At 44.6% G+C, this 57,671-nt stretch carries 46 protein-coding genes, 1 tRNA gene and 1 other RNA gene (1 of these 48 running past the window's edge); 38 read left to right on the top strand and 10 right to left on the bottom strand.

What is annotated here, in order from left to right; genetic code table 11:
* Positions 1-1,187, top strand: the 3' portion of a protein-coding gene (locus QO189_RS03195; RefSeq protein ID WP_371531500.1) for an esterase/lipase family protein. Its footprint begins 307 nt before the window's first position; only the last 1,187 of its 1,494 coding nucleotides appear in the window; its start codon lies beyond the left edge, outside the window; the stop codon is at positions 1,185-1,187.
* A gap of 87 nt (positions 1,188-1,274) precedes the next feature.
* Positions 1,275-1,898 (top strand): hypothetical protein, encoded by a 624-nt coding sequence (locus QO189_RS03190; RefSeq protein WP_371531499.1) that lies wholly within the window; start codon positions 1,275-1,277, stop codon positions 1,896-1,898.
* A 108-nt stretch (positions 1,899-2,006) separates the two neighbouring features.
* Here the strand turns inward: QO189_RS03190 and QO189_RS03185 are convergent, their stop codons facing one another.
* Positions 2,007-2,987: an Hsp33 family molecular chaperone HslO gene (locus tag QO189_RS03185; protein ID WP_371531498.1), complete on the bottom strand. Its 981-nt coding sequence runs from the start codon at positions 2,985-2,987 to the stop codon at positions 2,007-2,009.
* Between the two features lie 407 nt (positions 2,988-3,394).
* Between QO189_RS03185 and QO189_RS03180 the strand changes: the two genes are divergently transcribed.
* The 12 genes from QO189_RS03180 to QO189_RS03125 all read left to right on the top strand — a co-directional run bounded on the left by QO189_RS03180 (position 3,395) and on the right by QO189_RS03125 (position 18,134).
* Positions 3,395-4,381: a glutamate/aspartate ABC transporter substrate-binding protein gene (locus QO189_RS03180; RefSeq protein WP_371531497.1), complete on the top strand. Its 987-nt coding sequence runs from the start codon at positions 3,395-3,397 to the stop codon at positions 4,379-4,381.
* Between the two features lie 89 nt (positions 4,382-4,470).
* Positions 4,471-5,217, top strand: coding sequence for an amino acid ABC transporter permease (locus tag QO189_RS03175; protein ID WP_201598872.1), 747 nt, complete (start codon positions 4,471-4,473; stop codon positions 5,215-5,217).
* Positions 5,214-5,882, top strand: coding sequence for an ABC transporter permease subunit (locus tag QO189_RS03170; protein WP_201598870.1), 669 nt, complete (start codon positions 5,214-5,216; stop codon positions 5,880-5,882). Before QO189_RS03175 ends, QO189_RS03170 begins: the two co-directional genes overlap by 4 nt.
* Before the next feature lie 174 nt (positions 5,883-6,056).
* A complete protein-coding gene (locus QO189_RS03165; RefSeq protein ID WP_371531782.1) occupies positions 6,057-6,788 on the top strand; it encodes an amino acid ABC transporter ATP-binding protein in 732 nt (243 codons plus the stop codon).
* A gap of 201 nt (positions 6,789-6,989) precedes the next feature.
* Positions 6,990-8,243, top strand: a complete 1,254-nt coding sequence (locus tag QO189_RS03160) for an FAD-dependent oxidoreductase (protein ID WP_371531496.1) — start codon at positions 6,990-6,992, stop codon at positions 8,241-8,243.
* 371 nt (positions 8,244-8,614) lie between these two features.
* Complete coding sequence (locus tag QO189_RS03155; RefSeq protein WP_371531495.1) at positions 8,615-10,390, top strand: AMP-binding protein; 1,776 nt, start codon at positions 8,615-8,617, stop codon at positions 10,388-10,390.
* A 134-nt stretch (positions 10,391-10,524) separates the two neighbouring features.
* On the top strand, positions 10,525-12,135 hold the full coding sequence (locus QO189_RS03150) for a carboxyl transferase domain-containing protein (RefSeq protein WP_371531494.1): 1,611 nt from the start codon (positions 10,525-10,527) through the stop codon (positions 12,133-12,135).
* A 165-nt stretch (positions 12,136-12,300) separates the two neighbouring features.
* Positions 12,301-13,110 carry an enoyl-CoA hydratase/isomerase family protein gene (locus QO189_RS03145; protein ID WP_371531493.1) on the top strand — a complete coding sequence of 270 codons (810 nt, stop codon included), beginning with the start codon at positions 12,301-12,303 and terminating at the stop codon, positions 13,108-13,110.
* Between the two features lie 77 nt (positions 13,111-13,187).
* Positions 13,188-15,287: an acetyl-CoA carboxylase biotin carboxylase subunit gene (locus QO189_RS03140; protein ID WP_371531492.1), complete on the top strand. Its 2,100-nt coding sequence runs from the start codon at positions 13,188-13,190 to the stop codon at positions 15,285-15,287.
* A gap of 59 nt (positions 15,288-15,346) precedes the next feature.
* Positions 15,347-16,267 carry a hydroxymethylglutaryl-CoA lyase gene (locus tag QO189_RS03135; protein ID WP_371531491.1) on the top strand — a complete coding sequence of 307 codons (921 nt, stop codon included), beginning with the start codon at positions 15,347-15,349 and terminating at the stop codon, positions 16,265-16,267.
* A gap of 41 nt (positions 16,268-16,308) precedes the next feature.
* A complete protein-coding gene (locus QO189_RS03130) occupies positions 16,309-17,496 on the top strand; it encodes an isovaleryl-CoA dehydrogenase (RefSeq protein ID WP_371531490.1) in 1,188 nt (395 codons plus the stop codon).
* 125 nt (positions 17,497-17,621) lie between these two features.
* A complete protein-coding gene (locus tag QO189_RS03125) occupies positions 17,622-18,134 on the top strand; it encodes an energy transducer TonB (RefSeq protein WP_371531489.1) in 513 nt (170 codons plus the stop codon).
* 110 nt (positions 18,135-18,244) lie between these two features.
* On the opposite strand, the gene QO189_RS03120 is transcribed toward QO189_RS03125, so the two are convergent.
* Positions 18,245-18,973: a pantothenate kinase gene (locus QO189_RS03120; protein ID WP_371531488.1), complete on the bottom strand. Its 729-nt coding sequence runs from the start codon at positions 18,971-18,973 to the stop codon at positions 18,245-18,247.
* A 58-nt stretch (positions 18,974-19,031) separates the two neighbouring features.
* Complete coding sequence (locus tag QO189_RS03115) at positions 19,032-20,006, bottom strand: biotin--[acetyl-CoA-carboxylase] ligase (protein WP_371531487.1); 975 nt, start codon at positions 20,004-20,006, stop codon at positions 19,032-19,034.
* A 166-nt stretch (positions 20,007-20,172) separates the two neighbouring features.
* Between QO189_RS03115 and QO189_RS03110 the strand changes: the two genes are divergently transcribed.
* From QO189_RS03110 to QO189_RS03080, 7 genes are all read left to right on the top strand, one after another.
* Positions 20,173-20,976 (top strand): sulfite exporter TauE/SafE family protein, encoded by an 804-nt coding sequence (locus QO189_RS03110; protein ID WP_371531781.1) that lies wholly within the window; start codon positions 20,173-20,175, stop codon positions 20,974-20,976.
* A gap of 50 nt (positions 20,977-21,026) precedes the next feature.
* Positions 21,027-21,968, top strand: coding sequence for a hypothetical protein (locus tag QO189_RS03105; protein ID WP_371531486.1), 942 nt, complete (start codon positions 21,027-21,029; stop codon positions 21,966-21,968).
* Between the two features lie 66 nt (positions 21,969-22,034).
* Positions 22,035-26,012 carry an AAA family ATPase gene (locus QO189_RS03100; protein WP_371531485.1) on the top strand — a complete coding sequence of 1,326 codons (3,978 nt, stop codon included), beginning with the start codon at positions 22,035-22,037 and terminating at the stop codon, positions 26,010-26,012.
* Positions 26,013-26,227: 215 nt separating this feature from the next.
* The gene (locus QO189_RS03095) at positions 26,228-27,244 is read left to right on the top strand and encodes a cell division protein ZipA C-terminal FtsZ-binding domain-containing protein (RefSeq protein ID WP_371531484.1); all 1,017 of its coding nucleotides are present in this window, start codon (positions 26,228-26,230) and stop codon (positions 27,242-27,244) included.
* A gap of 385 nt (positions 27,245-27,629) precedes the next feature.
* The gene (gene ligA / locus QO189_RS03090; protein ID WP_371531780.1) at positions 27,630-29,675 is read left to right on the top strand and encodes an NAD-dependent DNA ligase LigA; all 2,046 of its coding nucleotides are present in this window, start codon (positions 27,630-27,632) and stop codon (positions 29,673-29,675) included.
* A gap of 3 nt (positions 29,676-29,678) precedes the next feature.
* Positions 29,679-31,541 (top strand): tetratricopeptide repeat protein, encoded by a 1,863-nt coding sequence (locus tag QO189_RS03085; protein ID WP_371531483.1) that lies wholly within the window; start codon positions 29,679-29,681, stop codon positions 31,539-31,541.
* Between the two features lie 167 nt (positions 31,542-31,708).
* A complete protein-coding gene (locus QO189_RS03080; protein ID WP_371531482.1) occupies positions 31,709-32,569 on the top strand; it encodes a MauE/DoxX family redox-associated membrane protein in 861 nt (286 codons plus the stop codon).
* A 36-nt stretch (positions 32,570-32,605) separates the two neighbouring features.
* On the opposite strand, the gene QO189_RS03075 is transcribed toward QO189_RS03080, so the two are convergent.
* The 3 genes from QO189_RS03075 to QO189_RS03065 all read right to left on the bottom strand — a co-directional run bounded on the left by QO189_RS03075 (position 32,606) and on the right by QO189_RS03065 (position 36,580).
* Positions 32,606-33,172, bottom strand: a complete 567-nt coding sequence (locus tag QO189_RS03075) for a hypothetical protein (protein WP_371531481.1) — start codon at positions 33,170-33,172, stop codon at positions 32,606-32,608.
* Between the two features lie 173 nt (positions 33,173-33,345).
* On the bottom strand, positions 33,346-33,756 hold the full coding sequence (locus QO189_RS03070) for a hypothetical protein (protein WP_371531480.1): 411 nt from the start codon (positions 33,754-33,756) through the stop codon (positions 33,346-33,348).
* Between the two features lie 349 nt (positions 33,757-34,105).
* On the bottom strand, positions 34,106-36,580 hold the full coding sequence (locus QO189_RS03065; protein WP_371531479.1) for a YgiQ family radical SAM protein: 2,475 nt from the start codon (positions 36,578-36,580) through the stop codon (positions 34,106-34,108).
* Positions 36,581-37,031: 451 nt separating this feature from the next.
* On the opposite strand from QO189_RS03065, the gene QO189_RS03060 reads away from it, so the two are divergent.
* Both QO189_RS03060 and QO189_RS03055 read left to right on the top strand, forming a co-directional pair.
* The gene (locus QO189_RS03060; protein WP_371531478.1) at positions 37,032-38,411 is read left to right on the top strand and encodes an ammonium transporter; all 1,380 of its coding nucleotides are present in this window, start codon (positions 37,032-37,034) and stop codon (positions 38,409-38,411) included.
* 10 nt (positions 38,412-38,421) lie between these two features.
* A complete protein-coding gene (locus QO189_RS03055) occupies positions 38,422-39,054 on the top strand; it encodes a hypothetical protein (protein WP_371531477.1) in 633 nt (210 codons plus the stop codon).
* A gap of 92 nt (positions 39,055-39,146) precedes the next feature.
* Here the strand turns inward: QO189_RS03055 and QO189_RS03050 are convergent, their stop codons facing one another.
* Complete coding sequence (locus QO189_RS03050) at positions 39,147-39,899, bottom strand: hypothetical protein (protein ID WP_371531476.1); 753 nt, start codon at positions 39,897-39,899, stop codon at positions 39,147-39,149.
* Between the two features lie 141 nt (positions 39,900-40,040).
* Positions 40,041-40,508, bottom strand: coding sequence for an Lrp/AsnC family transcriptional regulator (locus tag QO189_RS03045; RefSeq protein ID WP_371531475.1), 468 nt, complete (start codon positions 40,506-40,508; stop codon positions 40,041-40,043).
* A 243-nt stretch (positions 40,509-40,751) separates the two neighbouring features.
* Here QO189_RS03045 and rarD point away from each other — a divergent pair, with 243 nt between their 5' ends.
* Positions 40,752-41,771, top strand: a complete 1,020-nt coding sequence (rarD, locus tag QO189_RS03040) for an EamA family transporter RarD (protein ID WP_371531474.1) — start codon at positions 40,752-40,754, stop codon at positions 41,769-41,771.
* 137 nt (positions 41,772-41,908) lie between these two features.
* Here the strand turns inward: rarD and smpB are convergent, their stop codons facing one another.
* Complete coding sequence (gene smpB, locus QO189_RS03035; RefSeq protein WP_057758370.1) at positions 41,909-42,385, bottom strand: SsrA-binding protein SmpB; 477 nt, start codon at positions 42,383-42,385, stop codon at positions 41,909-41,911.
* A gap of 252 nt (positions 42,386-42,637) precedes the next feature.
* Between smpB and coaD the strand changes: the two genes are divergently transcribed.
* The 12 genes from coaD (at position 42,638) to QO189_RS02975 (ending at position 53,005) form a co-directional block, all read left to right on the top strand.
* Positions 42,638-43,153 carry a pantetheine-phosphate adenylyltransferase gene (gene coaD / locus QO189_RS03030; RefSeq protein WP_371531473.1) on the top strand — a complete coding sequence of 172 codons (516 nt, stop codon included), beginning with the start codon at positions 42,638-42,640 and terminating at the stop codon, positions 43,151-43,153.
* Between the two features lie 82 nt (positions 43,154-43,235).
* Positions 43,236-43,484, top strand: coding sequence for a YfhL family 4Fe-4S dicluster ferredoxin (locus tag QO189_RS03025; protein WP_371531472.1), 249 nt, complete (start codon positions 43,236-43,238; stop codon positions 43,482-43,484).
* A gap of 55 nt (positions 43,485-43,539) precedes the next feature.
* Positions 43,540-44,865 carry an adenosylmethionine--8-amino-7-oxononanoate transaminase gene (gene bioA / locus QO189_RS03020; protein WP_371531471.1) on the top strand — a complete coding sequence of 442 codons (1,326 nt, stop codon included), beginning with the start codon at positions 43,540-43,542 and terminating at the stop codon, positions 44,863-44,865.
* Positions 44,862-45,578 carry a dethiobiotin synthase gene (bioD, locus tag QO189_RS03015; protein WP_371531470.1) on the top strand — a complete coding sequence of 239 codons (717 nt, stop codon included), beginning with the start codon at positions 44,862-44,864 and terminating at the stop codon, positions 45,576-45,578. Before bioA ends, bioD begins: the two co-directional genes overlap by 4 nt.
* A gap of 94 nt (positions 45,579-45,672) precedes the next feature.
* Positions 45,673-46,038: RNase P RNA component class A (gene rnpB, locus QO189_RS03010), an RNA gene on the top strand.
* 121 nt (positions 46,039-46,159) lie between these two features.
* Positions 46,160-46,236: transfer RNA gene (locus tag QO189_RS03005), tRNA-Met, on the top strand.
* Between the two features lie 405 nt (positions 46,237-46,641).
* Positions 46,642-48,441: a translation elongation factor 4 gene (gene lepA, locus QO189_RS03000; RefSeq protein ID WP_371531469.1), complete on the top strand. Its 1,800-nt coding sequence runs from the start codon at positions 46,642-46,644 to the stop codon at positions 48,439-48,441.
* A 105-nt stretch (positions 48,442-48,546) separates the two neighbouring features.
* Complete coding sequence (gene lepB / locus QO189_RS02995) at positions 48,547-49,449, top strand: signal peptidase I (protein WP_371531468.1); 903 nt, start codon at positions 48,547-48,549, stop codon at positions 49,447-49,449.
* Positions 49,450-49,592: 143 nt separating this feature from the next.
* On the top strand, positions 49,593-49,985 hold the full coding sequence (locus QO189_RS02990) for a DUF4845 domain-containing protein (RefSeq protein WP_227674169.1): 393 nt from the start codon (positions 49,593-49,595) through the stop codon (positions 49,983-49,985).
* A 103-nt stretch (positions 49,986-50,088) separates the two neighbouring features.
* Positions 50,089-50,886, top strand: coding sequence for a ribonuclease III (gene rnc / locus QO189_RS02985; protein WP_371531467.1), 798 nt, complete (start codon positions 50,089-50,091; stop codon positions 50,884-50,886).
* A gap of 314 nt (positions 50,887-51,200) precedes the next feature.
* Positions 51,201-52,166: a GTPase Era gene (era, locus tag QO189_RS02980; RefSeq protein WP_227675693.1), complete on the top strand. Its 966-nt coding sequence runs from the start codon at positions 51,201-51,203 to the stop codon at positions 52,164-52,166.
* Between the two features lie 62 nt (positions 52,167-52,228).
* On the top strand, positions 52,229-53,005 hold the full coding sequence (locus QO189_RS02975; RefSeq protein WP_371531466.1) for a DNA repair protein RecO: 777 nt from the start codon (positions 52,229-52,231) through the stop codon (positions 53,003-53,005).
* A gap of 40 nt (positions 53,006-53,045) precedes the next feature.
* Here the strand turns inward: QO189_RS02975 and QO189_RS02970 are convergent, their stop codons facing one another.
* Entirely contained in the window at positions 53,046-53,600 is a 555-nt protein-coding gene (locus QO189_RS02970) for a Tfp pilus assembly protein FimT/FimU (RefSeq protein WP_371531465.1), read from the bottom strand.
* A 587-nt stretch (positions 53,601-54,187) separates the two neighbouring features.
* Between QO189_RS02970 and QO189_RS02965 the strand changes: the two genes are divergently transcribed.
* Both QO189_RS02965 and typA read left to right on the top strand, forming a co-directional pair.
* Positions 54,188-55,372 carry an OmpA family protein gene (locus QO189_RS02965; RefSeq protein ID WP_371531464.1) on the top strand — a complete coding sequence of 395 codons (1,185 nt, stop codon included), beginning with the start codon at positions 54,188-54,190 and terminating at the stop codon, positions 55,370-55,372.
* A 348-nt stretch (positions 55,373-55,720) separates the two neighbouring features.
* The gene (typA, locus tag QO189_RS02960; protein ID WP_201600492.1) at positions 55,721-57,571 is read left to right on the top strand and encodes a translational GTPase TypA; all 1,851 of its coding nucleotides are present in this window, start codon (positions 55,721-55,723) and stop codon (positions 57,569-57,571) included.
* Positions 57,572-57,671: the final 100 nt, after the last annotated feature.

The following is a 57,671-nucleotide window of genomic DNA, read 5'->3' as shown; positions in this document are numbered from 1 at the left end:
TAGAGTCCATCCACCGTGAAGTCATCTTGCGTCCCTTAGGCCGGTTCAATGATAAGCATCTCAATAAATGGCAGCGCGGTTTTACTGGGCGCATCTATGGCACGATACGTCATATCATGCTGATGGTCGGTAACAATCTGGCCTCTGTACTACGAATATACAAAAACTTCATCGTTCAAAAAACAGCTCAGCCACTACCTGACTCACTAAAAAAGCTGGTCAATGTCATCAATGGTGTCATGGGTGATCATCTGGTCAACAATCAAAATGCGCTCGCAATTCCGATGATGTTATACACAAAAGACGGCCAACCTCAAAGTGAGCGGCTATCAGGGCGGATTGCTATTTTGTGCCATGGCTTATGCATGAGTCACTTAAGCTGGCAGTCACAAGAAGGCAATGATCTGGGCGAGGCGATTCATATCAGCCAGCCTGACACCACCGTTCTGTACTTAGATTACAATACAGGTCGACGTATCTCTCGCAGCGGTCGTAAATTCTCTCAGCTGCTACAGGACTTGGTCGATAATAACCCAAATATTACTCAGATAGATTTGGTTGGTCATAGCATGGGCGGCTTAGTCGCGCGTAGTGCGCTGTTTTATGGTGAGCAAGAGCGCCTAGATTGGATAAAGCGCGTGGGCAATCTCATCACCCTAGGTTCACCGCATCATGGAGCAGTGCTTGAGCGTATCGGTAATTATGTACAAGACATCATCGCCAAGTTGCCATTTGCAGGCTCGCTTGCCAAACTTGGTGATATGCGCAGTGCGGGTATTATTGATCTGCGTCATGGCAGTATTCGTGATGCTGACTGGAAAGCCTTAGAAGGACGCAGCGTATTACCACAAGACTTCCGTCATCCTGCGCGCTTGCCCAGTGGTATCAAAACCTATTTTGTCGCCAGTGCTTTACTCGAGACGCATTACGAATCTAAGATGACGGATTTGCTAGGAGATAGCTTGGTATCGGTCGCATCAGCGCTAGGTGAAGATGATGCCGAGCATGCATTGTTTGTGCCAGATGGTCATAAAGCGGTGTTTTATGGCGTCAATCATCTTAACTTAATCCATAGCAGGCGAGTGCGTGAGCAAGTCGTTGAATGGCTGCTTGATAATGGTTTAAGCGACTATGCTGGACGTCCGCGCATACATTCTTACCCTAGAAGTCTGGCTGTGGCAGTGTAGAGAACCGTGGGTATCATTTCGAATTATCTGCGTCATGTGTACTGCGCAATAACGTTTTTATCATTTCAGAAAGTGCTACTGAGAAATTTGTCTTTGCTATTAGGCAGCGCACTCATAGTTACTAGCTGTGCAAAGCCAAATGTACACGACCCTAATGCTCAAATTAAAGTAGATGTAGAGGGTGACAAATACGTTATTCCCTTAAACCATATTGTCAGACCAGATACGGGTAGTTATGCCAGTTTTGAGACAGATATGGGTCATGGTTATTTCTTTTGGCCAAGTGGTCGAGGCCTCAATAATAATGATAAAAACCCAAATGTCTTTGATTATGACAATAATATTATAGAGTTTTACTGGGCAGCTAAAAACTCAAAAATTGAAGGTGCTGATATACCGACTAGAATAGATAGTATCAAGCAGGAAGAGAATAGAGATTTTGATAAAGATGCTTATGAACTAGAGGCATATATCGGGTCAGGCGATAATCCCTTTATATACTATATAGGAAGTACTTATACAGACTCGCCGATTACGATTCGCTGTATGCCTACAATTAATGAAGACCAAGATAGAATGTGCCAAATGGAGTACATGTATCCTGAGTACAATAACTATGTAAGAGTTCAGTTTTCAAAAAAACATTTAGCTGACTGGCAGGCAATCAATACAATGGCGATTGATTATATGAAAAAATGGCATCAAGACTAAAGGTAGATCCACATAAAAGCAGTCATATACTTTTTAAAATTTCAAAAAAACCCTCAAACATTACACTTGAGGGTTTTTTTATGAGGGCTGATGCTTAGTGATAGAAAATTAATCAGCAAATACTGCTGCTACATCATCTTTGTTGAATTTATAGACTTCACCGCAGAATCCGCAGTCCATCTCAAACGTACCGCCTTGCTCTTCGACGATATCTAACGCTTCTGCTTCGCCGATTTGCTCAATTGCCATCTCACACTTCTCGCGTGAGCAGGTGCAACCAAAGGCTAGAGGCGCAGGCTCAGGGGCGACGATGTTTTCTTCATGATACAAGCGATACAGAATCTCGTTAGCATCTAGCGTCGTCAGCTCTTCTGCCTTAACCGTACGCGTCAACACGCTCAGACGTGTCCATAAATCATCGTCGATACCCGCATCTTGGTTCTGCTCAACCTCAAAGTTTTCTTCAGCAGTACGCGGTAGCATTTGTACCAAGATACCACCCGCTTGCAGACCGTCAGATGCCAAGTTAATGAGCGTAGGAATCTGCGCCGATTGCTTTTGATAATGTGCTAAGCAGTCTGCCAAATTGTCATGGCTACGTTCAACGATACCTTGGTACGGCTCACCGCCGTCAGGCTGAATATTGATAAACAATACGCCTTGACCGATCGCACCCAGCTCAGCAAAGGCTTCTTTGGCATGGATCATATTATCCCACGCTTGTACTTGCTCATCCGTCTCGCCTTTCCAGCTAGCAAGCGCACGGATAATGCCGTCTTGGTCACATTCTGCCATCGCCCAATTCAGCAAGCTATCGCTGTCTGATGATTGCAACTGGATAGATAGGCGACCGTTAATTTTGACGGTACTAATAAGTAAACTCGCTGCCGTCAGCATCTCGCCCAATAAGCGTTTGATGGCTTCAGGATAGGGCTTCTGCGCAATCGTACTGGCGTAACTGCGTGATAGGCGTACCACATCACCGCGCACGGGCGAGTCTTCAATAAAAAAACGTTGGCGTATGTCGTTGTCGCTATGAGTGCCAGCAGTTTGGCTGTCCGTATTCGGGACTTGAGTATCTTGTGTCATAAGTCATTTGTAGTATTAAGAAGTTGTTAGCTTTATGGGGACTATGGCCGATTTATCAATCATAGCAACCACAATATTATGATCACAATGTTTTCTTGATTACATGTATCAATGAGGGACAGATATAGGTATGAATGAGTCAGCTATCTGTTTATTTCTATAGTGATGTAGTAATCAGGAACCAACGGTTTTTGGGTAAAAAATAAATATATTCCAAAATATCATTTCCTTTAAAAAAAACTTACCATCTAACACAAATTTGTTGTACAGTAACATTGAGTTGCATTGTGACAAACAACAGCAACAACCGTACGGATGCGGGGCAATGAGGTCGGTCAATCAGACTCGTGTCTTCAAAGCACTCATTCAATCTTGTGATAAAAGCTTGTGATAAAAGGATGTATTCCATGACCCACTTATTTTCTAAACCGTTGACTTTGGCGGCCTTTATGGCATTGGGCTTAGCTGGCTGTAACAACAGTAGCCAGACCACAGCCGAAGCGCCAGCTGCAGATGACGCCACCACGACAGAAGCTGCTGCCACGGATACCAACGGCACGCTACAAAAAATCAAAGACTCAGGCACCATCGTCGTCGGTCACCGTGACTCCTCTATTCCATTTTCTTATATTGCTGATGATCCTAATCAGCCTATCGGCTATGCACACGATTTAGAAATGAAAGTCGTCGAAGCAGTGAAGCAAAAGCTAAACATGCCAGACCTCAACGTCCGTTACAACTTGATTACCTCACAAACGCGTATCCCATTGGTACAAAACGGTACGGTAGATTTTGAGTGTGGCTCAACCACCAACAACGAAGAGCGTCAAAAACAGGTTGCCTTCTCTAACGGTTTCTTTGAGATTGGTACGCGTCTGTTGACCAAAAAAGACTCTGGCATTCAAAATTTCGAAGATCTAAAAGGTAAAACTCTTGTCACCACGGCAGGTACGACCTCAGAGCGTTATATCCGTCAGTACAATGATGACAACAAAATGGATATGAACATCATCTCAGCAAAAGATCACGGCGAAGCCTTCTTGATGTTAGAAAATGGTCGTGCTGATGCCTTTATGATGGATGATGTGTTGCTCGCGGGCGAAAAAGCCAAAGCAAAAAATCCTGATGAATGGGTTATCGTTGGTGAGCCACAATCGTTTGAGATTTATGGCTGTATGATGCGTAAAGACGATCCTGAATTCAAAGCCGTCGTCAATGAAGCATTAAATAATGTCTTTAGCTCAGGCGAAATCAATAGTATTTATGACAAATGGTTCTTGAACCCAGTCCCACCGAAAAACGTCAATCTAAACTTTGAGATGTCTGACAACTTAAAAGATTTGATTGCCAATCCGCATGACGGTGCTCAGCCAAAAGTGGCGACGGCGCAATAAGTTCTTTGTCCCTCAATATGGCTTGCCTATAGGTCAGATATTATCTGTCTGACCTATAGGCTTATGAATCGCTGCTCGGAGAGACAACCATGAATTATAGCTGGAACTGGGGTGTGCTCTTTGAGCAAACTGGTATCGGTAACGAGCTTTATATCCATTGGATGATTACAGGTCTTGGCTGGCTGCTATTAATCGGCAGTATCGCATGGGCCATCGCCATGGTCGTCGGTACCATCTTTGGTATCATGCGCACCTTACCTAATAAGACTGCTCGTACGATTGGTACGGCTTATGTGACATTCTTTCGCAATATTCCACTGCTAGTACAATTGTTCTTTTGGTTTTACATCGCACCCGGCTGGCTGACGCCCACGATACAAGAATGGTGGTATAAGGACTTGTCTCCGAATACCTCAGCCATGCTATCGGCAAGTATCGGTCTTGGCTTATTTACCGCTGCTCGTATTGTTGAGCAAGTACGGACGGGTATCGAGTCGCTGCCTGATGGGCAGACCAATGCCGCCTACGCACTGGGCTTTAGCATTCCGCAAGTCTACAAAGAAGTGCTGCTACCGCAAGCCTTTCGTATTATCTTGCCGCCGCTCAGCTCGGAGCTGACCAACTGTTTCAAAAACGCCTCTGTCGCATCGCTCGTCGGGGTAATGGAGCTGATTAGCCAAACCAAAACCATCAGTGAATATACGCAGAATAGTATTGAGATCTATACCTATGCGACGATTGTCTATTTGGTTTTCAATTTATCTTTGATCGCTATTATGGGACTCATTGAGCGTAAATTGCGTGTACCTGGGCTTATTGCGGGAGGTCAGAAATGAATATGACCGAATTGGCAACAGCCTATCCTGGTTTGATGGGCGGCATGATAACCACCTTAAAAGTGCTGTTTTTGGCAATTATTGGTGGTATCAGCTTAGGCACGATACTAGCGTTGATGCGCTTATCTGGTATCAAGGCGCTTGAAGTACCTTCAAAGTTATACGTCAATTATTTCCGCTCAGTACCGCTGCTATTGGTACTACTGTGGTTTTATTTTGCCGTGCCGATGATTTATTTTTGGGTCGCAGGTAAGTATCTTCAGATCAATGCCGCTTTTGCGTCTTGTGTGGTCGCCTTTATGATGTTTGAGGCCGCTTACTTTTCAGAAGTGGTGCGTGCGGGTATTCAATCGATTGGTAGCGGGCAGGTCAATGCTGCCAAAGCACTGGGCATGACTTATGGGCAGACCATGCGTCTGGTCATCTTGCCGCAAGCCTTTCGCAAAATGCTACCACTGATTTTGCAGCAGTGTATCATCTTGTTCCAAGACACGACATTGGTATTCGCTATTGGTTTGACCGACTTTTTCCGCGCAGCCTATGTCCGCGGTGAGCTGATGGGATTACTCACACCTTATATCTTAGGTGCTGGCGCTGTCTACTTTGTGATTAGCTTAAGTGCATCGATTGGTGTGCAACAACTACAAAAACGCTTGCGGTTTTAATAGATATCTCGCTTAGGATTTTGAGCGTTAAAATTGTGGTTTGGTATTTTGATTTAATTTTTAAACGACGGTTATCGATAATAATGTGGTTAGGAGCCAGTAATGAGCAATGCTGATACATACATAAATTCCTTTGGTGGGCTGGTTACTAACAATGGTCATGCGACTGATGAGATGGTCATTCAAATGTCCAATGTCAGCAAATGGTATGGAGACTTTCAAGTACTAACTGACTGTACTGCGCACGTGCATAAAGGGGATGTGGTCGTGGTTTGTGGCCCTTCAGGTAGTGGTAAATCGACGTTGATCAAGACAGTCAATGGACTTGAGCCTTTTCAAAAAGGTGAGATCATGGTCAATGGCATCTCTGTCGGTGATTCAAAAACAAATCTGCCTAAGCTACGTAGCCGTGTCGGCATGGTGTTTCAGCATTTTGAATTGTTTCCGCATTTGACCATCATTGATAATTTGACAGTGGCACAGATCAAAGTATTGGGGCGCAAAGAGAGTGAAGCCAAGCAAAAGGCGATGGCGTATCTGGACCGCGTCGGTCTGACCGTACAAGCGGCGAAATATCCAGCGGAGCTATCAGGCGGTCAGCAGCAGCGCGTAGCGATTGCTCGTGCACTGGCTATGGATCCTGTGGCAATGCTGTTTGATGAGCCAACCTCTGCGCTCGATCCTGAGATGATTCAAGAGGTGCTCGATGTCATGGTCGAGCTGACTCGTGATGGCATGACCATGATGTGTGTGACTCACGAAATGGGCTTTGCCAGTCAAGTTGCCAACCGTATTATCTTTATGGATGAAGGGCATATCGTCGAAAACTGTAGCAAAGATGAGTTCTTTGAAGGCGCAAAAAGTGATCGTGCGCAGATGTTCTTATCGAAAATTTTGAATCATTAATCACTTTCTCCGTATTTATACTAGTGTTTGAAACACAGATGAAACCATCAATAAAAAGCGTCTATTAATAGACGCTTTTTTATGAGAGTGGATTTATAATTTCAGTTTGGATACGTATGTGAGTGCATGCCTGTTTACTGATACAATGGCTCCCATCCTTGTTGATAATTAAAATAATTCACAAACCATATTGGAGTTCCTATGAGCGTAGACAACCTATCTGTAGCATCGGCAACCTCGTCAAAAAGTGGCGTCGTCATCATTGGCGCAGGCTTGGCAGGCTGGCATGTGATTGATGCCATTCGTGCAAAAGATGCAGAGATTCCGATCACCTTGATTACCTCCGATAGTGGCGACCGTTATCACAAGCCGATGCTGACCATGGCGATCAGCCAAAACAAACGCGCATCAGACTTGGTGCGGGCATCTGGTAGCGATGCGGCAAAAACCGCAGGCGTGACGCTACTCGCCGACACACAGGTTACAGACATTGATACGGCTACCCAGCAGTTACAGCTTATCTCTGCTAATAGACCAGATCCCGCCCACACGGATTATGCGACGATCAACTATGGTAAGTTGGTACTGGCGATGGGTGCGCATCCTATTTTCCCTAAAAGTTTGCCGCAAGATCTGGTCTGGCATGTCAATCATATCGAGCGCTTTAGTCAGCTACAAGAAAAGCTAGCAACAGGTAGCCAACATGTTGCGATCGTCGGTGCTGGTATGGTGGGTACAGAAATCGCAGAAGACCTACTTAGAGCTGGTCATAAAGTAACGCTTATTGATTTAAATGATGCACCGCTTTCACAGATGCTACCAGCCAAAGCGACCGCACGTATCGCCAAAGCGATCGAGTCGCAGGGTATTCAATTCTTAGGTGGTTATCAAGTATCAGCTGTCACTCGTGTTAATAACGATGACAGCGAAGATGGCGAGAAGCTACAAGTAGCCTATGCCCCGTTATCATCGGATGCAGATAATACTGATACTCAGCCGCTCGAACCACTGATTGTAGATCATGTGATTGCAAGTACAGGTCTGACAGTCGATGAGCAATTACCTGCTGCGGCTGGTGTGGAGTTCGATCGCCGTACGGGTATCGTGGTGGATGCAGCGACGTTGCGTACCAATGCAGCGAATATCTATGCCATCGGCGACTGTATGTCTATCAACGGGGTTGCTTGTCGTTATGTTGCGCCATTACGCGCACAGGCTGCGACCATCGCTGATGATATCTTAGGGCACGAGCACAGCGGTTATGATCATAAGCCACCGATGATTCGTCTAAAGAACAAAGCCATTTCGGTGATGGTAACGGGTGTGCCAAACGCGGCTGGTAATTGGCAAGTGAAGACGGAAAGCGATGATGAGCTAATCATGGATTTGATCGATGATAATGAAGCCGTTAGCGCAACAGTAACGATTAAAGCGCCTGCAGTTCCTAAAGCATAACGATTGCAATACCGTTTTTTGAAAAACTAATAAAAGCACGTCATTTATAAGTAACGCCCTTTATTAGATTCTTTTCCAGACAATTCTGTGAAAAGACAGTATTGATGATTGAGCCAGCCCATTCCTTATGATGTGGCTGGCTTTTTTGTGTCAAATATTTGCCATGATTCTATGCTACCTTTTACTAAGTAGAAAGGCAGACTATCTAATTAAATGATACATACTGTATTGATATTGTTGACAGGCTTTCATTGATGGCGTTATAGTAGCTGAATGTTATGTAAGACCTGCCCAAGGAAGAAGGTTTGCACGCAGGCTATTAATAAATGCTATTTATAAATAATATAAAAAGTAAAACGAAAGGACTCGTTATGACTCAAACTCCTGATTTCGATTCGACTCGCGTTGACTTCGATGCTATTTTAAACAATATTCCTAGTATCAATATGGGCGCACGCTCAGCCAATGCACCACTTACTCAAAGCTATGACAAAGGTCCTGATGTACCGCTGATTGAAGCGACAATCGGTGACTTTTTTGATGCTATTGTCTCCAAATATCCTGAGCGCGAAGCACTGGTCGTCCGTCATCAAAATATCCGCTGGACGTATCGTGAGCTACAGCAGCAAGTGAACCAGCTAGCCAGTAGTATGATTGAGATGGGACTAGAGATTGGCGATCGTATCGGTATATGGTCGCACAACAATGCCGAGTGGTTGCTCATGCAATTGGCCACGGCAAAAGTCGGCGTTATCCTCGTTAATATCAATCCTGCCTACCGCACCTTTGAGTTGCAATATGCCCTAAATAAACTGGGCTGCTCAGCGCTCGTACTGATGCGTCATTTCAAAACCAGTGACTATGCCAGTTTAATCCGTGAGCTATGTCCTGAGATTTACCATAAAGACTACACTCAGCTCGATTTGGTCGAGATTCCAACGATTGAACGCATCATTTGGATTGATGAGCCAGAGTCGGACGAGACCTTTGGTTTTATGCAAAAATTCTCTGCATGGATGAGCGAGGGCGATGCCAACGATCCGCGTGTTGCCGAGCGTCAAGCTCAGCTTAAGAACACCGATGCTATCAATGTACAGTTCACCAGTGGCACGACAGGTACGCCAAAAGGCGCTACCTTAAGCCATCGCAATATCTTAAATAATGGCTACTTCATCGGTGAGGCCATGAATCTCACTGAAGAGGATAGGCTGTGTATTCCAGTACCCTTGTATCATTGCTTTGGTATGGTGCTTGGTAATCTAGCGATTCTCACGCATGGCGGTTGTATCGTATATCCAAACGACGGCTTTGAGCCATTGACCGTATTGCAAGCAGTCGAAGAAGAAAAGTGTACAGGTCTACATGGTGTGCCCACGATGTTTATCGCAGAGCTTGACCATCCTGAATTTGAAGATTTTGATTTATCGACCCTGCGCACGGGCATTATGGCTGGGTCTAGCTGTCCGATTGAGGTTATGCGCCGTGTCATCGATAAGATGCATATGAGCGAAGTCACCATTGCCTATGGCATGACAGAGACCAGTCCTGTATCTTGCCAGACCAATGAGCATACGCCACTTAATAAACAGGTCTCGACGGTAGGACTGGTACAGCCTGCGCTTGAAGTGAAAGTCGTTGATACGGAAACAGGTGAGATTGTCCCGCTGGGTGAGACGGGTGAGTTGCTTACACGAGGCTATTCCGTGATGAAAGGCTATTGGGGCAGCCGCTTTAAAACGCGTGAGGCTATCCAAGATGGCTGGATGCATACGGGTGACTTGGCCACAATGGATGAAGACGGCTACGTAAAAATCGTCGGCCGTAGTAAAGATATGGTGATTCGTGGCGGCGAAAATATCTATCCAGTAGAAATTGAAAATTATCTCTATCGCCATCCAAAGATTCGTGATGTACAAATCGTGGGTATACCCGACGAGCGTTATGGTGAAGTACTCGCGGCATGGATTATTCCGAAAGAACCTGGTTGCTTAACTGAACAAGAAGTACGCGAGTTCTGTAGTGAGCATATCGCTCACTATAAAGTGCCGACTTACTATCGCTTTGTGACTGAATATCCAATGACCATCACTGGCAAAATTCAAAAATATAAAATCATTGAGCAAATGAAAGAAGAGTTGGGTTTGTAGTAAGCTTACTTATCTGCTCTAAAAAACAAAAGACTAACCATGTGAGCAACGCTTAAAAATAGCAATTAGTATCATTTATATAAAAGCTACTCACATCTACGTATCTATCTATGTATAGGAAAAAAAGGGATATCATGAGCGCTATCATAACCAGTAAACTGAGTCCAAACTCAAGCGATTTTCAGCAAAACAGTGCCGCGATGCAAGAGATAGTCGATGACCTGTATGTACACTTGCGTAAAGTTGCCCAAGGTGGCTCAGAGCGCGCACGAGCCAAGCATCTAGCGCGTGGTAAGCTGTTACCACGTGAGCGCGTCGAGCGTTTATTGGATGTGGGCACCCCGTTCCTAGAAGTGGCACCGATGGCTGCACATGATATGTATGGCGAAGAGATTCCAGCGGCTGGCGTGATTGCTGGTATCGGTCGTATCAATGGTATTGAATGTATGATTGTCTGTAATGATGCCACGGTAAAAGGCGGCACGTACTATCCAATGACGGTCAAAAAGCATCTACGTGCCCAAGAGATTGCGCAAGAAAATCATCTACCGTGCGTTTATCTGGTTGATTCAGGTGGTGCAAACTTACCGAATCAAGATGATGTGTTCCCGGATAAAGAACATTTCGGGCGTATCTTTTTTAATCAAGCCAATCTCAGTGCGGCAGGCATACCACAGATTGCTGTGGTTATGGGTAGCTGTACGGCTGGCGGTGCGTATGTGCCTGCCATGAGCGATGAATCTATTATTGTCAAAGAGCAAGGCACCATCTTTTTGGGTGGGCCGCCACTAGTAAAAGCAGCAACAGGTGAAGAGGTTACCGCAGAGGATTTGGGCGGTGGTGATGTGCATACCCGACTGTCAGGCGTGGTCGATCATTTAGCGCAAAACGACACTCATGCGTTATCAATCGCTCGTAATATCGTCAGTCATCTCAATCGTCCTACAAAAAACATTCCTAATCAAATCACACCACGTCCGCCACGTTATGATGCTAAAGAATTGTACGGTGTGATTCCAACGGACAAGCGCAAGCCATTTGATATCAGAGAAATCATCGCGCGTATTGTTGATGACAGTGCCTTTGATGAGTTTAAAGCGCGCTTTGGTACGACGCTAGTGTGCGGGTTTGCCCATATCGAAGGGATGCCTGTTGGTATTATTGCTAACAACGGTATCTTGTTCAGTGAATCAGCGCAAAAAGGCACGCACTTCATTGAGCTGTGCTGTAAACGCAAAATCCCATTAGTATTTCTACAGAACATTACGGGCTTCATGGTTGGCCGCAAATATGAAAACGAAGGTATCGCTCGTCATGGCGCCAAAATGGTAATGGCTGTGGCTAATGCCAAAGTGCCAAAATTCACGGTCATTGTAGGTGGCTCGTTCGGCGCTGGTAACTATGGTATGTGTGGCCGCGCTTATAGCCCGCGTTTCTTATGGATGTGGCCAAATGCCCGTATCTCTGTCATGGGCGGTGAGCAAGCAGCGTCAGTATTGGCAACGGTCAAACGTGATAACTTTGATCGCAAAGGCGAAGCGTGGAGTGATGAGGACGAAGCGGCATTTAAAGCGCCGATTCGCGAAATGTATGAAGAGCAAGGTCATCCGTATTATGCTACCGCACGTATGTGGGATGACGGCGTAATTGATCCTGCTGATACCCGTAATGTATTGGCGTTAGGATTAAGCGCTGCGTATAACGCGCCGATTGAAGAGACAAAGTTTGGTGTCTTTAGAATGTAAGCGTTCTAAGGTGTTCTCATAATAATCGACTACTGCGTTAACCTCATTTGAAGTACGGTTTGTACATCTACGCTTAGTCTTTGTACTTAGTTCCCTTGTATTAACATTATTATGGATTGACCAAGAGTTTATTTAAGTATTTACATAAAAAATATAGAGAAAGTTATGCAAAAAGAAAGTGATAAAAATTATAAAAGCCTACTGGTTAAAGTGGAACAGCACGTGGCAACAGTGACGTTAAATCGTCCTGAGATACGTAATGCTTTTAACGATGAAATGATAGCCGAGCTAACCGATGCGTTCAATACGCTTGGTGCTGATGATGAAGTACGTGTCATTGTGCTAGCAGCTACTGGCAAGGCCTTTTGTGCCGGTGCTGACCTTAATTGGATGCGTGCCATGGCGGATTATAGCTATGAAGAAAATTTAGCGGATGCTGATAAATTGGCGCAAATGCTTAAGACTATTTATGAATGTCCTAAGCCAACAGTCGCGGCTATTCAAGGCGATGTTTATGCAGGTGGCATGGGTCTGGTCGCTGTTTGTGATGTGGCTATCGCCGTTAAGATTGCAAACTTTTGTCTGAGCGAAGTGCGTTTGGGCTTAGCCCCTGCTACTATCAGTCCTTATGTTATCCGAGCGCTAGGTGCTAGAGCGTCGCAGCGTTATTTCTTAAGTGCTGAAGTATTTGATGCCAAAAAGGCACGTCAGCTTGGTTTTATCCATGAGCGTGTTAGCGAAGAGTGGCTGGCCGATGAAGTGGCTGCGTTCTGTAACAAGGTCGTCAAAAATAGCCCTGACGCGGTCAAAACCTGCAAACAGCTATTACATGATGTCGCTGGTGTACCTATTACAGATGAGCTGATTGCCGACACGGTCAAAGGTATTGCTGATATCCGCTCATCAAAGCAAGGCCGCGAGGGTGTACAAGCGTTTTTGCAAAAGCGTAAACCTGATTGGCTAATGGCAGACTAACTAGTAGTAGAACAATGATAGGCAAATGGGCAAATAGACAAGATGTCAAATAATAACGACAAGACACAGGGATAGTTATGTTTTCTAAAATTCTAATCGCCAACCGTGGTGAAATTGCTTGCCGAGTGGCCGCGACTGCTAAGCGTCTTGGCGTCAGTACCGTTGCTGTTTATTCCGATGCGGATCTTGAGGCCAAGCATGTGGCCGTCTGTGATGAAGCGATTTATTTAGGTGGTTCGGCACCGAAAGACAGTTATCTCAAAGGCGATGCTATTATTGCGATAGCGCTTGAGACTGGCGCCCAAGCAATCCATCCAGGATATGGGTTTTTGAGTGAAAATGCAGACTTTGCACAGGCTTGCCAAGATGCTGGTCTAGTATTTATCGGTCCATCGGCGGAAGCTATCCGTGCTATGGGCGGTAAGTCTGAGTCCAAGCGCTTGATGGAGTCGGCTGGCGTGCCGCTGATACCGGGTTATCATGGTGATAACCAAGATACACAGTTTTTGCAGCAGCAGGCCGATAGTATTGGCTATCCTGTCTTGATTAAAGCCAGTGCAGGTGGCGGCGGTAAAGGCATGCGTATCGTTGAAAAAAGCAGCGATTTTATTGATTTGCTCGACTCATGTCGCCGTGAAGCGATTACCAGTTTTGGCAATGATCAAGTATTGGTTGAAAAATACGCGCTAAAACCACGTCATATCGAAATCCAAGTATTTGGTGATACGCATGGCAATTATGTGCACCTGTTTGAACGTGATTGCTCAGTACAGCGTCGCCATCAAAAAGTATTAGAAGAAGCGCCAGCGCCCGGTGTCGATACTGCCATGCGTGAAGCGATGGGTACAGCGGCAATCGAAGCAGCACGTGCGGTTGATTACGTTGGTGCAGGTACTGTTGAATTCATCGTTGAGCAGCGTGAAGACTCTATGAATTTTTATTTCATGGAAATGAACACGCGTTTGCAAGTTGAGCATCCGGTTAGTGAAGCCATTACTGGTGTCGATTTGGTCGAGTGGCAGCTGTTGGTTGCTGCGGGTCAGCCATTGCCAAAAACACAAGATGATCTGGCTATCAACGGTCATGCAATTGAGGCGCGTATCTGTGCCGAAAACCCTGACAACAATTTCTTGCCAGCGACTGGGACTTTATTCACTTATCAAAAGCCTGAGCATAGTACCTTTAACATTACCGATGTGCGTATTGACGATGGCGTACGTGAGGGTGATGTGATCAGTCCTTTTTACGACTCTATGATTGCCAAGCTTATCGTCCATGCTCCTACGCGCGAGCAAGCGTTAGCGAGACTTGATCGTGCATTGGCACAGACGCGTATCGTTGGTCTGCCAAATAACGTGGCATTTTTGCGTTATATTTTAAATACCGATTCATTTAGCAAAGCCAATCTCGATACGGCATTGATAGGGCGCGAGCAGGATAAGCTTTTTGACCAGCACCCTCTCGGATTATCAACCCTTGTGGTGACAGCTATTGCCCAGCAGCTTGCGAGTGAGGCGACCACGCAGGGCTCAGATCCATTTAGCAAGTCGACGGGTTTCCGTGCTTATAGCGACTATACTCGTTCATTTAGCTTGGTTTATGATGAGCAGGCTTATAGCGCTCGCATCAGTAATTGGCATAATGCGAGTTGTGCTGATAGCAAAAAAGGCGGTGATAGTCTCAATAGTTTTACGCTCGTCATTGGTAAAGAAATCGCGAATACGCAGGATGATAGCAATATCAATGTAGCTGCCCAGACCGAAACGATTTATGAAGGTCAAATTAGCTACGATAGCAGTGACGCGCACAATCATACCTTATGGTTAGAAGGTGCACGTATCAGTGCCCAAAGTTGGGTGAATAACGAGACGGTCTACGTATTCACAGATAGCGGACGTGATGAAATTACGCTTATTGATATCATGGCACATGTGGGCGAAGACACAGCAGCAGTTGGCAGTTTGAAGTCACCAATGCCAGGACAAGTGGTTGCATTCAAAGTAGCTGTTGGCGATACTGTGAAAAAAGGCGAGCCACTTGCCGTCATCGAAGCCATGAAAATTGAACATACCATTACCGCACCGACAGATGGTGTGGTAGCAGAACTATTATTTGCAGCAGGTGATTTGGTCGCTGATGGTGATGAGCTATTGCGCATCGATAGTGAGAGCGCATAGCTGACGAAGCCTAATAAGAAAGCCTCATCAAAGCGCAAATAACAAAAAGGACGACAAGTATGAGCCATTCGTATCCAAGCCATGTCACCATTGTTGATGTCAGTCCACGTGATGGACTACAAAACGAATCCATGACGGTACCGACTGAGGTTAAGCAAACGCTCATTAATGACTTGATTGCGGCGGGTGTCAAAAAGCTGGAAGCGACCAGTTTTGTTTCGCCAAAGTGGGTGCCACAAATGGGCGATAACAGCGAGTTGCTCGAAGTGCTAGCACCTACGCGGCAGACGGACGTTTGCTACTCGGTACTTGTGCCCAATATGCGTGGCTTTGAAAATGCTATCTTGCATCGTCCTGATGAAATCGTTATCTTTGGTTCAGCGAGCGAAACCTTTAGTCAAAAAAACATCAATTGTAGTATCGATGAGAGTATCGAACGTTTTGCACCAGTGGCTGCGGCAGCAAAAGCACAAGGTATAAAGGTACGTGGCGTGATTTCTTGTACGGTTGGTTGTCCCTATGAAGGCGAGATTGACCCAAGCCAAGTAGCCTATGTGACCAAGCGTCTGGTAGAGATTGGTTCAGAACAAATTGGCATTGCCGATACCATTGGTGTTGGTACGCCGCTCAAAGTGCAACGAGCGTTACAAGCTGCATTGGAGTATGCTGATATTTCTATGCTATCAGGTCATTTCCATGATACTTATGGCCAAGCGCTAAGCAATACTTTGGCTGCATTACAAATGGGTGTTAGTGAGTTTGATACCTCTGTCGCGGGCCTCGGTGGTTGTCCTTATGCCAAAGGCGCAACGGGCAATGTCGCCACCGAAGATGTGGTGTATATGTTGCATGGTATGGGTATCAGCACAGGTATCGATTTGGATAAATTGGTCGTGGCAGGCGAGCGTATCAGTGAATTTTTAAAGCGACCAAATGGCTCAAATGTAGCACGTGCTCTAATCAATAAACGTAAGTCTTAAAAATTATCGTAAAAATTAAATACTAAAAACAAGGAATGGTTATGAGTTTACCTGGATTAAATTTTCAGCTTGGCGAAGATATTGACGCGCTACGTGATGTCGTGCAGCAGTTTGCGGCAAACGAGATCGCTCCACGTGCTGCTGAGATTGATAGCAGCGATGAGTTCCCAATGGATTTATGGCAAAAAATGGGCGACCTCGGTCTACATGGTATTACCGTTCCTGAAGAGTACGGCGGCTCCAACATGGGCTACGTCGCACACATGGTCGCGATGGAAGAGATTAGCCGTGCTTCGGCATCGGTAGCGCTTAGCTATGGCGCACATTCAAACCTATGTATTAACCAAATCAAACGTAATGGTTCTGAGGCACAAAAGCAGAAATATCTGCCGAAACTCATCAGCGGCGAGTTCATCGGTGCACTGGCTATGAGTGAGACAGGCGCTGGCTCAGACGTCGTCAGTATGAAGCTCAAAGCCGAAGAAAAAGACGGCAGCTATGTGTTGAACGGTAGCAAGATGTGGATCACCAATGGCCCTGATGCAGATGTGATGGTAGTTTATGCCAAGACCAACCCTGAATTGGGTGCAAAAGGCATGACGGCCTTTATTGTTGAAAAAGGCATGGAAGGCTTTGGTACAGCGCAAAAGCTGGACAAGCTCGGCATGCGTGGTAGCCATACTGGTGAGATGACTTTTAATAATGTAAAAGTACCAAGTGAAAATATCTTGGGCGGTCTCAATGAAGGCGTCAAGGTGCTGATGAGTGGCCTAGATTATGAGCGCGCCGTGTTGGCTGCAGGTCCTATCGGTATCATGCAAGCAGTAATGGACAATGTCGTGCCTTATATCCATGACCGCAAACAGTTTGGTCAAGCGATTGGTGAGTTCCAGCTTATCCAAGGTAAAGTTGCGGACATGTATACGATACTACAAGCCGGTCGTAGCTTCTTATATACTGTCGGGAAAAACCTCGATATGTTGGACGCGCGTGGTGCGGGTCATAGTCGAGAAGTGCGTAAAGATTGCGCCAGTGTGATTCTATGGTGTGCCGAAAAAGCCACATGGATGGCAGGTGAGGGGATTCAAATATTTGGCGGTAATGGGTATACCAACGAGTATCCGCTTGGACGTTTTTGGCGCGATGCCAAGCTATATGAGATTGGCGCAGGTACTAGCGAGATTCGTCGTATGTTGGTCGGTCGTGAGCTGTTTAACGAGACGAAATAGATACGACTGGTTGTTGATAGCCTAACTTTTATTCGAACGTTTTTTGTTTTAAGATCTAAAAACGTGCTACGTTATGTTTCTCATAGCGTAGCATTTTTTGATGATTTGGATAAAATATTTATACCATGATCTATAAATTACATATCAAGCCAGCACTTCATACCGTTTTCTACTTTCTAACCAATATAAATTCTATCGGTGTTTATAGCATGTTGGTTACTTTATTTGCATTTTCTACGATAACGATTGGTATGACGCCAGCACAGGCTGAGTTGATTGATTTGTCTAATCCTGAACCAATTATTCAACTTTCTACTCGAGATGCTAGCTGGCTGAGATCGCCAAGATTTGAAAATATACCAGCTTATCTCAATCGATATCTGATTCGTTGTTCATATGACCAAGATGGGAACGTTGTCAAACCTTGTGATAAAACAGATCTAAAAATGGTTTTTTCGTTACGAGTTGATAAGCAAGGTAGTATCAAAAACATAACCGTGATTAAGAGTAGTGGTATAAAACAGGTAGACGCTGCTTTTACTAGAGAAATTAAAAGGGCTCGTTTCAAGCCTTTTTTGATAAAAGGGCGGGCAGTGAAAGGGAATGTTACATTACCGATTGCATTTGCAGCACCATAGTCATTATATTTAAATTGACAAGAAATAATTTACAGTATGCTTAAACCAAAAAAGCAGCACGCTTTAAACGTGCTGCTTTTTTTATGTGATATTGGCTTATCTATGATGGATTATGACTTATTACGATAATCAAAATACCGTGCCAGACCATTTAATAATAAATCATCACGTAAGCGTACAGGGCGATTGACATGCTGCGAGATAGTGGCTGCATCGCCGCCCGTCATGATGACTTCAAAGTTTGGGTGACGACGGCTAATCTCATTGACCGCACCAACGATAGAGAGCAAGATACCGCGGTGCACGGCATCTTGGGTGGTCATGCCTTGGCTGACACTATCAAACGTGCCGTTAGAGATGGTGATTTGCTTGGTTCCAGAAAACAGAGACTCGCGTTGCAAGTAGATACTGGGGAAGATATAACCACCCAAATGCTCAGCGTGATCAATCAAGTCAATCGTCACCGCCGTACCGCAGCCGATCACGCATTGGCGCTTTTTCTTATCGACGGCTCCTAGCATCTGTAGCCAGCGATCACAGCCGAGCTGCTGGTCATTATAAGCACTTTTCATCAGTGGATGCGCGGCATCAACATGGACAAACTCAAATGGAATGTTCAGACGACTGAGCGTCTCTGATACTTGGGCATTTAGCGCATCGCCCAGTACGGATGAGATACCAATAAAATCGGGCGCATAACGCTCAAAGCGGTCAGTCAGACCCATGAGTAATTCAGCGGGTGCTTGCAGATGCTGCTTGGCATCATGTGAGACTATCTGCCCAATATCATCGGTCAGCCAGTATTTTAGGCGGGTATTGCCAAGATCAAGCCAGAGCATAAAAATCCCTTTATATAACGCTCGTTAATGATGGTGCTCGTCAGTTTGGTGGTTAAGCCTAATAAATAACGTCAATGCGTCCAGTAAAAAGCGTAGAAATCTTACCGTTATCTTGCTGCAATTGCAAACACCCATGAGTATCCACGCCGCAAGCTAACCCTGTCATCACTTGCTTTTTATTATTGTAGTCTTGGGTAACGCGCAATCGCAGACCTGCTAGTGCGTCCATCGCAGCAAACTGCTGTAAGAATCCGTCTAAATAGTACGTATGACCCGTTGGTTTTTCTATCCCCAAATGCTCAAAGCGGGTCATCGCCGCCATCAGTGCTGTGCTCATCTGCTGATACAATGTTTGTAGGTCTGGCAGGCTCGTGGCAGCTGCCACTTCTGGATGTAGCAACTCATGGATGTCTTGTAAGCTGATCGCTTGATAACTCATCCCCTCAGACGTTTGAGCGGTGAGCTTTGGTGCGGCTTGTACATTTAACCCAATGCCTAGCATCACACCAACCAACTTGCCAGATTTGGTCACTGGTTCTATCAAGATGCCAGCAAGTTTTTGAAAGGGTAGTGTGCGCTGATTTGAGATAGTGCTGTTTAAAACTGAATTATCGGGTGCAGAACGCTCCAATTCAGAGTAAAGATTGGTTTGACTCTGATAAAACCCTAAGTCATTTGCCCATTTCACCCCAATTGGTGTCAATCCTTGCGCTAGTAGCTGTTCATTCAGTGTTTGGATGACAGGCATTTTTGCCAGCTCAAGGCCAATAATTAAAGACAATAAACCACTAACCGGCATATGCACGGGGTGATATAGCGACAGATAGACATTGCCGCGCGGTGATTGCCACGAGCGCCCATGTTGTCCACGTCCAGCGCTTTGGGTCTCTGCGGTCAAAACGTGCACGGCTGCGATATCTAACGACCCATCTTGCAGTGCTGCGATCAGCTCGCTATTGGTTGAGGCGCTACTGGCAACGTGACGGTGGTTGAGATCGGATAAATGGCTGGAAAAACTGGTGAGTGTTGGCATAGGTTTAGTCGATGTGGTTAAGAGAAACTTTGATATACTAGGCGGTTGTCAAAGACAGCATAAAGGTCACGTTAAGATTTGGCAAATACAGTTGAGTGCGCCAAGAAATCAGTAAGTATGAAATAAAATTAATACTAGGCCAGTATTATAAAAGGTTTGTTCTATGATGTTATATGTGTGGTTTGTGATTGCAGGGGCGTTTGCAGGTGTCAGCGCAGGGTTGTTTGGCGTGGGCGGCGGCATGATTATCGTTCCCGCACTGGTCTGGATTTTTACCGCTTATGACTTTTCGCCAGAAGTGGTGACACATTTAGCCATTGGTACGTCTCTTGCGACCATCGTGATCACTTCGATCAGCTCACTGACGGCTCATAATAAACGCGGCGGTGTCCGCTGGGAAGTATGGCGCAAGATGGCGCTCGGCTTGGTTGTGGGGAGTTTGGTCGGCGCTGGTATCGCAGATATGATTGATGGTCAGGCGCTACAAGCCATCATCGGTGTTGGCGCGCTATTAGTCGCGCTAAAAATGCTGTTCTTTTCTAACAAAGAGCAAGTGGGTAAGCCGTTGCCGCCTGCTGGGGTGCAGTTTGGCGCAGGTACGGGCATTGGTATGGCGTCGTCTATCTTCGGTATTGGCGGTGGCAGTTTGACCGTACCGTTTTTGAACTGGGCGGGATTGCCGATGAAGCAATCGGTCGGTACGTCAGCGGCGTGCGGTCTACCCATTGCTCTAGCTGGCGCGGCTGGGTTTGCCTGGTTTGGTCAAGATGTGGTTAATCTGCCCGAGGGCACCATTGGGTTTGTCCACGTCACAGGATTCTTATTTATTTCGGTGGCAAGCTTTGCCATGGCAAAAGTCGGTGCCAAGCTTGCCCATGTATTGCCTGCTCTGATGCTCAAGCGCGCGTTTGGCGTGCTACTGATATTTGCAGGAGGGCAGTTGTTATTAAGTGGATTGGGTGTGTTATAGCAATCTCAAATATTTGTCGTAAAAAATGTAAACCATGAGACATTCTTAGTATGAAAGCAGCAGAAAAATATCGCCGTGTTTTTGGCTCAATGAGTCATTTAAAAGATCAGCTATCATGGACGACTGGTCTTACGAATATGGTAGAGTTTTTGGCGTGGGAGCCAAAGCAAATTCTTGGAATCACCAAAAAGCAATATGTACGCCAAATCATCGAATGGGCAATCGATCCAGAGCTAGCAGGAAAAAATCTGGAAGAGGTCGAACACGCCGTCATTAAGAAGCTCAATGCAAAAATGCATGAGTCTGAGCAGTTAGATACTTATTCACCGAAAACGGTAGGCATCTGCGATCCTAGAGAGGCTATTCGCCGAGTCGCGTTTTTCTCTGAGGGTTATTTAAATAAAGAATTCGATATCTTTTTGAGTTTATGTAGTGATGTCTACTTAGACTCATTTTATCAGCAATTCATCACCTTTGAGCCAAGTGGATCATGGTCGACACATGGCAACAGCGGATTGTTTGAGGCCAGCACAGAGCTAAAAGCGATGTATATGGACAACTTGGCCTACAACCATCAGTCGAATGTGCTGGTTGCCAATGAATTAAAATTTAATGGTCGAAAAAACCCAGATCAGCTGCTCAAGTACTGCGTGATGTATGAGCATTTGCTCGAAAAAGGCTTTATTGATAAAGGGGCCAAGTTTTTGTTGTTATTCATCGGTGGTAATGCGCTAGAGCACAACAAGCAACGCTTAGCCGACCGAGAGCTGGCACTGTGTCACAAAAGACCTAAGAAGTATCAGCATCTATTAAGACCAGAGCTGTTGGAAATCGTCGATCATCTACAAGTGGCCAGCATCACATGGTCAGCATTGATTGAGTTCAATCAGCGCTACTTAGCAGAAAATAACGTCTGCCAAGTCGAACAAAAACTACTGCATGGGTTTCACCAGAGCCTGAAGGCAAAATCGTTTATGCACTTAGACGTTTAACCCTAAAAACTCACAACAATTTCAGGTAGAATAGCCGCCTGTTTTCGCCATATCAACTGACTATTCATGCGTTTAAAATCCCTAAAGCTGGCAGGTTTCAAATCTTTTGCCAACCCAACGACCTTTACCTTTCGTCATGGCATCACTGCCATCGTCGGACCAAACGGCTGCGGCAAATCCAATGTGATTGATGCCATTCGCTGGGTGCTGGGTGAGACCTCTGCCAAGCAGTTACGAGGCGGGGCGATGAGTGATGTCATCTTTGCTGGTACACAAGATAAAACGGCCAAGAGCGTTGCCAGCGTTGAGCTAACCTTTGAGCATACCCAAGATGAGCAGACAGGTATTCGCCATGAGTTTAACTTGTACCAAGAGCTGTCCGTTCGCCGTCAGGTAAATAAAGAAGGGCGCTCGGATTATTTTATCAATGGTACGCGCTGTCGTCGCCGCGATGTGGTCGATGTGTTTTTGGGTACAGGGCTGGGTGCGCGCAGTTATGCGGTCATTGAGCAAGGCATGATTGGGCGAATTGTTGAGTCAAGTCCCGTGCAACTGCGTGAGTTTATCGAAGAGGCGGCAGGGGTGTCGCGCTATCAGGCGCGCCGCGAAGAGACGCAAAAAAAGCTCGAGAAGACAAAAGACAATCTGGCGCGTCTGCACGATATGCAAAGCGAATTACTGCGCCAGCAAAAGACACTGTCGAAACAGGCAGCGAGCGCGCAGCGTTACGAGGAACTTTCTCTCAGCTTGGCTGATATCGAGCAGCAGCTCGCTATTCAGCAGCTGTATCAAGCCAAGCACAATCAGCAGCAGCAAAAAATCATACATGAGCGCAGTACGGCTGAAGTGTCAACATTGCAAGCCGACTATGACACGTTAAAAGCTCAGCAAGATAAGCTCACCGCTCGTATCAACCAAGAGCAGTGGCTCAAAGATGATGCCCAAAGCGCGCACTATCAGCAGCAGCTGGGCTACCAAACTGCCGAGCATCAGTTGAGTGATGCCACCTCACAGCTGGCAGCCATTGAGCAGCAACTGTCTCACTTAGCGCAGCAGCGCGAGCAATCACTCGCTGATATCGAGCGGCTCAACGCTGAAAAAACTGAGCAGCAGCAAGCGCTAGAAGCGTTACGCCCACAGCTCGCTGAGCTGACTCACAAGCGCGATGACTACAAACGTAATGAGCAGCCACTACAACGCGCGTGGCATAACGCGCAAAACCAGCTATCACGCTTGCAAGACAAGGCTCGCACGCTTGAGCAGCAACAGGCGATTAATACTCAAGCACAAAAGCGCCATCAGCAAAGCTATGATAAATGGCAACGCCGCGAGCAAAATTGGCAAAACCTCTGGCAGCAATTGCAGCAGTCTATAGCGCCATCTGCCAGTGCGAATGCTGTTAGTGCCAGTGCTGATGCAAATCAGGCAGCGGATAAGCGCGACCTAAGTCAAGCGCTAGCGCAGCAAGTCACTGAACTGAGCACAACGCTACAGCAGATTGAGCGTCAACGAGAGGGTGTGGACGAACGTCTGTCTGACATACAACCGCAGGCACATCATTTGCAGCAGCGACTGAACACGCAGCAACGCAAGCTGAGCGATGATGAAAAGCGTCATGCACTACTCGCAGGCGAATACGACACGCTGCATCAGATATTGCACCCTAAGCCTATAACAAACTCTCAAACTAAGCCTATAACGAACTCTCAAAACAACGCAGCTGTAACAAATAATACCGATAGCGGCGCTGTAAATACACAGCAATTGGCTATTACGACGCTGCGTGAACAGATTGAACTGAGCGCGAAGGGGCAAGCGCACGCACAGCTGCTCGATAGTGTTTTAGCGTTATGGCTAGATAGCCATGTGCTGGTTGCTAACCAACAAGCTAATCAAATCAAGCAATCAGGCGTTAGTAATGCTAGTGGCATTTCTCAAAAAGCCGACAGCTTATGGCAAGCACTTGAAGATGACGTTAGCGCTTTACTGACTTATCAAACGGCAAAAAATAAGCCTGCCAGTACAAAAAATACATCGCTAGTAGAGGCGGGTCATAGCCTATGGTTGCCTGCGAAGCAAAACGATAGCAGTGATCATGCCTTTATTAGAGATTTACCAGATAGCTTAACTGATAAAGTGTTGCCATTATCACAGCTGATTGCTCAGCCTGCGCTTACGCTTTGGCAGCAGTGTTATCTATACACAGCGCAGTTTGAGTCTGCTAGTGAGCATGATAGTGACGTGCTTGCTGATGTCTTAAAGTCATTACTATCATCAGCGCTTCTGCTGACTGCCGATGGTTGGATTATTAGTCGTCAAGGCACGTTTAATCTAAGTAAGCTTGCGGGCGCGCAAGACGATCAAAGCGAGGGCAGCAGTCAGTTTCTCACCCAGCGTTTGGCGCAGCGCACGCGTTTGCAAACGCTAGAAGACTTGCTCGATGAGTTTGAAAACAAAATCCACGATCAGCAAAAATCCATTGCAAAAGACCAGCGCGACTATGACGCACTGATGATTAGTCTAGAAGAGACACGCGCACAAGCTGAGCAATTAACCCGCGATAAGCATCGATATCAGCAGCAACTGACCACACAGCGCGCCAATGCGGAGCGCTTGCAAGCAGATAGTCAACGCCTAAATGCTGACAAAGGGACGCTCGAGCAGGAAAAGCAAGAGCTTACGCATGAGGCGCAGACACTTATTCATGAGCAGCAGGATATCGAAAGTGAGATCGCCACACTCACTCCGCAAATAGTAGAAGCACGAGCGACCAATCAGCAATTGCAAGCGGCGCGCAGTGAGCTAAACCGCGCACGTCAAGCCGATGATGAGGCTTGGCAGGCATTGCAGCTACATATTCAGCAGTACGAGATGCGCCTAGAGCATAGCGTTAGCAGTCTGGCGCGTGCAACCGAGCAATATGATAAGTCATTAGAGAATGAGCAGAGTCTACAGGCGCGTCATGAGCAGCAGCAGGCTAAACTGCCCGATCTGCAAGCCGCATTGCATAGCGCGCAGACAACGCGTGATGAGCAGCAAGCGTTATTGACCGAGCGTGATAGCGCGCTCACAGCGCTAAAGCAAGCGTATTCTGAGCAGCAGACGGCATTTGATACGTTGCAGAATACCTTGCAAATGCAGCAAAGCGAACTTGCACAGCACGCAACTGAGTTGGCACTGAGTGCCGCGCGTTTGGAGGATGCTAGTTCACATACACAAAGCGCTCTAGATGCTTATATTCGAGTGAGTGAGAAATACAAAGCGCAAGCAGAACAGCCTCAACAAACCATAAGTGTCTCAAATTTGCTAGCAGACTTTATCGCTCATGATCGCCGTGTGCGCCCAGACAAAATTGCTGAGCTGGAGTCTGAGCGCGCCAAGCTTGCGCAGCAGCTGAGTAAAATTGGTGCCGTCAATCTGGCTGCCGTCGCAGAGTTGGCTGAGGTCAATGAGCGCTTGGAGCCACTCGCGCAGCAGACCACCGATATTGCCGCCAGTATGCAGACGTTGACTGAAGCGATTGCCTCTATTGATGAGACGACCAAGACGCTATTTATGCAGACGCTTGATGCGGTCAATAATGAGCTGGCCAATTTGTTTGCTAAAGTATTTGGCGGCGGGCAAGCCAGTCTGACACTGAACACAGACGAGATGCCAGCCAATACGCCAAAGTCGGAGCAATGGCGGGCAGGGCTTACTTTGATGGCGCAGCCAAAGGGTAAGCGTAATAGTCGCTTAGCCGTACTCTCTGGCGGTGAAAAAACGCTGACCGCGCTGAGCCTGATTTTTGCGATATTTAAGCAGCATCCTGCACCATTTTGTGTACTTGATGAGGTCGATGCGCCGCTCGATGATGCCAATGTCGCGCGTTTTACCAGCTTGATTCATGAGTTGGCAGATGACTTGCAGTTTATCTTTATCAGTCATAATAAACTGACGATGCAGATTGCCGATGAGCTAAAAGGTATCACCATGCCAAGCGCCGGCATCTCTACCCTAGTCAGTGTGTCGCTCGATGAAGCCGCGCGTTATGTAGAGAGTTAAGACTAAAAAAGCCAAAACTAAACGCGCTATGAGAATTAAAGCGATGCAAATATAATCAATCCATTGGCATAAATACAAATATGCTTGACCTCAGTCCAGCATACTGGTTATAAAGTACACAATGTGGTGACGACATGGGTCAGCCATGCTAGAATATTGCCATTTATGCTCGTTTTTGTATTCCCTTTTGTTATATATACTAGGATGTATTTATCATGACCGCTATTCAGTTTGTATTGATTGCCATTGCCGCGTCTATCGTGCTCGCAGGGCTGTTTATGGTCATTCGCAGTTTTAAGCGCCGTAATGGTGCCGAAGCTGCTGCGGTCAATTATGATAAAAACGGTATTCCCATCATACCGCGTCATGAGCGCAATATCGTTGATCAGCCAGACTTTGATGATACAGTCGCTGGCGAGACGAGCATTGGCCCTGACCGCACTTATCTGAATGCTGTCGTTGAAGAAGAGCCATTGACGCAGACTCATACCAACGTCGATGCCCAGCTGACCGCTGAACGCGACACTATGGCAGATGAAGATCATGACGTCATCGACAATGAAGACTATGCGCGCTGGCAAGAAGAGCAACGTCGCGCTGATAACGCTGAGTTTGTAGAAGCGGCTGATCAGATGCATATCGAGCAAGAGCCTGATGCGTTCTCTAGCCTCATGTCGGCAACAGATAGCTTGATGCCATCGATTGATACCGCAGAAGAACCAAGTTTCGACAACAACAGCCCGATACTGGATCAGCATTTATCAGAGTCAGGCGATGATGCGCAAAACGGCCCTTTGATCAATGCCAAAGACAACATCAATATCACCATCTTGCCGCACCAATATCGTGATCGTCCAACTGCGATTATCCGTGGTCGTGATCTGCTAGCATTGATTGATAAATATGGTCTACGCTATGGCGCGATGAATATGTTCCATCGCTATGAGCAAAAAGACGGTACGGGTATGCTGTGGTTTAGCATGATGGGTATCACCGACAGTGGTATCGAGCCATTCGATCCGCATAGTGTCGCAACCAACACTTACAATGGTGTTGTCATGTTTTTATCATTGCCACATCCACAAGCCGTGCGCAGCTTCGATAGTATGATGAGCATTGCTTATATGATGGCAAGCGATCTTGATGCGATTATGCTCGATGAAGAGAACCAACCAATCACGCCTGAATACAAGCAGCAGCTACGTAACCAAGTTCGTGACTATGAAGGCTAAAAGCTTAAAGACTTAAAAGCTCAAAGACTTAAAAGCAAAGAAAGTTAACAGCTAATGAGTATCAGAAATCATGTAAAAGGCAAATAGCGATTCACGTTATTTGCCTTTTTTAATGGGCTATAGTTTCTGCAAAAATCTAGAGTCGGTTCAAGATAATTTAGATACAAGGAAGGTGAGTGAAAGTGCTACACGTAGTAGACTGAGCGAGCCTGACACAGTAGCTGATTTATATAGGATTGGCTATATCCGAGTATCCTGCAAACTTGTTATCATATCGGCATCTTGAATGACAAAAAAGACACCGACTATGACTGACGCTACCTCACCAAATAATTCTAAAAACCTATCTGCTCAAGTAGACACCCAAGCACCTGCGACATCTAACATGGCCAGTTTGACAGATGATAGTGACAAAAATAGCGCAGAGATCATCTCGCAAATGCGCACGCTTATCGAGTCGATAAAAACGCACAATTATGCTTACTATGTGCTGGATAATCCGATCTTAGAAGACAGTGAATACGATCAATTGCGCAGCTCGTTGCTTGAGTTAGAAGAAGCTTATCCAGACTTGATACAACCTGACAGTCCGATCAATCAAGTTGGCGATATGCCGCTCTCTGCCTTTACCCAAGTTACGCATGATATTCCGATGCTATCGCTCGGCAACGTCTTTGAATACGATGATTTGCGTGACTTTATGCGCCGTGTCAACGACCGCCTTAGCGTGTCGCAGCAAAACCCTGAGTATGAGATGGAGCTAAAGCTTGATGGTCTGGCGGTCTCACTGAAATATGAACACGGTAAGTTCGTGCAAGCGGTCACGCGCGGTGATGGGCAGACGGGTGAAGACATTACCCAAAACGCCAAAACCATTCGTAATCTACCGCTATGGATCGCCGATGCCGCTGATATCGAGCTGTTAGAAGTACGCGGCGAAGTACTGATGCCAAAAGCAGGGTTTGAGCGTCTGAATCGATTGGCGGAAGAGAACGAGGGTAAAACCTTTGCCAATCCACGTAATGCCGCCGCTGGTAGCTTACGTCAGCTTGATCCCGCCCTAGCAGCCAGTCGTCCACTGGCATTCTATGGTTATTCGGTCAATCAAGGACTGCCTGAGAATATCTATACCCAATCAGGGGCGCTGGCGTGGCTTACCGAGCTTGGCTTTACCGTCAGCGCTGTAGAAGTGGTCGCCAATCCACGCGCCGCACAGACGTATTATGAATCCGTGATAGAAAGTCGTGCCGATTTGCCGTTTGAGATCGATGGCATGGTCATCAAGGTCAACAGTCTAGCCTTGCAGCAGCAGCTCGGCTTTTTATCCCGCGAGCCGCGCTGGGCGACGGCTTATAAATTCCCCGCCGAAACTGTGATGACGCGCCTCAACGATATCGAATGGCAAGTCGGCCGTACAGGGCAGATCACCCCAGTCGGTAAGCTCGAACCCGTCAAAGTCGGCGGTGTCACCGTCAGCAATGTCACCTTGCATAACTTCGGCGAGATTCAGCGGCTAGATGTGCGTGCAGGCGATATGGTCAGCGTCCACCGTGCAGGTGATGTCATCCCCAAAGTCACCCGCGTGTGGCATGAGCAGCGCCCAGCCGATAGCGAGCCAGTCACCTTACCTTCGACTTGCCCTGTCTGCGACTCGCCTGTCGTCCTACCAGAAGATGAGGCATTGGCACGCTGTACGGGCGGTCTGTTTTGCCCAGCGCAGCAGACCGAGGCGCTCATTCACTTTGTCTCACGCCGTGCCATGGATATCGATGGGCTTGGTGCGAGTTGGCTCATTAGCTTCTTTGAGCATGGTCTGGTCAAAACGGTTGCTGATATCTATCAGTTGCACAATCATGCAGATGAGATGGTCACCTTTGAAAAACTGGGTGAAAAATCAGTACAAAATATCATCAACGCTATTGAGGCGAGCAAACACACCACGCTAGCTCGCTTTATCTATGCGCTGGGTATTCGCGGTGTGGGCGAAGGGACGGCACAGAACTTTGCACAGCAATTTGGTGATTTAGACAGTCTGATGGCGGCCAGTATTGAGACCTTGATAAAAACCCCAGATGTCGGTGAAATCACTGCCGAGCTGACTTATAAGTTCTTCCGTGCGCCGCACAATATAGAGGTCGTCACCGCCTTGCGCGAGGCTGGCGTGCACTGGGATAAGGTCGAGCAGATCGCATCCGAAGGGCTACCACTCGATGGGCAAACGTGGGTCATCACCGGTGCGCTCGATAGCATGGCGCGTGATGAAGCCAAAGCCAAACTACAAGCGCTGGGCGCAAAAGTCTCAGGCAGCATCTCGGCAAAAACCACTGCGCTACTGGCAGGGGATAAGGCTGGCTCTAAATTGACCAAAGCGGAGAAATTGGGTGTGAAAGTAGTGGGCGAAGAAGAGTTTTTGGCGATGGTTGGGGAGTAGGGTATGAATATTGATGATTTTAAAAAACTAAAATTAAGTAACACTGATATAGAAGAAATAGAAGGACTACTGCAAGTTACACGCGAAAATCCTAGCGGTGAAATCTATGCTAAAGCACAGACTGTAATTGGGGGTTTATTATTAAAAAATAAATATAATCAAGAGGCTATTAATTATTTAAATAGTATAAAGTTAGCTGATAGCGAAGAATTATATGCTAAAGCAAAGTTCAATATTGGCTTAGAGTATAAAAAGAAAAACTTATATCAGCAGGCGATAGAGAATTTTGAAGAGATAAATCAAAAATATAGTGAACTATATTTTTCGGCGGCTTCTTATCAAAAAGGAATTATACTTAATTATATTTATAATAATTTTGAAGATGCTTTGAAACTATGGAATAACATAAAAATAGAAGATACTAAAGAAGGCTTTGCGGCTGCTCAATACCATATAGCCAAAGTATATGAAACAAAAAAAGATAATTATATAAGGGCATTAGAATATCTTAATAAAATAAATAAAGATGATTCCTTGGATTTTTATAATTTAGCAATTTTAAATATAGCTAACATAAAAGCATATAAATTTAATGAATATAAAGAAGCAATTATTGTATTAAGTAACCTTAGTGAGAAAACAGAAGATGATATACGTATCAAAGCAGATTACTTATTAGGAAAATTATATTTTGAATTAGAAAAATATGAAGAAGCAGAAAAGTATTTTCAATTATCAAAGAAAGGAATTCCTTATGAGTCTTTATGTTTCATAAGTATTTGTAGGTTATTGATGAACGAGGATACGTTAAGCTTTGGAGTGAAATTGACTGAGCTATTTTGCTATACAAGAGACATCATAACTTTGCTGAAAATCGAGTTTGACACTAAAGTAAATAATTTAAAGTCATTAGAACGAAAGTTAGCACATTATACAAGTACGGATATTTGTAATAAGTTAATGAATGATAGCCTTGAAGAAACTTCACCAAGCAGTTTTCGGTTAAATACGATTAGTAACGTTAATGACCCAAGTGAAGGACAGGTTTTGCGTAGATATTTAAGTAATTACGACCAAGAATCTCCTTACAATTTAAAATTAGATGATAATTTGCATGCCTTTATTGGCTGTTTTACTTTTAATCACGATAGCCTCAATCAATTTAGATTATACGGAAAAACAGATGATAAGGAAGCTTCAGGTCTTAGCTTAGTCTTTTCCAAAAGATTTTTTCAAACTGAGGAAGATTTAAGTTACGAGGAAATATTATCTTCTCAAATTAATAATAAAGGAGAGAGTTTCAGTACCGAGAATATAGATAGTGAAACTAGTAGGTTTAAAGCTATAAGATGTATTTATATAGATCCGAAATCTGGGTTTGTTCAGATAGCTCATCGCAGTCGAATTACTTTTTATCGTGAATTTGAAGAAAAAGATAGTCCTGAACAAAAGTGGGTGGACTATAAAAAGATAATTGATGATAAAAATGATAAAATTTCGAAATTATTAGAATCCTTAAAAAAATGTTATAAAAATACAAAGAAAAACTTTAGGGGAGATTATATAGAAAATTTAGAGCTAGTCGAAGAGATATTACTGCCTTTAAATTATATTATAAAGCATTCAGCCTTTCAGGAAGAGCAGGAATGTCGAATGATATACATAACATCGCTTAAAGACCCAAAAGTTCAAATGAGTTTTGGGAAGTTTCTATATGTTAATTATGAAATAAATGTAAAAGATAACTTAGATAAAATATATATCGCTCCTGCTGCTGGTCAATTTCAGCCCTACTTAGCAAAGTTACTTTGTGACACCGAAGTTAAAATCGAACTTTCAAACAATCCTTATCGCCAGACTTCGTAATAAAATAGTAGCGTGTGATACCCTACAAAACACACGCTACTATTTATCATTAAACCTAACAAAATTAACAAGACTGATTCAGATCGCCCTTACCGATGCTTATAAGATAATAGTCATAAGAAAAACTATTATTAAGCAGCGAATAAGCAAAACGTAAGGAGCGCGTTATGGCAGACAATACTAATAATAAACCTAATACCGACACTATAGACACCAGCCACAGCCCACAAATGAAGCATCTCATCGATACCCTACAAGGTGAGCATATCGGCAAAGGAGGCGGGCAGTCTGCCATCATCTTTCGTATGGTGATGCCAGACCACCTATGTCCGTTTGGCCTCAAGTCAATCGATGCACTCAAGCACGCAGGCTATGACATCATTGATCGTCATATCACGACCCAAGATGAGAATACACTGGTTAAAGAGACGCTTGGGGTCAAGACCACGCCGCAGACCTTTATTGATGGCAAGCGCATTGGCGGCAATGATGATCTGCAAGTATTCTTGGGCAACCATGAACCCGAGACAGACGACGACACCACGTACGCGCCCATTATTGCGATATTTGCTGTTACCGCGCTGATGACACTGGCATTATGCTGGGCATTTGCCGTTAGTGTCTTGTCGATACAAGCGCTTATGTGGTTTGTCGCGCTGTCTATGTGTGTGTTGGCAATTAAAAAGCTTGAGGATTTAGAAGGGTTTACGACGGGGTTTTTGGGCTATGATTTACTGGCACGCCGCGTGGTACGCTACGCCTATGTATACCCGTTTTTAGAAGCGTTTGCAGGTATTGCTATGCTTGCCGATCAGCCGTGGCTCAATCCGATGGCGGGTCTGGTCGCCTTTATCATCGGTTTGATCGGCGGGGTATCAGTTATTAAAGCCGTTTATATCGATAAGCGCGAGCTGAAATGCGCCTGCGTGGGCGGCGATAGCAATGTGCCACTGGGCGCGATCTCTTTAACCGAAAACGTCATGATGTTCGGTATGGGTGGTTATATGCTGATTCGCGCTTTATTATAATCAAGTGGTTTGATGATGCGTAACCGATACATCGAGCTACTCTGGCATCTCCCCATGCGCCTTTGCGTCACCTTTTTTGCCATCTGGTTTGATCACGATAGGTAATACCAACCCTTTGGCAAAGTCGTCTGATAACACATAGTCATAGCGACTGGCAGCGACATCAGGCGTGGTATGAATGACCAGTGTCATCTCGTTACCATCGGTCAGCTCATGTGAGACATAGGTTTCGCTCAGCTGATCCAAGGCTTTGGATAGCGCTTCGTTACTTGCCATGCTGATAGTAAGGTTGTGTTGAGCGGTGGCAAGGTCTACATCGAAGTACTCTGCATAATCACGGACGTTTTGACTATCGATCGCAAATGGATACTTATAATTGGTGGGATCGGCAGGCTTTGTCCCACTGTCGACTAACGACCAGTCTATCTGATCGGCTGCGGGTGTTGACGAGTCTGATGCGGTCGCCGCTGTTTCGGAGGCTTTGTTAGGGGTTTCGGTGCTATTATCGCAGCCTGTTAGCGTCCATATACTAGCAGTTGCGATTACCATCATCGTTATCAGACGCGTCGCCATCGGGTTATCCTTTTTATTATTGATCATCATTAATGTGTGCTAAGGCTATTTTGACAGCTTTCTTGATGGTTCTCTAGCAAAACAAACGAGCAATGGTTACAAGAGTATAAGCCAGACAAGATTTATAAAAAGCACGCATAAAAAAACAGCCACTCTAGGGTGACTGTTTTATTTTTGATAAATCTCTGCTTATCTTTGATTGATTAGAGTTGGCAGTTTACTTTATATTCTTGACCGCTTGACCATTTCATCGCAAAGATACCTTTGTCACCTTTCATGTGCCATGCATAGACTGCTTTTGGATTTGAGTCGTTGACATAGCTTGCGACGTCGCCTTTTACATCACCGTTTAAGACGAGCTTTTGCTCTGTCCATTTTACTTTGGGTAAGGTGGCATTGAGCATGACTTGTTTTTTGTTAATAGACTGCTTTGCCATGATGGTGCTGCCATCGGTACAGGTATATGGGGCTGCTGCCATGCGGTCATAAGCGGCAGTGACTTTTTCTGGCGCAGGGGTATCAGTCGTCTCTGGCGTGGTAGGGGCAGTAGTCGCACAAGCGCTAAGTAAGGCAAGCGCAGGTAGGGCAGTTGCAATTTTAGTGATGGTATTCATCGTTCTCTCCAAAGTATTACTGGTGTCATTTACTTGTTCTTAATAATGCGTTTAGCATATGAGGCTTATAGTAGCGAAAACGAAGTATTGCCGTGTTAGAAATTGTTCATTACCTATTAGCTTCGTTACCCAATCGCTGACTAATGTAACTTGCCATCGCCAACGCATTGAAAGATAAACGATAATCATTTGAATTTTTATTCATTAATGAGTCAGATAAAAAAGCACCTATCAACCGAGCGCTGATAGGTGCTTTTTTGACTGACTTAACACGATCTACGTGTAGACCGTGTTTTTATACTATTTTATATCGTCAAAGCGATTCTTTACAAAGCGACTTCTCAACACGCTATTTGGTTTTGCGCGGTGGCAGACCCGTATGCTGAGTTTGGAAGTTGCCTTTGCTGACTCTCTTCTTGGTGTTTTTACCGATAGCATTTTTACCCGCTGCGCCTTTAGCTGCTGCATTAGGGTTTGACGAGTTGTTGCTACGTTTCACTGAATCATTACCAAGGCGACTGTTCTTTTTGCGCGCTGACTGATAGCTGTTTTGCTCAGCATCGCGACCTTCTAAGCTTGCATTGAATGGCGGAATCAAGCAGCCACGGTTTTTACCGATCAAGTCACTACGGCCCATGTCTTGTAGGGCTTTACGCAATAGTACCCAGTTTTTTGGATCATGATAGCGCAGGAACGCTTTGTGTAGTTTACGCTGTTTGCCAGATTTGACGATATCCATGTCACCTTCACTACGGCTGATCTTATGTAGTGGGTCTTTGTGCGTGTGATACATGGTGGTCGCAGTCGCCATCGGGCTTGGATAAAACGCCTGTACTTGATCAGCGCGGTAGCCATGACTTTTTAGCCACAGCGCAAGGTTCATCATATCTTCATCTTTCGTACCCGGATGGGCCGCAATGAAGTAAGGAATCAGATATTGCTCTTTGCCCGCTTCTTGGCTGTACTGCTCAAACATCGCTTTGAATTGATCATAGCTGCCCATGCCCGGCTTCATCATCTTCGATAGCACGCCTTCTTCAGAGTGCTCAGGGGCAATCTTGAGATAACCGCCGACATGATGGCTGACCAGTTCTTTGACGTATTCAGGATCTTTTACCGCCAAATCATAACGCAGACCAGACGCGATAAGGATTTTTTTCACGCCTTTAATATCACGGGCTTTGCGATACAGCTTGGTCAAGTTACTGTGATCGGTCAGTAGATTTTCGCAGACACCAGGATAGACACAAGACGGCTTACGGCAGTTCTTCTCAATCGTCTCGTCTTTACAGCTCAGACGATACATATTGGCCGTTGGCCCACCAAGATCAGAGATCACGCCAGTATAGTTGGGTGCGGTATCACGAATCGCTTCTACTTCGCGCAAGATCGACTCTTCTGAACGGTTTTGGATAATACGGCCTTCATGCTCAGTGATCGAGCAGAAGGTGCAACCGCCAAAACAGCCGCGCATGATATTGACCGAAAACTTAATCATGTCATAAGCAGGGATACGCGCATCGCCATAGCTTGGATGCGGCAGGCGCGCATATGGCAAGTCAAACACGTAGTCCATCTCTTCTGTTGAGAGTGGAATCGGTGGCGGGTTGAGCCAGACATCGATAGAGGTATGCGAGTTACCCGCACCGCTGCTATGACGCTGTACGAGCGCGCGAGCGTTACCCGGATTGGTCTCTAAATGTAAGATACGGTTAGCATGAGCGTAGAGCACAGGGTCAGATTTGACATGCTCATAGTCAGGCAGACGAATCACCGTTTGCTCACGTGGGGGCATTTTAATTTTGTGCTTGCGGGCGGTTTTTGGCTTATTAAACGCATTGTCAAAGCCGCGCATCTGTACCACTTGGGTATCAGTGTCCACTTGGTCGGCGTTGATGACTTTGTCAGTAACTGGCTCAGCGACAAAACCCTGATACTGTGATGACATGGATGACGGCATCGCTTGTCCAACAGGCGAGTCCGATGGTTTGTTCTGCTCAATTGAGCAGCTATCAACGTCTTCGGTCATGACATACGGGTTGATGATCGGATCGACACGGCCAACGGTATCGACATCGTTACTCGCGACCTCAGTCATATCCGCTTGCCAATGACGACGCGTTGGGGTCAATAAATACGCTGTACCGCGTAGCTTACTCATTTGCTCAAAGCTATAGCCTTTCGACAGACCATGTACCACATCGACGATGGCACGCTCAGCATTACCATACAGTAAGACATCAGCACGCGCATCTAGCAGGATACTACGGCGGACTTTGTCTGACCAATAATCATAATGTGCAATACGGCGTAAGCTGCCCTCAATACCGCCCAAGATAATTGGCACATCAGGATAGGCTTCACGGCAGCGCTGACTATAGACGATAGCCGCGCGGTCAGGGCGTTTGTTGGCGACGTTACCAGGAGAGTAGGCATCATCACTACGGATTTTGCGATCGGCGGTATAGCGGTTGATCATGCTATCCATGTTGCCAGCGGTCACACCGTAAGCATAGACGGGTTTGCCTAGCTCCATAAAGGCGTCTTTGCTCTTCCAGTCTGGCTGCGCGATGATACCCACGCGAAAGCCTTGTGACTCAAGCAGGCGACCGATAATCGCCATACCAAAGCTTGGGTGATCGACATAGGCGTCGCCTGAGATAATGATGACGTCACACGCATCCCAGCCCAGATCGTCCATCTCTTTGCGGCTCATTGGCAGGTAAGGCGCAGGCTCGTAGCAGCTCGCCCAGTGTTTGTCATAATCATAAAGTGGCTTGGTGCCTTGTTTAAAGGCAGTGCGGGCGATGGTATCGGCAGACATGGGCGGACCTGTTAATTAGAAAAATGGCACTAAAAATACAACCCTTATACATCACTGATGATAAAGGCTGATTTAAAAGCGCTCATTTTAACATGAATCACCTTCACTATGCGACCTATTATATGAGGGGCGATTGCCGATAAGTTATTGATAGCGCGAGATAAACTGCTCATGCAAAGTGAGCTGCTAGCCTAGCAGAATAATGGTAAAAATGGTTTCAGCAGAACCGTCACATTGTCGCAAGCATGGTTGTTAAAGTGCAGTTATCAAAGTATGGGTTCGGTCAGTACTGATCATTTGTTTTCTCATGTTTGTTAGCCGTTCTGATTTTCATCCATAACTTTTGGCATAGCTTTTGCTCCAACCCCGTTAGGGCTTATTTGTGCGCATTCATGAGTGAAAATGGTGCACCGATAAAAATTGAACGGATAGATAAGTGTTTGGAGATAAAATGAGAACATCATCTGTTGGGCTGGATGTATTGGAGAAGCTACTCAAGTCATCACTAGGTAAGATACTAGTGCTCAGTACGCTACTGTTTGGCACGATAGCTAGTGCACAAGCTGCGGAAGCAGACACATTGACGGTGGCGCAGCTACTCGAATATCAAAACATTGCTTGGATTATTTGGGGCGGGGTTTTGGTGTTCTTTATGCAGGCAGGTTTTGCGCTACTAGAGAGCGGCTCCGTGCGCGCAAAGAATGCGGTAAACGTGATGATGAAGAATTACACCGACATGTGTATCGGTGGTTTGGCCTTTTATTTGGTAGGTTTTGGGCTGATGATGGGTACTAACCATTCGGGGTTTGTCGGGACTGATCATTTTATGCCAGCCAATTTGTCCAATATGGATTGGGCGCTGATGTTCTTTCAGATGATGTTTGCGGCGACAGCGGTGACCATCGCTAGTGGTGCCATGGCAGAGCGTGTCTCGTTTATCGGCTATGCAGTCGCCGCTTGTTTAATCTGTTTGTTTATCTACCCTGTGTTTGCCAGTTGGGTGTGGGGCGGTTATTTCGGCGGTACTGGTTGGCTAGCTGAGCTTGGTTTTATCGATTTTGCTGGGTCGACAGTGGTGCATTCTATCGGGGGGTGGTTGGCACTGGCAGGCATCTTAATCATTGGGCCAAGATTGGGGCGTTTTGCACCAGATGGCACGCCAAGACTCATCGCAGGTCACAACATGACACTATTGGCGCTTGGCGGATTTATCTTATGGTTTGGTTGGTTCGGCTTCAATGCTGGATCGACGTTATCTATCACGGGCAATATCGGTCTAATCGCCGTCAATACCTTTGTTGCCGCGGTCAGTGCGGTGGTGAGCTATATGCTGATTGCTCGGACACTGAGCAAAGCCATTTTGCTGAGCGATAGTGTCAATGCCAGTTTGATTGGTCTGGTGTCTATCACGGCAGGCTGTGCCACGACGACGCCTGTTTTCGCCGTTGTCATCGGTGCAGTTGCCTCCGTGGTCTATATCTTATCCACACAGGCATTATTGAAGCTCAAAATAGACGACGTGGTATCAGCAGTGGCAGTGCATGGATTCGGCGGTGCATGGGGCACACTCGCGGCTGGATTGTTTTATACAGGGGATTTATTTAACTTATCACGGCTGGGCGTACAAGCGCTAGGCGTGGGCGTGGCGTTAGTTTGGGGGCTAGGGTTGGGTCTGGTGATGTATAAGCTGATTGATATGAGCTTTGGGTTAAAAGCCAGCCGCTTACATGAGCAGCGTGGCCTTGATTATACCGAGCATGCAGAGCTTGGGTATCCTGAGTTTCAAAAGCAAATGTTTGATACTAAAAGTTTAACAGAGCGGCATTTATAGGAGAGAGCTGATGAATATTGATACTCAATCCGTCGACCAAACCGTGTCCGCGATGGCAGAGGTACTGTCAGAGTATTTACATCCTGAAGAGGTGCGCCTGCTTAAAAGGCAGTGGCAACAGTACTCAACTGTCTCTGTCAAAATGATGCAGCAGTGCATCTTGGATGCGACAAGGCGCTATCCTGAACTACAAGATCACAAGTCTGAAATTCGTAAAGGCTTTTGGGCTACGCTGCAAGCGGATAGCCAGCAGACAGTGGAGTCTGACAGTCACAATTGCTATAACGAGACAATCAATGTACCCGTACCTTTCTCTGAGTCCGTTCTTGCATTTTATACCGTGATAGAAGCGCTGCGCAACCAGCTAACAGCAGCAGACAGTCGCAGCTTTTTTCATAGTATGCACCAAACTGTTTCGCAAGAACGCACCTTCAAAGGGCATCACATCAATATCAATCAGTTTTTGGAAGGTAATCGCCCACCTGTACCGGACAATGAGCATCTTTTAAATAATTTGATGCAGCTTGCCTATGTCTGCTTGTGCGATATTACTGGTCCCGTGGAGGCAGATGAGATACTGTTTCAAGCAGCACAAACGGCCAAGCAAAGTTATCCAAAAGCCGTTGTCGAAAAATTATTTTAATGTACCAAGTGCGCACGTTACGAGCAAGTACGGATATCGCCTCGTAACGTACCTTATGGTTTAAGGGGAGTCATTGCGTTGGTTGATAGCTTTTAATTATCTAATAGCTGAAGCGGGAAAGTCACCACGTCAAAAGCAAGGGCAAAGGGAAGTAGCACCAGTTTTTGCGCACTATTTGGTCCATGACGGTTTGTGTTTTTTTGCTGCGTTTGAGTATAAAAGCTTACCGTATAAGGCTTGGTCAAAGCGCGATAATTTGACTGAATCAAGCTCAAGTTACTTACTTGCGGATATATAGCACCTTTAACGGGGACATTAAAACAAAAGCGCTGGGCACCAATACGTTGGTCACTGGCTGATGTGCATTCTCGGCCATTATTTTGTAAAAAGAACTGATAATCCGTGCGCCCAAACTCGTCTTTTAGTTTGGCATAAGACAGCCTCATTTCTCCTTGGAAATATCCATCATTATTGGGTACATAAAAATTCATGTCATTGTCAACGTGGATGTTTTTTTGCATCAGATTGCTGAGCAAACTGATCATCTCAGTCCCACCTTGGGTGAGTACGTAGCTGTTTTTTTCACCAACGATAACCATCGTCGCATTTGGCGTTTTTGGTAATGCCTGCGCAGGACGACCAAAGGCAATAATTTGGTCTTCTGATAATGTTTGCTTAGTAGTGAGGACATGGTTATTACTTTCTAGCAATGAGCTGGTCGCACAGCCTGACATTGCAAGCATTGAAGCCAGCATAGTTCCTGCCACCAACGTTTTTGAGCTTATTTGATTTAGAGTGCTGTACCTGCTGTTTGTTTTATGAGGGTAGTCTGGTTGAGAGGTCATGCTCAGGCTTCCTTGTCTACTACGGTGAATAAAAATTGCTAATATTATCCAACTTATGTTAGTTTTTTACAAGTTTTGAATGTAGTTTAAACACCAATTATTAATAAAAAAGCTAATACCAACTCATACAGGTAGATGTATTTAGTCTAAGGTAATCTTGGTCCCACTCTTAGTAAAGTTCATCACAAACTGACTCTTAAAATTGCGTACATTATTTTCATAAGTCAGCAAGCTACGGGTGAAATGGTGGTAGTCACTCATATTTTTGGCATTGACCATCAGCATAAAATCAAAATCGCCAGATACTTCATAACAGCTCATCACTTGCGATTGTGCGTCCATCAAACGCTCAAATCGATGTTGCATCGACGTATTGGAGCGCTCCATCTCTATCATCACCACTGCGGTCAGACCGTAACCCACTTTATTGGGATTAACGATGGCGACCTGCTTGGTAATCACGCCGCTATCTATCAATGCTTGAATACGACGCTGAGCTGTCGCAATAGATACGTGCACTCGCTCTGCGACAGTTTTAAGCGGTAATGTTGCATCGTCTTGCAATAAATTCAAAATGGCTTTATCAGTGCTGTCTAGAATATGGCTCATGATAATGTACCCTCATCAATTATGATTGTTAGATTATTGATTATAAATATTATCACTAATAATTTAAATTTAAGAAAATAGTTATTTATATGACACTATTTTGATAAATTTATCCATAAATAAGTTTTTATAGAGATAATATGTCAAAGCACCCTAGTAAAATAGATCATACCAATCAGAGCTGCTTTAAAAAAAGAGCTAGTAATTGTTTTTTATCATCTATTAATAGCTAGGGTGCTTACCATGTCTATCTCAATGCTCTCCAATGTATTCTCTAATGCGCTAGCAACCACTACTTCACGTTTGCCATTGCCTGCGATTTGGACAACTGGTAACGCGCAGCAACGGACGTTGATGTTGGGAGTATCATTTGCCATCTTATCCAATATCTTGTTTGGCGTGCTCTATGCATACAGCAGCTTTCTGACGCCTTTGTCAGGTACGCAAGTGTTTATCTGGCGGATGCTAGCAATGTGGGCGGTGTTGGTCGGCTATTTATTGGTGAGCGGTAGACTGAGTATGCATATCGATAAGTTGCGTGCGCTGCGCTCGTTCAAACAGTGGGCTTGGCTGCTACTACCTACGCCGATATTTTTGAGTCAGCTTTGGCTATTTATGTGGGCACCAGTTAATGGGCAGGGCGTCCAAACCGCGATGGGCTATTTTTTGTTTCCACTCATGATGGTGGTGTTCGGTTGCCTGCTGTTTGGCGAGAAGCTCAGTCGTCTGCAGTGGCTGGCGGTCGCATTTGCGGCGGTAGGGGTGTTTAGTGAAATCATTCGTACGCAAAGTGTCTCTTGGGCGACATTGTGGGTGTGCGGTACTTATCCCATCTATTATATCGTACGTAGGCTCCAAGGCATTGATGCCATCACAGGCATGCTAGTCGATCTGACCTTGTTTGCCCCATTTGCGCTTGGTTACTTGTACTTTTTTGCACCTAGTAATTTGGCGATGGTAGCAGGGTCTGGATTTTTGATCATGATGTTAGTTGGTCTTGGCGTTTTGAGTATCCTAGCAATGAAAACCAATATTGATGCCAGCCAAATGCTTCCAGTCAATGTCTATGGCATGATGAGTTATATAGAACCTGCTTTGCTATTTATATTGGCGGTGACGGTGCTCGGTAATCCGTTTGAATCAGCGATGATTTATAGCTATGGGTTGATCTGGTTAGGTATTGCTTGTTTGATTGCTCATGGGATAAAGCAGCTTCGCGCTCGTAAAAATACGCCATTATCAATCAAAGGGCAGGTCGCGTAAGTAGCTAGTAGGGTAGTTAATGAGTATTGCCAATAACGAGTATTATTAGTCAATAGATATCAGCATTAATAAGGTATAAAAAAGGACGGCTCAATATTTACTGAGCCGTCCTTTTTGACATATAGACTAAATAACGCTTAATCTAAGTGCTGTTTAAAGCCGCGCTGCTTATCACGTTCCCAGTCACGATCTTTTAACGTCTTACGTTTGTCATGCTGCTTTTTACCCAGTGCTAGGCCAATTTGGCATTTCACTAGCGAGTTTTTCCAGTAGCAAGACAGCGGTACACAAGCGTAGCCTTTTTGATTGATTGCTCCAGAGAGTTTTTCGATTTCACGGCGATTGAGCAGCAGTTTACGGGTACGAATACTGTCTGGACTAACGTGCGTTGAGCTCGATAGTAATGGCTGAATATGCGCACCAAATAAGAAAGCTTCGTTATTGCGAAATATGACGTACGCTTCAGTGATGGTCATTTTTCCTGCACGGATAGCTTTGACTTCCCAGCCTTGTAGTGCCAGTCCCGCTTCAAAGGTTTCTTCGATAAAATATTCATGACGCGCTTTTTTATTAGCGCAAATCTGATTATCAGGTTTTTTTGATTTTTTTGACATAATTTCTCCATAAGGATTGCCTAAAAACACAGGCGCCTTATTTGACCAGTCCTACTAATTCCTCATCTTAACCCATTCAATGGTATTGAATTTTATTTGGATTATAAGTCAGATGAGTCGAACCGCCTATTGTATCAAAGCCTCTGGTGAAAAGGTAAATCGGCTGTTAGGACAAATGTAGCAGATAAGTATTAAGTTTGAGCAAAATTTGCTAGCATATGGCCTAATATTACCGATTATATTAGCCATGCTATGAGCCATTCTATTTCCCCTAATTCCTCAAAGCTACACACCAAAATTCTATATCCTGGTACGTTTGATCCCATTACCAATGGTCATGTGGATTTGGTGACACGTGCAACCAAGCTCTTTGATGAGGTTGTGATCGCGGTTGCCTCGGGGCATCATAAAAAGCCTCTATTTAATTTTGAAGAGCGCGTTGCTTTGGTCGAAACCGTATTTGCCGATTTGCCGCAAGTCTCGGTGATTGGCTTTGAAGGGTTGCTCGTCGATTTTATGCGCGAAAAACACGCCACCGCAGTGCTGCGCGGGCTGCGCGCGATGTCAGATTTTGAGTACGAGTTCCAACTGGCCAATATGAACCGCGAGCTTGATGAAAACTTTGAAGCGGTATTTTTGACCCCATCTCAGAATTATTCATTTATCTCATCTACGATGATTCGTGAAATTGCCAAACTCGGTGGCGATGTCAGTAAATTTGTCCCGCCTTGTGTTTTGCAAGCTTTTGACAAAAAGTTAAATGTTTAATAAATGGTTCGCTGACAAGACTTGCCACTAAAGTAAAAAAGTCAGTGATGTGTGAGACAATCAAAAATATAAGGAGCAGTTTATGGCGCTATTAATCACTGATGAGTGCATTAACTGTGATGTGTGTGAGCCTGCCTGCCCAAATGAGGCCATCTCAGAAGGCAATGATATTTATGTCATTGATCCAGATCTATGCACAGAATGTGTCGGACATTTTGACGAGCCGCAATGCGTGGTGATTTGTCCCGTCGATTGTATCCCTCATGATCCCAATCATGTCGAGACAGAAAGTGACTTATTGGCCAAATACAAGCGTATTACGGGTCAATAAAATATTGATAAGCGATTGATGACGTTTGGGTTTACAACGTTTTAGGGACAATACGATGACCAAAAAAACAATGCCAATTAAATCTATGCAAGTAGCCAGTGAGTTCGATCAGCAACATCTTTGGCACCCATATGCCAGTCTGCCACCAACCTATTCCAATATCGTTATTGATCGCGCTGAAGGTATTTATATCATCACTGAAGATGGTACGCGCCTGATTGATGGGATGTCGTCATGGTGGGCGAGCGTCCATGGTTATAATCATCCCAAGCTAAATGACGCGCTGACTCAGCAGTTGGGTAAAATGGCGCATGTAATGTTTGGTGGTTTAACGCATCAGCCAGCGATAGATTTGGGCAAAAAACTGCTCGATATTGTACCTGCTGGACTTGATGCGATTTTTTATGCCGATAGCGGCAGTATCGCCGTAGAAGTGGCGCTGAAAATGGCGCTGCAATATCAAGTAGCTGCCGAGCGCCCAACCAAGCGGCAGTTTGCGTCAACCCATTCAGGGTATTACGGTGATACGTGGCACGCCATGAGTGTCTGTGATCCTATCAATGGGATGCACAGCCTGTATGGCAAGCAATTACCGATGCAGTATTTCGTCCCTGCACCGCCACTTGGCTTTGATCGCGCATTGACAGTAGAGGAGCGTGAGACGCTGTCTGATTTTTTTGCAGTGCATGGCGCGCAGCTGGCAGGATTTATTATCGAGCCGATTATTCAGGGCGCAGGCGGCATGCGTTTTTATAGTCCTGAATATCTACAATTGCTGCGTCAACTGTGCGATGAGCACGATGTGCTCTTGATTGCCGATGAGATTGCCACTGGGTTTGGTCGTAGTGGTAAATTATTTGCGTGTGAACATGCTGATATCAGCCCCGATATCATGACCATTGGCAAGGCATTGACAGGCGGCTATATGACTTTTGCCGCCACGCTATGTACTCGAAAAATTGCCGATACCATTCATAATAGTAACTATCCAGCCCTCATGCATGGCCCGACTTTTATGGGTAATCCGCTCGCCTGTGCGGTCGCCTGTGCGTCGATTGACCTGATACTGTCTTATGATATCGAAACGCGTACCACCAAGATGCAACGCACGATGGAGCAACAACTGTCCCCAGCTGCGCAGCTAGTAGGTGTTGCCGAGGTACGTTGTTTAGGCGCAGTTGCCGTGATTGAGTTGCATGAAGCGGTCGATATGCCCATTTTTCAATCCTTATTGATCGATCATGGTATTTGGGTCAGACCGTTTGGGAAGCTGGTGTATATTATGCCACCTTACGTGATTACTGATGATGAGCTGACCACCTTATGCCAAGCGCTACTAAAAGTGGTGCGTACGTATTTAGAAAGTCGAGATCAACCATGAGCGTGCTATTTATCTCCGGCATCGATACCGACATTGGTAAAACCTATGCCACTGGCCTACTTGCCAAAGCATTGATGCAGCAAGGCGTGAACGTTATCACGCAAAAGTTGGTACAAACGGGCATCAGTAAACAAGCAGATGGCGAGCTAGGCATTGCAGATGATATTTTAAGTCATCGCAAGTTGATGAAGATTTCATTACAACCTTGTGATTTAGATTTTACCACTTGTCCTTATCGCTACGAGAAACCTGCGTCCCCGCATCTATCCGCAGCACTGGCCAACCAGCCTCTCAATATTGAAGCGATTACTGAAGCCACCGAAGCATTGCAAGCTGATTACGATGTGGTATTGCTCGAAGGAGCAGGCGGGTTGTTAGTTCCCATTACCACTGAATTATTGACCTTAGATTATATCGCTGAGCAAGGCTATCCTATCGTTTTGGTTACCTCTGGTCGATTGGGCAGCATCAATCATACATTACTCAGTTTAGAAGCCATAAGATCGCGCGGATTAAAGGTACATAGTGTTATTTACAATCATATTCATGATGATGCTGAGCAAACGGATGCTGAAATTGCAAACAGTACTATTGAGTTTCTGCAAGCATATTTGGCTCGCCATTACCCCAAAGCGCATTGGCTGGTTTTAGCCAAACAATCAAATGAACATTCAGGCAATATCGATATACCTTTGCCAACAGCGTTTATCTAAGTTTTTGAGATGTTTTTAAGGTAGTTTCAGCCATCCTAAAAATAAGCCGAAAAGACATTCCCATACAGGCGTTAGTTTTGCTATACTAGCGCGCTTGGTAGACTAGGCGATCGCCGCTGCACACTGGCAACAGATGAGCAGGGGAGGAAAGTCCGGGCTACATAGGGCAGCGTGCCAGCTAACGGCTGGGCAGGGTAACTTGACGACCAGTGCAGCAGAGAGTAGACCGCCTTTGGTATCCTAGATATCATCGGTAAGGGTGAAAGGGTGCGGTAAGAGCGCACCGCGTGGATGGTAACATCTCACGGCATGGTAAACTCCACGCGTAGCAAGACCAAATAGGCATCGGCATGGCGCGGCCCGCGTTCGATGCGGGTAGGTTGCTTGAGCGTATTAGCGATGATACGCCTAGAGGAATGATCGTCCACGACAGAACCCGGCTTATCGGTTTACCAAACCTTTTTTATCGTTTGTCGTAGTAATAGTTGCAATTAATTTGAATTACATTCATTTTTTTGCAAAAAATGTCCATTAGGGGTTGACGTCAGTCAGCAGCTTGGGCATAATGTGCAGCCTAAAACGGCGATGTAGCTCAGCTGGTTAGAGCGCATGACTCATAATCGTGAGGTCAAGAGTTCAAGTCTCTTCATCGCCACCATACATAGCAGTATTAAAAAAGCCAATCTCTCTGGGATTGGCTTTTTTTTGCCTGAAATAATCTTTCATTTACAAGGTTTGTAGGTGCTATTGCTTAGTCAAATACTCCTTGTTAGATGTCTGTCAGTCTCGCTTACTTGATAAATACTTTCTCTGCTACTAAAATCGCCTTACTTTGCAGTAGAAAACTGCTAGAATACTCTTTGGTATGTGCGTACAAGAGCGCAGCAGAGTTACCGTACTAAGTACTCGGCTTTAGATGACGTTATCTATTCTAAGGATTACGATCGATACAACAGCTGACCTGCAGCACACGCTTTAACGAAGCATACCTATCTTATCAAGTGTACTTGACCATATTTATCTCTTATCTTTATTCTATCACCTTTAATTTAGTAGGCGCTTTGTGACTGCATTAGCCAATATTCGTAACTTTTCAATCATTGCCCACATTGATCATGGTAAGTCGACCCTTGCCGATCGTTTTATTCAGATGTGCGGTGCCTTGCAAGATCGCGAGATGCAGGCGCAGGTGCTCGACTCGATGGATATTGAGCGCGAGCGCGGTATCACTATCAAAGCACAATCGGTAACATTATTTTATGATCACCCAAATGGTGAGCGTTATCAGCTAAACTTTATTGATACACCGGGTCACGTCGATTTCTCATACGAAGTATCGCGCTCGTTAGCCGCTTGTGAAGGTGCGCTATTGGTTGTTGATGCCGCTCAAGGCGTAGAAGCTCAGTCGGTTGCCAACTGCTATACGGCAGTGGACCAAGGTTTAGAAGTGATGGCAGTTCTTAACAAAATTGATTTACCACAAGTCGAGCCTGAGCGTGTTATTCAAGAAATTGAGGATATTATCGGTATTGATGCAGTAGATGCGCCGCGTGTATCAGCGAAATCCGGTCTTGGTGTCGATAAGTTATTGGAAGCCTTAGTCGAGTTTATTCCAGCACCGACTGGCGACCGCGAAGCACCCCTGCAAGCGTTGATTATTGATTCATGGTTTGATAGCTATTTGGGCGTGGTCTCGCTCGTTCGTGTACGCCAAGGAACCGTGAAAAAAGGTGATAAGATTTATATCAAATCAACTGGCGATGCTCATCCAGTAAGCTCTATCGGTGTGTTCACACCAAAACCTGTCGATACTGGTATCTTAGAAGCGGGTGAAGTAGGCTTTATTATTGCGGGTATTAAAGACATTGCTGGTGCGCCAGTTGGTGATACGATTACGCATGCAAAGACGCCTGACGTCGATCGTATCCCAGGTTTTAAACAAATCACGCCACAAGTATATGCTGGTATGTTCCCAGTAGACTCTAGTGATTTTGAAAAATTCCGTGAAGCGTTGCAGAAGCTACAAATCAATGATGCCTCGTTATTCTTTGAGCCTGATACCTCAGACGCGTTAGGCTTTGGCTTTCGTTGTGGCTTCTTAGGCATGTTACACATGGAGATTATCCAAGAGCGCTTAGAGCGTGAGTATGACTTGGATTTGATCACTACTGCACCGTCAGTGATCTACGAGATTGAAAAGAAAGATGGCGAGGTAATCTATGTTGATAACCCATCAAGACTGCCTGAGCCCAATAACATCGAAGAATTCCGTGAGCCAATTGCGCGCTGTCAAATTTTGGTACCGCAAGACTACTTGGGTAACGTCATGACGCTATGTATCGAGCGCCGCGGTGTGCAGGTTGATATGCGCTTTATGGGTAAGCAAGTTCAGGTTATCTTTGATATTCCGATGGGTGAAGTGGTCATGGATTTCTTTGACCGTCTAAAATCAGTCTCGCGTGGTTTTGCATCACTAGACTATAATTTTGATCGTTATCAAGTTGATAAATTGGTTAAAGTCGACGTATTAATCAACGGTGATAAAGTTGACGCCTTGGCGATGATTGTGCACCAAGATCAAGCACGTTTCCGCGGTAATCAGCTAGTGACCAAAATGAAAGAATTGATTCCACGTCAGATGTTTGATGTGGCCATTCAAGCAGCAATTGGTAGTCAGATTATTGGTCGTAGTACGGTAAAAGCCATGCGCAAAGACGTACTAGCGAAATGCTATGGCGGTGATGTGTCACGTAAGAAAAAGCTATTGTCTAAGCAGAAAGCAGGCAAAAAACGCATGAAGCAAGTAGGTAACGTGGAGATTCCACAAGAAGCCTTCTTAGCTGTCTTGCAAGTTGATAGTTAATAGACAGTACTATCTCAGATAGTTTTTGTACATAGCAACAGTTGAATATCGTTAATTTTATCGTCAAAGCAGCTAGACAAGCAGCATGTTAATAGGCAATTTGGTATGGATTTTGATTTCAATTTAATTTTAGTGCCGTTGACTATAGGCTTAGGGATTGTCTGGCTGTTAGATAAGCTTGCGTTTAAACAGCGTAAAACTCGCGGACGAGGCAAAGAGAGCCTGCTGGTACGCTGGGCTTATGACTTTTTTCCTGTGTTGGCAGTGGTATTAATAGTACGCTCATTTTTAATTGAGCCTTTTAATATTCCGTCATCCTCTATGGTGCCAACGTTATATACGGGTGATTTTATTGCGGTCAACAAGTATGCGTATGGCGTTCGTCTACCGCTAACGTACAATAAAGTCTTGGATACTGGCGAGCCTGAGCATGGCGATGTAGTGGTGTTCCGATATCCTGAAAACCCAAGCATCTACTATATCAAGCGCTTGATTGGGTTGCCTGGTGATACCGTCAGCTACAATCAAGGTACAATCTCTATTAATGATGTACCAGTAGAGACGACGCCTGTCGATTTTTCGGCAAGTGCAGAATTGACATCGCAACTTTATTTGCCAGGACAAGTTGGTCCAGGTCAGGTGCTTACAGAAGAGAGTGCTGCTGCGATGGGTCAGGAAGAAGAGGACGCAGCACAGTATTTCCAAGAGACACAGGGTGAAAACACACACCTTGTGCGCTACTTAAATGGCATGAACAGCTCTCAGTATGCTCCCTTCCTGCAGCAACAATCACCAGAAGTTGTGAGCTCAGAAGGTACAGAGTGGCGTATTAAAGTGCCAGAGGGTCAGTATTTTGTCATGGGTGATAACCGTGATCGCAGTGCAGATGGTCGTTTTTGGGGTTTTGTTCCTGACGAAAACTTAGCGGGTAAAGCTGTCTATATATGGATGCATAAGCCACCTGGATTAAATCTACCAACCTTTGAACGCAATGGTACTATTGATTAGTATCGTGAGTACTCTATTGGTTGATTTATCGATAATAGTTTTATGCTAATATCGTTACTATTCAATAAATAGCGTTCTACTATCTAATTTATAGGTATAGAACGCTATCAAAAATAGTCATCTATCAATCGAGGGTTTCCATCATGCAGCAGTTATCTGGTCTTGCCACGCAGCGCGGTGCTAGTGTGACAAACATCGTTCTCATTATTATGATGTTGGGTATCGCAGTTAAACTGCTGGTGGCCATTGTACCTGCTCAAATTGGTGACTATCAGCTGACTAAGCTCTTGAGTGCAGAGCTTAAAGTAGCCAATGACAATAACGAGACAGCCAAGCAATTCGTTGAGCGTGTTAATAAACAGCTATCCATCAATGCTGACTATGACACCAATGCAGAAGATGTATTCACTTTTACCAATAAAAAAACAGGCCAATTGGCCATTCATAAAGAATATGCAGTAACCAATACGTTCTTTAGCAATGTCGATATCGTGAATCGTTTCGAAGGAGACATCGATATGGCTACAGCAGAATAAATAATCATAATGTAGGACAGTACTTTAGTGTCCTCAACAAAATCAAATATATACTCTTATTAAACTAAATCTGTAAAACAGAAGGGATAACCACAAGCCACGCATGAAACCAACTTCGCAACATTCCCAAGCGGTTCTTACTCCTAAAAAAAATAGCACGTCTGTCGACACGCTTGTTGTTAGCTCAGAATTTACTCAGCGCTTAGCAGTCTTAACGCGCAAGTTAGGCTATGTGTTTAATGATTTGAGCCTGCCAAAGCTTGCATTGACGCACCGCTCATTTGACAGCAAAAAAAATTATGAGCGTCTAGAGTTTTTAGGTGATGCGCTTTTGGGTATGATTGTTGGTGAGGCTTTATACCATCGTTATCCTAATCAAAACGAAGGGCGTCTAACCCGTATGCGTGCAACTTTGGTGCGCCAAGAGTCATTAGTTATTATCGCGCAAAATCTGGAGCTGTCTAACCATCTGATATTAGGCGTAGGTGAGCGTAAGGGTGGCGGCCGTAATCGTGCTTCTATATTGGCGGATGCGGTAGAGTCTTTGATTGGTGCCATCTATTTGGACAGTCAAGACATGGATATTACTCGTCATTGCGTACTCTCTTGGTATGGAGACTTGATTGACAACGTTAATGACCAAAAAGCCCTAAAAGATGCGAAGAGCCGTTTGCAAGAGTGGTTACAGTCTAAGCAATTTGATTTGCCAAACTATGAGCTTATGGAAACACGTGGCAACGCTCCCCATCAAATCTTCGTGGTACGCTGTCACGTGAATATTCAAAACTGCCCTGATATCACTGAATCTGGTGAAAGTCGCCGTATCGCTGAGCAAAAAGCAGCAGAACTTATGATTAATCAGCTGCACAAACTTCCAGGATCCGTTAAAAAACGCTCTTAGCAAATATTCGCAGGCGATTACAGGCTTATTTCTGAGTCAACAATGCCGCTTTTGAGTGATGAGACCTGAAGCGGCATAGACTTAATTTACCTTACATACTACTTATTTCAAATATTACCAGCCGATATCTAATAGTAACTGCACCGACAAACTATTAAGTCATATTTGGCTGGATATAAACCCTATAGGATCAACTTATGAGCAATCACCCTGATGTGCCATCGAATAATGAAGATAGTACTCAAAATATGATTGAAAATACAGATGTCGATACGAATGCCGATAGCGTAGAAGACATCACAATCGACAACGATATGGCGATTGAAGAGTTTTTTGCGCCAAATACGAATGCTCGTATGGCTGACGACTTCAGAGCTGGTTATGTTGCCATTGTTGGACGTCCAAACGTGGGTAAGTCAACGCTGATGAACCACTTATTGGGTCAAAAGCTGTCTATTACTTCGCGTAAGCCGCAAACGACACGCCACCGTATTCATGGCATTTTGTCCAATCATGAAATGCAGGCAGTGTTTGTAGATACGCCAGGTATTCATCGTAATGAAGTACGAGCTATTAATGAGCGTATGAACAAAGCGGCAGTATCTGCTCTAGTAGATGTTGACCTAGTATTGTTCGTTGTTGATTCAGATCAATGGCGTGATGATGATCTACTGACGTTGCAAAAGCTTGGTGATACCAATTTGACTGTTGTATTGGTCATTAATAAGTCAGATACTTTAAAAGATAAAGGCAGCGTGTTACCACTTATTGAGACTTTTAATGAAAGTTTTGACTTTGCTGATATCGTTCCAGTATCTGCGCTCAAGAACCAAAACTTAGATCGTTTGCAAGAAGTGATTGCCTCACATTTACCAGTTGCTGCACCTATTTATGATACAGAGCAAATCACTGACCGTTCAGAGCGATTCTTAGCCAGCGAAATTATTCGTGAAAAAATCATGCGTAGTGCGGGTGATGAAGTACCATACGACTTGACCGTACAGATTGATGCGTTTAAAGATGAGCCTGCGCATACAGATCCAAAGACAGGGCGTCCACGTAAAGCATGCACCTTTATTGATGCAACTATCTATGTTGAGCGCAGTGGTCAAAAAGCCATTGTTATTGGTGATAAAGGTCAACGCATCAAGCAAGTCGGTATGGATGCTCGTAAAGATATGGAGCAGCTGTTTGACAAAAAGATTATGCTAACGCTATGGGTCAAAGTCAAACGTGGCTGGTCTGATGACGAACGTGCATTAACCAGTTTAGGATATTGAAAGCAATTAAGGGTAGTGCGGTAATATTGCTATCCATATGTTAAATGCTGAGGTAATAAACGATGCGTAACGAAGCGTTAATTGGCTATTTATTACATCAGCGTCCTTATCAAGAAAAGCGTGCGTTGTATTATCTTTTTTCTCAGCAGCATGGTGTGATACATGGTGTTGGGAAGAAAGGCGCACCGTTATTTATGCCTTTACAGCTATTTGCCACTGGCAAACGCGACCTAAAGACATTCACTCAAATCCAGATTACTTCGCAAACCACTCCTCAAACAAATAACGAGCAAAAAAAGGGTGCCCCTGCCATACTTTCTACTGTGCCTTACAGTAATATCAATGGACAGCATCAATATGCGGCATTGTACCTTAATGAGATACTGTGGCGATTGTTACCGACCGAAGATCCAATGCCAGTATTGTGGCAACATTATCAGGACAGTCTACAGCAGCTGAAGCAACCTTTAGATAACACTGAGCTTCGTTTATGTTTACGCCAATTTGAGCAGCACCTATTCAATGAGTTAGGTTTCACCTTAACGCTAACGCATGACAACATCGAAGATACGATCGAACCTGATTGTGTGTATCGCTTTTTACCTGATGTAGGGCTAATACCAATCATGCAGAATGCTACAGATTCTGAGCATTTGGATAGTACTACCGGACAAACTATATTTAAAGGTATCGATATTCTTGAAATGGCTTACCTAGGTATTACTAAAGCAACGCTGAATAATTGGTCAAAGCTACATCGGCATCTGATAGATCATCTACTTGATTATCAACCATTACAAAGTCGGCTACTATGGCAACAGCAGCAACGTTATCAATAAAGAGATTGTTATTTTTAAATCTCTTTACTGCTTAGCACAGCTAGCAGTCAGTAGGATGATCTGCGTTGGGTTTGTATCTAACAATACCGGCTTGGTTGAATGATATTTGGTACATCGATTCATTATAAGGAGATGTAGGGCAGTACTTGATATGTCCGAAGTGTCCTCGAGGTTTGCCGCTATCACCCCAAAACTTAGTGTAGTGACGGTTGCTTGCTCTTAATTTTACCGTGCTGTATTTCAGGTTCAGAGCCTGTTTAGTTATCAAAGTGTCTACTTTAGGGTTGAAACGTTGGTTACCGTTTTTATCTACAAACGCCAAAAGCGTTTTATCGCCATCTTTATGACATCGTTTTTCGTTTTTTGACAAACATACTATTATGTCTTGTCTACTGATATAACTTTCAGCTTTGGCTAGAGATAAAGTATTTTCTAGCTGGCTTTTAACACGGTTGGCTTCCATACGCGTTAACTGTGTCAATATACTAGGCATTGCAATTGCTATTATTATAGCCAATACCGTTACAGTAACAATCAGTTCAACGAGAGTGAAGCCTTGACTACTTCCTGATGATATCTTATGACGCCATTTCATAAGCTGACATATCCTATAGTATTCATTTATTTTAACAAATGATCTAGCCTGTCCTATAGCTTTTACCAAATACAGTGCCTAGAAGTTTTCAATTAATGTAGCTGAATGCTACAGCTAAAGTTAATATACAAAACTGGTAAGTTGGCAAATCAGTCTTACACCTAGAACAAAATCGACTATCTTAATATAAACAGAATATATATCTACTGTCAAAAAATGTTTCAATTAGTGAATAATGTGCATTAGGAATAGAGAAAAATTATTAATTGTAATAAAATATGTTTAAACGATAGGTAGCGTTTAATCTACTATCTATCGCGAACTGGCATACAAAAGATAAGAAGCGTAAGGTGTGTTAGTTCTAGGTAACTTAGAATGGCTATTGTGTTTTAGTTACAACATTATCGTGTAATAATGTGTAGCTGGTTAACGAAAAACGTTGTAAACTGAATTGATAATCGCTAAGCTGCTTCTTAATTAGTTTTGCTCTGTAACTTAAATGTGTAAAAGATGTCTACTTTAGAGAAAACGTCTTGAGAATCGGTTTTGCTTAATGCATTACTAAAATTATCCTTTGGAGGAAGTCCATGAAACTGAATAAAATTGCTCTAGCACTGTTCGCTGTAACAGCTGCACCTCTAGCAGCTAATGCTGGTGTTACTATTAGCCCACTATTACTAGGTTATCACTACAGCGAAGGCGCTGATGACGATCAGGCTGACTTGTTAGCTGACTATAGTGGTAATGGCGATAGCTATTATAAAGAAGATGGTTTATACACTGGCGCAGCTTTAGGTATCGAACTTACTCCTTCTACTCAATTCCAAGTAGAGTATGGTGTATCAGATACTGATGCTATCCGCCAAGACGGTTCTGATAACTTCGACGCAGAACAAGAAATGATCTCTGGTAACTTCTTAATTGGTACCGAAGAGTTCACTGGTTATACTGATAGCGCTCTTAAGCCATATGTATTAATTGGTGCTGGTCAATCTAAACTTGAAATTAAAGACTCTTCAGGTGACAAAGTTAGTGGTACTAAAGACACTATTGGTAACCTAGGTCTAGGTGCTATGTATCGTATCAACGATGCACTAAGCCTACGTGGTGAAGCTCGTGCCATTCATAACTTTGATAACAACTGGTGGGAAGGCATGGCTTTGGCCGGTCTAGAAGTTGTACTCGGTGGCCATCTAGCACCTACAGTAGCTGTACCGCCAATGGAAGAGCCAATGGTTGACAACACTCCAGTAGTTGTTGTTGAAGCTGACTTAGATTCTGACGGTGATGGCGTACCTGATAGTATGGATGCATGCCCAGGCACTCCAATGAATGTAGTGGTTGATGAGCGCGGTTGCCCAGTACCAGTAGATATTACTGATGAGCTAAAAATGGAATTACGTGTATTCTTTGATAACGATAAATCAGCTATCAAAAACCAATACAAGCCAGAAATCGCTAAAGTAGCAGAGAAAATGCGTGAGTATCCAAACTCTACAGCTCGTGTAGAAGGTCATGCATCTAAAACTGGTCCTTCAGCACGTTACAACCAACGTCTATCTGAAGCTCGTGCCGTTGCTGTTAAATCTATGCTAACTAACGAATTCGGTATTGCTCCAAACCGTCTATCAACTGTTGGTTATGGTTATGACCAACCAATCGCATCAAACGATACTGAAGAAGGTCGTGCTATGAACCGTCGTGTTTATGCCATCATCACTGGTGACAAAACTATGACTGTTGAACAAACTAAAGATATGGTTGTTCAGTAAGTATTAGATAATTAATCGTATAGTTAGATATATGGTTACAAAAAAAGCCACCCAATTGGGTGGCTTTTTTTATTTATGTATTGAGAAAAGTAAGTTATTTCATAAATTTATGAATCAATAATGTTATACTAGCCACCCAAACATTCTGTAAATTGACAGAATGTACATTAGCATAGCTATCTGTACGATGAATTTATCGGCATAGATATTTGATTATATTGAGATTTTCTGAGCGATAGCATTTATTGTGTATCATCTAGAATTCAATATCTATCTGATTGATGATAAGAGTTTATCCAGCGGCGCTTATTGCTACTGCATTTTTTTAAGACGACACGAGCATTTTATATGGCGAACGATATCAAACACCTGCGTAACATTGCAATTATTGCCCACGTTGACCACGGTAAAACAACTTTGGTTGATAAATTATTACATCAATCTGGTACTTTTGGCGATCGTGCAAACATTGCTGAACGTGCAATGGATTCAGGTGATATTGAGCAAGAACGTGGTATTACTATTTTGGCTAAAAATACAGCCATTCGTTGGACAGATCAGACTTCAGAAACTGAATACCGTATTAATATCGTTGATACCCCAGGTCACGCCGATTTTGGTGGTGAAGTTGAGCGTGTAATGTCGATGGTTGATTGCGTACTTTTGGTTGTTGATGCTGTCGATGGCCCGATGCCTCAGACTCGTTTTGTAACGCAAAAAGCATTTGAGCAAGGTCTAAAGCCAATTGTTGTTATCAATAAAATTGACCGTCCTGGCTCACGCCCTGATTGGGTAATGGATCAAATTTTTGATTTGTTCGATAATCTAGGTGCGACTGATGAGCAGCTTGATTTCCCAGTGGTTTATGCATCAGCGTTAAATGGTATTGCAGGTTTGGAAGCAGATGATTTAGCTGATGACATGACGCCACTATTTAAAACTATTGTTGATGTTGTACAAGCACCACAAGTTGATGCAGACGCACCATTCCGTATGCAGATCTCAAGCCTTGATTACAATAGCTTCGTTGGTGTTATCGGTATTGGTCGTATCCAGCGCGGTAAAGTGAAAGTTAATACACCAGTTACTGTTATTGATAAGCATGGTAAGACACGTAACGGTCGTATCCTAAAAATTATGGGCTACCATGGCCTTGATCGTATTGATGTTGAAGATGCACAGGCTGGTGATATCGTTTGTATCACAGGTATTGATGCACTTAATATCTCAGATACGATTTGTGATCCTAATAATGTTGAAGCATTACCAGCATTAACGGTTGATCAGCCTACCGTATCAATGAATTTCCAAGTAAATAATTCACCATTTGCTGGTCGTGATGGTAAGTTTGTCACGTCACGTAATATTCGTGAGCGTCTTGAGCGTGAGTTGATTCATAACGTTGCACTACGTGTAGAAGACACTGAATCTCCAGATAAGTTCAAAGTATCAGGTCGTGGTGAGCTTCATCTATCTGTACTTATTGAAAACATGCGCCGTGAAGGCTTCGAGATGGGTGTTTCAGGCCCAGAAGTTATCGTAAAAGAAGTTGATGGCAAGTTACAAGAGCCGTATGAAAACGTTGTCTTCGATATCGAAGAAGAGCATCAGGGTTCTATCATGGAGCAGGTTGGTCTACGCAAAGGCGAAATGACCAATATGGAGCTTGATGGTAAAGGCCGTATGCGTATTGAGGCAACAGTACCAGCTCGTGGTTTGATCGGTTTCCGTTCTGAGTTTTTAACACTGACCTCAGGTAGTGGTATCATGACGTCAAGCTTCTCACATTACGGTCCACAAAAGATCGGTGATGTGGGTGGTCGTTCAAACGGCGTATTGGTTTCTATGGCAAACGGTACTTGCCTAGGCTTTGCACTGTTTAACCTACAAAAACGTGGTAAGTTATTTGCTGAGCCACAGCTCGAAGTTTATGAAGGTATGATTATTGGTCTTAACTCTCGTAACGATGATATGACGGTTAACCCAACAACCGGTAAGCAGCTTACTAACGTACGTGCTAGTGGTACTGATGAAGCGTTGACTTTGACGCCAGCAGTTAAGTTTACGCTTGAGCAGGCGCTTGAATTCATTCAAGATGATGAGCTAGTTGAAGTAACACCAAAAGCAGTACGTATTCGTAAACGCTACCTGACTGAAAGTGAGCGTAAGCGTCACGGCCGTAGTAAGAAAAATGCATAATATTTTAGTTTAACTAAAATGATTGTCCCGTCCTAAAATAGATTGATGATTTTTTAATGAGCCAGATACCCTGAGTATTTGGCTTTTTACATTAAACAGG

This window comes from Psychrobacter sp. Arc29 (assembly GCF_041431175.1).
GTDB lineage: Bacteria > Pseudomonadota > Gammaproteobacteria > Pseudomonadales > Moraxellaceae > Psychrobacter.
This window is presented reverse-complemented; position numbering and strand designations above follow the sequence as displayed.

Coding starts and splice junctions, on each gene's coding strand:
- QO189_RS03185 (WP_371531498.1), bottom strand. CDS start 2,987: ATGACACAAGATACTCAAGTCCCGAATACGGACAGCCAAACTGCTGGC.
- QO189_RS03180 (WP_371531497.1), top strand. CDS start 3,395: ATGACCCACTTATTTTCTAAACCGTTGACTTTGGCGGCCTTTATGGCA.
- QO189_RS03175 (WP_201598872.1), top strand. CDS start 4,471: ATGAATTATAGCTGGAACTGGGGTGTGCTCTTTGAGCAAACTGGTATC.
- QO189_RS03170 (WP_201598870.1), top strand. CDS start 5,214: ATGAATATGACCGAATTGGCAACAGCCTATCCTGGTTTGATGGGCGGC.
- QO189_RS03165 (WP_371531782.1), top strand. CDS start 6,057: ATGGTCATTCAAATGTCCAATGTCAGCAAATGGTATGGAGACTTTCAA.
- QO189_RS03160 (WP_371531496.1), top strand. CDS start 6,990: ATGAGCGTAGACAACCTATCTGTAGCATCGGCAACCTCGTCAAAAAGT.
- QO189_RS03155 (WP_371531495.1), top strand. CDS start 8,615: ATGACTCAAACTCCTGATTTCGATTCGACTCGCGTTGACTTCGATGCT.
- QO189_RS03150 (WP_371531494.1), top strand. CDS start 10,525: ATGAGCGCTATCATAACCAGTAAACTGAGTCCAAACTCAAGCGATTTT.
- QO189_RS03145 (WP_371531493.1), top strand. CDS start 12,301: ATGCAAAAAGAAAGTGATAAAAATTATAAAAGCCTACTGGTTAAAGTG.
- QO189_RS03140 (WP_371531492.1), top strand. CDS start 13,188: ATGTTTTCTAAAATTCTAATCGCCAACCGTGGTGAAATTGCTTGCCGA.
- QO189_RS03135 (WP_371531491.1), top strand. CDS start 15,347: ATGAGCCATTCGTATCCAAGCCATGTCACCATTGTTGATGTCAGTCCA.
- QO189_RS03130 (WP_371531490.1), top strand. CDS start 16,309: ATGAGTTTACCTGGATTAAATTTTCAGCTTGGCGAAGATATTGACGCG.
- QO189_RS03125 (WP_371531489.1), top strand. CDS start 17,622: ATGATCTATAAATTACATATCAAGCCAGCACTTCATACCGTTTTCTAC.
- QO189_RS03120 (WP_371531488.1), bottom strand. CDS start 18,973: ATGCTCTGGCTTGATCTTGGCAATACCCGCCTAAAATACTGGCTGACC.
- QO189_RS03115 (WP_371531487.1), bottom strand. CDS start 20,006: ATGCCAACACTCACCAGTTTTTCCAGCCATTTATCCGATCTCAACCAC.
- QO189_RS03110 (WP_371531781.1), top strand. CDS start 20,173: ATGTTATATGTGTGGTTTGTGATTGCAGGGGCGTTTGCAGGTGTCAGC.
- QO189_RS03105 (WP_371531486.1), top strand. CDS start 21,027: ATGAAAGCAGCAGAAAAATATCGCCGTGTTTTTGGCTCAATGAGTCAT.
- QO189_RS03100 (WP_371531485.1), top strand. CDS start 22,035: ATGCGTTTAAAATCCCTAAAGCTGGCAGGTTTCAAATCTTTTGCCAAC.
- QO189_RS03095 (WP_371531484.1), top strand. CDS start 26,228: ATGACCGCTATTCAGTTTGTATTGATTGCCATTGCCGCGTCTATCGTG.
- ligA (WP_371531780.1), top strand. CDS start 27,630: ATGGCCAGTTTGACAGATGATAGTGACAAAAATAGCGCAGAGATCATC.
- QO189_RS03085 (WP_371531483.1), top strand. CDS start 29,679: ATGAATATTGATGATTTTAAAAAACTAAAATTAAGTAACACTGATATA.
- QO189_RS03080 (WP_371531482.1), top strand. CDS start 31,709: ATGGCAGACAATACTAATAATAAACCTAATACCGACACTATAGACACC.
- QO189_RS03075 (WP_371531481.1), bottom strand. CDS start 33,172: ATGATGATCAATAATAAAAAGGATAACCCGATGGCGACGCGTCTGATA.
- QO189_RS03070 (WP_371531480.1), bottom strand. CDS start 33,756: ATGAATACCATCACTAAAATTGCAACTGCCCTACCTGCGCTTGCCTTA.
- QO189_RS03065 (WP_371531479.1), bottom strand. CDS start 36,580: ATGTCTGCCGATACCATCGCCCGCACTGCCTTTAAACAAGGCACCAAG.
- QO189_RS03060 (WP_371531478.1), top strand. CDS start 37,032: ATGAGAACATCATCTGTTGGGCTGGATGTATTGGAGAAGCTACTCAAG.
- QO189_RS03055 (WP_371531477.1), top strand. CDS start 38,422: ATGAATATTGATACTCAATCCGTCGACCAAACCGTGTCCGCGATGGCA.
- QO189_RS03050 (WP_371531476.1), bottom strand. CDS start 39,899: ATGACCTCTCAACCAGACTACCCTCATAAAACAAACAGCAGGTACAGC.
- QO189_RS03045 (WP_371531475.1), bottom strand. CDS start 40,508: ATGAGCCATATTCTAGACAGCACTGATAAAGCCATTTTGAATTTATTG.
- rarD (WP_371531474.1), top strand. CDS start 40,752: ATGTCTATCTCAATGCTCTCCAATGTATTCTCTAATGCGCTAGCAACC.
- smpB (WP_057758370.1), bottom strand. CDS start 42,385: ATGTCAAAAAAATCAAAAAAACCTGATAATCAGATTTGCGCTAATAAA.
- coaD (WP_371531473.1), top strand. CDS start 42,638: ATGAGCCATTCTATTTCCCCTAATTCCTCAAAGCTACACACCAAAATT.
- QO189_RS03025 (WP_371531472.1), top strand. CDS start 43,236: ATGGCGCTATTAATCACTGATGAGTGCATTAACTGTGATGTGTGTGAG.
- bioA (WP_371531471.1), top strand. CDS start 43,540: ATGACCAAAAAAACAATGCCAATTAAATCTATGCAAGTAGCCAGTGAG.
- bioD (WP_371531470.1), top strand. CDS start 44,862: ATGAGCGTGCTATTTATCTCCGGCATCGATACCGACATTGGTAAAACC.
- lepB (WP_371531468.1), top strand. CDS start 48,547: ATGGATTTTGATTTCAATTTAATTTTAGTGCCGTTGACTATAGGCTTA.
- QO189_RS02990 (WP_227674169.1), top strand. CDS start 49,593: ATGCAGCAGTTATCTGGTCTTGCCACGCAGCGCGGTGCTAGTGTGACA.
- rnc (WP_371531467.1), top strand. CDS start 50,089: ATGAAACCAACTTCGCAACATTCCCAAGCGGTTCTTACTCCTAAAAAA.
- era (WP_227675693.1), top strand. CDS start 51,201: ATGGCGATTGAAGAGTTTTTTGCGCCAAATACGAATGCTCGTATGGCT.
- QO189_RS02975 (WP_371531466.1), top strand. CDS start 52,229: ATGCGTAACGAAGCGTTAATTGGCTATTTATTACATCAGCGTCCTTAT.
- QO189_RS02970 (WP_371531465.1), bottom strand. CDS start 53,600: ATGAAATGGCGTCATAAGATATCATCAGGAAGTAGTCAAGGCTTCACT.
- QO189_RS02965 (WP_371531464.1), top strand. CDS start 54,188: ATGAAACTGAATAAAATTGCTCTAGCACTGTTCGCTGTAACAGCTGCA.
- typA (WP_201600492.1), top strand. CDS start 55,721: ATGGCGAACGATATCAAACACCTGCGTAACATTGCAATTATTGCCCAC.